General features: G+C 39.6%; 43 protein-coding genes and 4 pseudogenes (2 of these 47 cut by a window edge). 16 read left to right on the top strand and 31 right to left on the bottom strand.

All coding sequences use genetic code 11. The features are described from left to right. From AC0L6R_RS00970 to AC0L6R_RS00940, 7 genes are all read left to right on the top strand, one after another. Window positions 1-124: the 3' end of a sugar isomerase gene (locus tag AC0L6R_RS00970; RefSeq protein ID WP_473269491.1), read on the top strand. It extends 1,154 nt beyond the left edge of the window; only the last 124 of its 1,278 coding nucleotides appear in the window; its start codon lies off the left edge, out of view; the stop codon is at window positions 122-124. A gap of 295 nt (window positions 125-419) precedes the next feature. After that, window positions 420-650 (top strand): acyl carrier protein, encoded by a 231-nt coding sequence (locus AC0L6R_RS00965; RefSeq protein WP_283413245.1) that lies wholly within the window; start codon window positions 420-422, stop codon window positions 648-650. 98 nt (window positions 651-748) lie between these two features. Continuing rightward, a complete protein-coding gene (locus tag AC0L6R_RS00960) occupies window positions 749-1,960 on the top strand; it encodes a hypothetical protein (RefSeq protein ID WP_473269488.1) in 1,212 nt (403 codons plus the stop codon). A 244-nt stretch (window positions 1,961-2,204) separates the two neighbouring features. Beyond that, entirely contained in the window at window positions 2,205-2,786 is a 582-nt protein-coding gene (locus AC0L6R_RS00955; protein WP_473269486.1) for an RNA polymerase sigma-70 factor, read from the top strand. A gap of 12 nt (window positions 2,787-2,798) precedes the next feature. Then, window positions 2,799-3,773: a FecR family protein gene (locus tag AC0L6R_RS00950; protein WP_473269484.1), complete on the top strand. Its 975-nt coding sequence runs from the start codon at window positions 2,799-2,801 to the stop codon at window positions 3,771-3,773. Between the two features lie 142 nt (window positions 3,774-3,915). Then, complete coding sequence (locus AC0L6R_RS00945) at window positions 3,916-4,383, top strand: peptidase associated/transthyretin-like domain-containing protein (protein WP_473269483.1); 468 nt, start codon at window positions 3,916-3,918, stop codon at window positions 4,381-4,383. A gap of 54 nt (window positions 4,384-4,437) precedes the next feature. Then, complete coding sequence (locus AC0L6R_RS00940) at window positions 4,438-5,634, top strand: hypothetical protein (RefSeq protein ID WP_473269482.1); 1,197 nt, start codon at window positions 4,438-4,440, stop codon at window positions 5,632-5,634. Between the two features lie 138 nt (window positions 5,635-5,772). Here the strand turns inward: AC0L6R_RS00940 and AC0L6R_RS00935 are convergent, their stop codons facing one another. Next, complete coding sequence (locus AC0L6R_RS00935; protein WP_473269480.1) at window positions 5,773-6,687, bottom strand: DUF4097 family beta strand repeat-containing protein; 915 nt, start codon at window positions 6,685-6,687, stop codon at window positions 5,773-5,775. Between the two features lie 547 nt (window positions 6,688-7,234). Between AC0L6R_RS00935 and AC0L6R_RS00930 the strand changes: the two genes are divergently transcribed. After that, on the top strand, window positions 7,235-7,552 hold the full coding sequence (locus AC0L6R_RS00930; protein ID WP_473269479.1) for an antibiotic biosynthesis monooxygenase family protein: 318 nt from the start codon (window positions 7,235-7,237) through the stop codon (window positions 7,550-7,552). Window positions 7,553-7,866: 314 nt separating this feature from the next. Here the strand turns inward: AC0L6R_RS00930 and AC0L6R_RS00925 are convergent, their stop codons facing one another. Then, the gene (locus AC0L6R_RS00925) at window positions 7,867-8,436 is read right to left on the bottom strand and encodes a hypothetical protein (RefSeq protein WP_283413237.1); all 570 of its coding nucleotides are present in this window, start codon (window positions 8,434-8,436) and stop codon (window positions 7,867-7,869) included. Window positions 8,437-8,720: 284 nt separating this feature from the next. Between AC0L6R_RS00925 and AC0L6R_RS00920 the strand changes: the two genes are divergently transcribed. After that, entirely contained in the window at window positions 8,721-9,308 is a 588-nt protein-coding gene (locus AC0L6R_RS00920; protein ID WP_473269478.1) for a hypothetical protein, read from the top strand. Between the two features lie 4 nt (window positions 9,309-9,312). Continuing rightward, window positions 9,313-10,380, top strand: coding sequence for an alpha/beta hydrolase (locus tag AC0L6R_RS00915; RefSeq protein WP_473269477.1), 1,068 nt, complete (start codon window positions 9,313-9,315; stop codon window positions 10,378-10,380). 45 nt (window positions 10,381-10,425) lie between these two features. Here AC0L6R_RS00915 and AC0L6R_RS00910 read toward each other — a convergent pair whose 3' ends face one another. The 13 genes from AC0L6R_RS00910 to AC0L6R_RS00850 all read right to left on the bottom strand — a co-directional run bounded on the left by AC0L6R_RS00910 (window position 10,426) and on the right by AC0L6R_RS00850 (window position 35,356). After that, the gene (locus AC0L6R_RS00910) at window positions 10,426-12,327 is read right to left on the bottom strand and encodes a sialate O-acetylesterase (protein WP_473269476.1); all 1,902 of its coding nucleotides are present in this window, start codon (window positions 12,325-12,327) and stop codon (window positions 10,426-10,428) included. A 96-nt stretch (window positions 12,328-12,423) separates the two neighbouring features. Beyond that, window positions 12,424-14,208 (bottom strand): glycoside hydrolase family 9 protein, encoded by a 1,785-nt coding sequence (locus AC0L6R_RS00905; RefSeq protein ID WP_473269474.1) that lies wholly within the window; start codon window positions 14,206-14,208, stop codon window positions 12,424-12,426. A gap of 8 nt (window positions 14,209-14,216) precedes the next feature. Then, window positions 14,217-17,555 carry a VCBS repeat-containing protein gene (locus AC0L6R_RS00900; protein WP_473269473.1) on the bottom strand — a complete coding sequence of 1,113 codons (3,339 nt, stop codon included), beginning with the start codon at window positions 17,553-17,555 and terminating at the stop codon, window positions 14,217-14,219. 288 nt (window positions 17,556-17,843) lie between these two features. Beyond that, window positions 17,844-18,269, bottom strand: a complete 426-nt coding sequence (locus AC0L6R_RS00895) for a glycan-binding surface protein (protein WP_473269472.1) — start codon at window positions 18,267-18,269, stop codon at window positions 17,844-17,846. After that, window positions 18,217-19,077 (bottom strand): glycan-binding surface protein, encoded by an 861-nt coding sequence (locus tag AC0L6R_RS00890; RefSeq protein WP_473269470.1) that lies wholly within the window; start codon window positions 19,075-19,077, stop codon window positions 18,217-18,219. The genes AC0L6R_RS00895 and AC0L6R_RS00890 overlap by 53 nt, the downstream gene beginning before the upstream one ends. Before the next feature lie 66 nt (window positions 19,078-19,143). Beyond that, complete coding sequence (locus AC0L6R_RS00885) at window positions 19,144-20,808, bottom strand: RagB/SusD family nutrient uptake outer membrane protein (protein ID WP_473269469.1); 1,665 nt, start codon at window positions 20,806-20,808, stop codon at window positions 19,144-19,146. An 18-nt stretch (window positions 20,809-20,826) separates the two neighbouring features. Further along, the gene (locus AC0L6R_RS00880) at window positions 20,827-23,985 is read right to left on the bottom strand and encodes a SusC/RagA family TonB-linked outer membrane protein (protein ID WP_473269467.1); all 3,159 of its coding nucleotides are present in this window, start codon (window positions 23,983-23,985) and stop codon (window positions 20,827-20,829) included. A 551-nt stretch (window positions 23,986-24,536) separates the two neighbouring features. Further along, complete coding sequence (locus AC0L6R_RS00875; RefSeq protein ID WP_473269466.1) at window positions 24,537-25,415, bottom strand: glycoside hydrolase family 5 protein; 879 nt, start codon at window positions 25,413-25,415, stop codon at window positions 24,537-24,539. Between the two features lie 228 nt (window positions 25,416-25,643). Further along, window positions 25,644-29,756, bottom strand: coding sequence for a two-component regulator propeller domain-containing protein (locus AC0L6R_RS00870; protein WP_473269465.1), 4,113 nt, complete (start codon window positions 29,754-29,756; stop codon window positions 25,644-25,646). Window positions 29,757-29,907: 151 nt separating this feature from the next. Then, on the bottom strand, window positions 29,908-31,221 hold the full coding sequence (gene xylA, locus AC0L6R_RS00865; protein WP_283413226.1) for a xylose isomerase: 1,314 nt from the start codon (window positions 31,219-31,221) through the stop codon (window positions 29,908-29,910). A gap of 45 nt (window positions 31,222-31,266) precedes the next feature. After that, window positions 31,267-32,766 (bottom strand): xylulokinase, encoded by a 1,500-nt coding sequence (locus AC0L6R_RS00860; RefSeq protein ID WP_473269464.1) that lies wholly within the window; start codon window positions 32,764-32,766, stop codon window positions 31,267-31,269. Between the two features lie 12 nt (window positions 32,767-32,778). Continuing rightward, window positions 32,779-34,422 carry a sodium/sugar symporter gene (locus tag AC0L6R_RS00855; RefSeq protein WP_283413224.1) on the bottom strand — a complete coding sequence of 548 codons (1,644 nt, stop codon included), beginning with the start codon at window positions 34,420-34,422 and terminating at the stop codon, window positions 32,779-32,781. A 121-nt stretch (window positions 34,423-34,543) separates the two neighbouring features. After that, the gene (locus AC0L6R_RS00850) at window positions 34,544-35,356 is read right to left on the bottom strand and encodes an aminotransferase class IV (protein ID WP_473269463.1); all 813 of its coding nucleotides are present in this window, start codon (window positions 35,354-35,356) and stop codon (window positions 34,544-34,546) included. A 168-nt stretch (window positions 35,357-35,524) separates the two neighbouring features. Here AC0L6R_RS00850 and sdaAB point away from each other — a divergent pair, with 168 nt between their 5' ends. From sdaAB to AC0L6R_RS00835, 3 genes are read left to right on the top strand one after another with little or no spacing between them, the layout of a single operon-like run. Beyond that, window positions 35,525-36,202 (top strand): L-serine ammonia-lyase, iron-sulfur-dependent subunit beta, encoded by a 678-nt coding sequence (gene sdaAB, locus AC0L6R_RS00845; protein WP_283413222.1) that lies wholly within the window; start codon window positions 35,525-35,527, stop codon window positions 36,200-36,202. Between the two features lie 7 nt (window positions 36,203-36,209). Continuing rightward, a complete protein-coding gene (locus AC0L6R_RS00840; protein ID WP_473269462.1) occupies window positions 36,210-37,547 on the top strand; it encodes a TolC family protein in 1,338 nt (445 codons plus the stop codon). Window positions 37,548-37,550: 3 nt separating this feature from the next. Then, window positions 37,551-38,864, top strand: a complete 1,314-nt coding sequence (locus AC0L6R_RS00835) for an efflux RND transporter periplasmic adaptor subunit (RefSeq protein ID WP_473269461.1) — start codon at window positions 37,551-37,553, stop codon at window positions 38,862-38,864. A gap of 81 nt (window positions 38,865-38,945) precedes the next feature. On the opposite strand, the gene AC0L6R_RS00830 is transcribed toward AC0L6R_RS00835, so the two are convergent. From AC0L6R_RS00830 to AC0L6R_RS00820, 3 genes and pseudogenes are all read right to left on the bottom strand, one after another. Continuing rightward, a complete protein-coding gene (locus AC0L6R_RS00830) occupies window positions 38,946-39,551 on the bottom strand; it encodes a Maf family nucleotide pyrophosphatase (protein WP_473269459.1) in 606 nt (201 codons plus the stop codon). Next, a complete protein-coding gene (locus AC0L6R_RS00825; protein ID WP_473269457.1) occupies window positions 39,517-40,863 on the bottom strand; it encodes a DUF1015 domain-containing protein in 1,347 nt (448 codons plus the stop codon). Before AC0L6R_RS00825 ends, AC0L6R_RS00830 begins: the two co-directional genes overlap by 35 nt. After that, a pseudogene (locus AC0L6R_RS00820) lies at window positions 40,814-42,312 on the bottom strand (acetyl-CoA carboxylase biotin carboxylase subunit). The gene AC0L6R_RS00825 and the pseudogene AC0L6R_RS00820 overlap by 50 nt, the downstream one beginning before the upstream one ends. A 178-nt stretch (window positions 42,313-42,490) precedes the next feature. Between AC0L6R_RS00820 and AC0L6R_RS00815 the strand changes: the two are divergent. Together AC0L6R_RS00815 and AC0L6R_RS00810 are read left to right on the top strand one after the other, a co-directional pair. Next, window positions 42,491-43,740, top strand: a pseudogene (locus AC0L6R_RS00815) (aminotransferase class I/II-fold pyridoxal phosphate-dependent enzyme). Between the two features lie 101 nt (window positions 43,741-43,841). Then, entirely contained in the window at window positions 43,842-44,021 is a 180-nt protein-coding gene (locus tag AC0L6R_RS00810) for a histone H1 (protein WP_473269455.1), read from the top strand. A gap of 70 nt (window positions 44,022-44,091) precedes the next feature. Here AC0L6R_RS00810 and AC0L6R_RS00805 read toward each other — a convergent pair whose 3' ends face one another. The 10 genes from AC0L6R_RS00805 to AC0L6R_RS00760 form a co-directional block, all read right to left on the bottom strand. Continuing rightward, complete coding sequence (locus AC0L6R_RS00805; RefSeq protein WP_473269454.1) at window positions 44,092-45,105, bottom strand: M1 family aminopeptidase; 1,014 nt, start codon at window positions 45,103-45,105, stop codon at window positions 44,092-44,094. A gap of 28 nt (window positions 45,106-45,133) precedes the next feature. Then, window positions 45,134-45,814 carry a gluzincin family metallopeptidase gene (locus AC0L6R_RS00800; protein WP_473269453.1) on the bottom strand — a complete coding sequence of 227 codons (681 nt, stop codon included), beginning with the start codon at window positions 45,812-45,814 and terminating at the stop codon, window positions 45,134-45,136. 242 nt (window positions 45,815-46,056) lie between these two features. After that, window positions 46,057-47,109 (bottom strand): dTDP-glucose 4,6-dehydratase, encoded by a 1,053-nt coding sequence (gene rfbB, locus AC0L6R_RS00795; RefSeq protein WP_473269451.1) that lies wholly within the window; start codon window positions 47,107-47,109, stop codon window positions 46,057-46,059. A 1-nt stretch (window position 47,110) separates the two neighbouring features. Further along, window positions 47,111-48,163, bottom strand: coding sequence for an NAD-dependent epimerase (locus tag AC0L6R_RS00790; protein ID WP_473269449.1), 1,053 nt, complete (start codon window positions 48,161-48,163; stop codon window positions 47,111-47,113). Between the two features lie 130 nt (window positions 48,164-48,293). Beyond that, window positions 48,294-48,929 carry a glycosyltransferase gene (locus tag AC0L6R_RS00785; RefSeq protein ID WP_473269447.1) on the bottom strand — a complete coding sequence of 212 codons (636 nt, stop codon included), beginning with the start codon at window positions 48,927-48,929 and terminating at the stop codon, window positions 48,294-48,296. Beyond that, window positions 48,850-49,461, bottom strand: coding sequence for a glycosyltransferase (locus tag AC0L6R_RS00780; protein WP_473269445.1), 612 nt, complete (start codon window positions 49,459-49,461; stop codon window positions 48,850-48,852). Before AC0L6R_RS00780 ends, AC0L6R_RS00785 begins: the two co-directional genes overlap by 80 nt. A gap of 89 nt (window positions 49,462-49,550) precedes the next feature. Next, window positions 49,551-50,054: a hypothetical protein gene (locus AC0L6R_RS00775; protein ID WP_473269443.1), complete on the bottom strand. Its 504-nt coding sequence runs from the start codon at window positions 50,052-50,054 to the stop codon at window positions 49,551-49,553. 56 nt (window positions 50,055-50,110) lie between these two features. Beyond that, window positions 50,111-50,494, bottom strand: a complete 384-nt coding sequence (locus tag AC0L6R_RS00770; protein ID WP_473269441.1) for a hypothetical protein — start codon at window positions 50,492-50,494, stop codon at window positions 50,111-50,113. Window positions 50,495-50,628: 134 nt separating this feature from the next. Further along, complete coding sequence (locus AC0L6R_RS00765; RefSeq protein ID WP_283413211.1) at window positions 50,629-50,829, bottom strand: helix-turn-helix transcriptional regulator; 201 nt, start codon at window positions 50,827-50,829, stop codon at window positions 50,629-50,631. A 43-nt stretch (window positions 50,830-50,872) separates the two neighbouring features. After that, on the bottom strand, window positions 50,873-51,289 hold the full coding sequence (locus AC0L6R_RS00760; RefSeq protein WP_283413210.1) for a hypothetical protein: 417 nt from the start codon (window positions 51,287-51,289) through the stop codon (window positions 50,873-50,875). Between the two features lie 183 nt (window positions 51,290-51,472). Between AC0L6R_RS00760 and proC the strand changes: the two genes are divergently transcribed. Next, entirely contained in the window at window positions 51,473-52,273 is an 801-nt protein-coding gene (gene proC / locus AC0L6R_RS00755; protein WP_283413209.1) for a pyrroline-5-carboxylate reductase, read from the top strand. A 285-nt stretch (window positions 52,274-52,558) separates the two neighbouring features. Here the strand turns inward: proC and AC0L6R_RS00750 are convergent, their stop codons facing one another. The 3 genes and pseudogenes from AC0L6R_RS00750 to alaS all read right to left on the bottom strand — a co-directional run. Further along, complete coding sequence (locus AC0L6R_RS00750; RefSeq protein WP_473269438.1) at window positions 52,559-53,656, bottom strand: redoxin domain-containing protein; 1,098 nt, start codon at window positions 53,654-53,656, stop codon at window positions 52,559-52,561. A 15-nt stretch (window positions 53,657-53,671) separates the two neighbouring features. Further along, window positions 53,672-55,133: pseudogene (gene gatB / locus AC0L6R_RS00745) on the bottom strand (Asp-tRNA(Asn)/Glu-tRNA(Gln) amidotransferase subunit GatB). 21 nt (window positions 55,134-55,154) lie between these two features. Next, window positions 55,155-57,671: pseudogene (gene alaS, locus AC0L6R_RS00740) on the bottom strand (alanine--tRNA ligase) (it continues 110 nt past the right edge of the window).

Here is a 57,671-nt window from a genome sequence, read left to right as displayed (position 1 = left end):
ACTTGCCGAAGCAATGCGCAGATCCGGAGGAGCAATTGATCCAATCAAAGCTTTCCGATCACTTAAAGTAAGAGAAACTCTAATTGAAGAAAGAGGCTTAAAATCAATAGCTTCTGGATTGTAAAAAGTATCATTCTCCACAATCTTACCAACAGACATTAATTCTTTACTCACCTGGCCGGAAGACCGAAGACGGGTGACCGGTGACCGAAGCTGCCTCACTCCTAGTGTTAACCAAATCCTTATTTGGTTTAATCTTATAACATGTGGAAAAAAGGATATAAATAAAAAAACATCCATATTAAATTTCACAAAGAGCTGTACTATAAGTGCGGCTCTTATTTTTTGACTTTTTAAATCCTAACTAAGGGTAATCTCCACCCGAGCTGTCATAGACGTAACATCACAAAAATGACAACATGGGAAAATATAGCCAACTCAGAAAAATCACTCAAGTGTTCAGCGAATACGGAATCGTATTAACTGGTGCTCGAAAGCACGACCACTTCATCTTTGACCTAAGAATGGACAAAATCTTCCTTAATGGATTGATTTACGAATTGGAATATGCTCTCAATATAGAGCTCGAGGACTATAAAGTCATCAATGTGGATGCCCCATCCCAACTGATCGCTTTGCTGCTTGACTAACTGCTTAGGAAAACCCACTACACAAATACAATTACAACGCCAAGTAAAGCACGCTATGCTGTCTCCTATGGCTTGTGGACATATTAAAATTCACCCTAATGAAAACTCTAGCATTGAAATCATCTCTCTTTTCACTTATCTTCTTTATATTCTTTTCAATCTGCTTTGCCCAAGAAAAAAGTCCTGCGCATCTTGGTATTTTCTACCCCATTTCTACCCATGGAACTGAAGCTGCGAATTACACCAACAATTTCAGTTTACACGTGCTCACAGGACTCTCCGGAGGAGAAAATGGAGCGGCTATTTATGGATTGGCAGGAATGGTCAAAGGAGATGTAAACGGAGCTCAAATTTCCGGACTTTGGAATCATGTCACTGGAAAAGTTGTCGGCGCTCAAATCGCTGGATTACTGAATCAAAGTTCCGAAGCTAGTGAAGCAGCTCAGATAGCTGGTTTAAGCAATATTAACCTAGGCGATTCGGCTTTCCAAGCTTCAGGTATCTTCAATAAGGCAGTTTTGGTAAATGGGGGGCAGTTTGCTGGAATCTCAAATATTGCAAATCAGATTGACGGAATCCAAGCTTCTGGTATTGCCAGTCTTTCAAAATCAGTGACTGGAATGCAGGTTTCGGGGATCGTAAGTATTTCTCCCAAAATAGATGGAGCACAGATAGCTGGCATTGCAACTCTATCGAAAACTGTCAAAGGAGTCCAAATAGCAGGAATTTCCAATGTAGCTGAGCACGTAGACGGAGTTCAGATTTCCGGACTTGTCAATCAGGCTAAAACGGTAAAAGGAATGCAAATAGGATTAATCAATATCGCTGATAGCAGTGATGTGACGATTGGTTTGATCAACATTGTGAAAAATGGAGATCATAGATTAGGTGTCTCCATAGATGAAAACTTCAATTCCTTTTTGACTCTTCGCTCAGGTGGAAAGCGAGTTTATGGAATCCTTGGATTAGGAACTAATTTGGAAGCAAAAGACCTGAAATACGGTTTTGAAGCTGGTTTAGGTCTAAATCTAGCAGAATCCAGAAATTTCAGACTAGATGTAGAAGGAGTCAGCAAATATTTGACAGATTTTGAAGGCAGCGATTTCTCCAAGTTCAGCTTTCAATTACTTCCAACTTTGAAGATTTCCCAAGGCATACATCTCTTTGCTGGACCGAGCCTCTCCTATATGCATTCAAGTGATATTGAAGCTGTAGATCATACTGGCTTGACAATTTGGGATGAGACTTGGAGAGAAAATTACCACGCGGCCTTATTGGGTTTTACTGCGGGAATTAATGTGAGGTTTTAAATTAGACGGAAGACAGGAGACTGAAGTCGGAAGAATTCAAGCATCATAGCCCTATTATTATTTAAAAGCGGCTGTTATGAAATCCTTCACTTTTTCGGCTAATCAATGAAATTGAGCCAACTTCGGTCTTCCGTCTACTGTCTTCCAGCCTACTCTGATGTAAAATCTTAGTATTTTTACCAAATGCACTAAGGGTAAATTCTGTTCAGCTTGTCATTTTAATGAAAGCATCAAAAAATTGAAAGTGACTGAGATACACTTAAATCCGTCTAACCCTCCCACACTCGTTGATGAAGAGTCATTCGAGGCCGTTTTCAAAACCTATTTTAAGGCTTTGCATGCCTATGCCATGGCGATTCTCAAAGAATCGGAAACTGCCGAGGAAGTCGTACAGAGCGTTTTTCTTAAGCTGTGGGAAAAGCGGGAAACCTTAGAAATCAGCAGTTCGCTAAAGGCTTACCTCTACCGAGCTGTTTACCACGACAGTCTGAACCACATCAAGCATCTACAAGTGAAACGAAAGCATTGGGACCATGCACACTACGAAATGACTCAGGGCAAACCTGAGCAGGTCGGCGAGCAGATAAAGGGCCAGGAAAATGAATTATATGAGCGCTATCATTTGGCTTTGGAAAAACTGCCAGAGAAATGTCGGATGGTATTTAACCTTAGCAGGTTTGAGGAATTGAAGTACCAAGAAATAGCCGATCGGCTGGAGATCTCCATCAAAACGGTGGAAGCACATATGGGAAAAGCACTGAAAACTTTGCGAGTGGAACTCGCAGAATTTCTTCCGCTGCTTTTGATGTTTTTGATAAATCTATAAGCTATGGAAACCATGAACGAAGAAAAATTGATCAAATATTTGCTTCAGGAAAGTGATGCCGAGGAGACCAAAGCTATACAGAAATGGATTTCGGAAGATGAAGCAAACCAAAAACAGTTTGAAGAAATCAAGTGGATCTGGGATTCCAGTAGCTTGCTTTTGGAGAAAAGCGAAGTGGATGAAAACCACGCTTGGCGGAATTTCACACAGCTTAGAGACAAACCACAAGCTAAAAAAATGCAGTCGAATCAACGCTTTTTACAGAGCAACTGGGTTAGAGTAGCAGCTGCAGTTACTTTGATTTTCGTATCCGCTTGGGTTTATTCGACATTCCTACCGCAATCGGGAAAAGCATATTTTAGCTCCGTTGAACTACAGTCAGAAGATTCTCCTATCGAAGTTCCGTTACTTGACGGAACCCAGATCACGTTAAACAAGAATACTGCTTTAAATTATTCCCAAAAGCTATTCGCAAGCCAAAGAATAGTTAACCTGAAAAGCGGAGAAGCCTTTTTTGATGTGAAAAGGAATGAAAATAAGCCGTTTGTAATTCAATCTGAAGGCGTTCAAATCACTGTGCTTGGAACAAGTTTTCATGTAAAAACAACTGGAAATATCACTGAGGTAATCGTTGTTACTGGTTCAGTACAAGTTGAGATTGATGGTAAAAAAGAAGTTCTAAAACCTGAAGAAAAACTTTCTGTAAATCAGGAAACCGGAGAAATGCTGAAGACTACGCCATCCAATAACCTTTACAATTATTACGTCAGCAAAAGATTCCAAGCTGATGGAATTCCGTTGCAGGAATTAGTCGCGTCATTAAATGAAGCCTACGATTCAAACATAGAAATTGCTAGAGGAGAATTAAAAGCATTGACCATCACCACCACGCTGGAATATGGCTCACTAGAAAAGAATCTTGAAGTGCTAAGAGAAACGCTAAACCTCACAATCGTTCGACAAAGCGGGAGAATAATCATACAGTAAGAAACTTTCTCATGGAAATAAAGGACTATGGTTGAAAAAATCATAGTCCTTACTTTGTTAAATTACCCCAGATTTTAATCCTAAGTTATCAATGCTGCGATTCAACTCATTTTTTAGATTCTGTCTCCTAACCTTGGTTTTTTTGCTGTGTTCATTAGAAGGTTTTTCACAAATGATGCTTGAAAAGAAAATCAAAATAGAATCAGATGAAGAATTGAGTTTACGGCAAATGCTTGACTCCCTTTCTGCCCAAAATAATTTCTATTTTTCCTACGAAAGCAGCCTTTTGGAACTGTACAAAACGCTGGAAGCCCCCAAATTCTCAGGTTCCATAGGCGATTTTTTACTGAAAGAACTGGGAGATGACTATGAATACAAGGAACTCCCTGGCTATATTATCATTCGATTTGCTCCCGAAAGGCTAGATCTGGATGCAGAAATGGATACCCGATTCAATACCGTAACGGTAAAGGGCTACATCAAAAATGTACAGACACAAGAGGTGGTGAGCCAAGCGAGTATTTATGATAAAAACAGCCTTGCTTCCACCCTGACGGACAAAAATGGCTATTTCAAATTAAAATATAAAAAGAAGGATTCTTCAATTTAGCTTACCCTGAGCAAGGAAAATTATCGTGATACCACCTTTTTGCTTTTGCCAACGGTGAGTATTGTAGCAGAGAAGGAGAACCGTAGATTCCGATACATTCCTGGTGATAGTGCTACAAAATCCCTAGAAGAGAGTTTCCTAGGAAAGGCTTTTATAGGTTTTAAGCAAAGGCTTCAGGGCATCAACATGGGAAATTTCTTTGCTGAAAGCCCTGTGCAAATGTCCTTGATTCCAGGTTTGAGTACCAAAGGAATGTTCAGCAGTCAGACGATTAGCAAGTTTTCGCTCAACCTAATCGGCGGATATACAGCTGGAATCGAAGGAATGGAAGTAGCTGGGATTTTTAACATCAACAAGCGGGATGTTAAGTCACTACAAGTAGCCGGGATTTTCAACTTGGTTGGGGGAAGTTCCAAAGGCTTGCAAGTAGGTGGAATTTATAATTCTGTGTACAAAAACGTAGATGGACTGCAAGTTGGAGGAATTTTAAATCAAGTAAAGGGCAATGTAAAAGGCCTTCAGGTAGGCGGAATAGCCAATTATGTCAAAGATACAGCTACGGTGCAAATTGCCGGAATTGTAAATCATGCTGATCAATCCAGACATTTTCAACTTGCCGGAATCACTAATAATACCTCAAAATCAGCTGGCTTCCAGTTAGCGGGCATATCAAATATCGCAGGAGAGTCTGTTGACAATCAAATAACCTCCATTTACAACCGAGCCAAAGTTGTCAATGGATTTCAATTTGCTTTGATCAATAGTGCCCAGGAAAGTGATTATCCTATTGGCCTGTTGAACTTCATAAAAAATGGAGAGAAGAATCTTGGACTTTCCATTGATGAGTCTGGGTTCACGCATTTTGACTTTAGATCAGGTGGCAGAAAAATGTATGGAATTCTCGGAGTGGCATACAACCTTAGAGATATAGATACTCCAATCGGGCTTGAAGCAGGATTGGGTATTCATCTGATTCCTGAAAAGAAGTTTTCTTTGGACACAGAATTTGTCTCGCTTACAGCAAGTGATTTTGTGGAAGTAGCAAACCACATTCAGTCTTTTCGACTCTTCCCTGGCTTTAAATTCGGGAATCATCTGCGAATCTTTGCTGGCCCGAGCTTGAATTTTGCCTTCCTAGATCCTGGGCAGGAGGATTTCACCAAAGGTTGGAATATCCTGGAAAAAACTACGTTAAATGGCATTTACAGGAGTTATGGAGGCGTTAGTGGTGGGTTGCAAGTGATTTTTTAACATTAAGCAGTTCTTCTATTCCTCTACAAAACATCAGGTCTATAATGGTTCGGCATTACTCTGAAAAATCCGGCAATTACCTGAACAAAAAAACCCGGCCTTAGCCGGGTTTCTGGGTGATGTGAAAACAACTTTTCACTAGTTCCCTATTTTAATGTTGCCACTTGAAACAACACCTGACACGGTATAAGGAGACCCGTTATCTATCTTCAAACTGCCAGAAGAATTACTACCTCCAACTCTAATATTTCCACTGGAGGTTTTAAGATCAAAGTTAAAATCGCTCAAATCGGAATTTGTCTGTATGTCAAAATTTCCAGAAGATCCTTCAAATTGAGTATTTGAACCAAAGTAAGAATTGTTAACAGTATAATTTCCTGAGGAAATCTTCAATTTGCCTAGCTCCTGAACTCCGTTCAAAATTCCATTTCCTGAGTTTAAAGAACTATTAACCTTTCCACTAATCAATTTGAAGTTAAACTTCCCACTTGATCCTACTGCATTCAAATCTCCTTCTTGATTGGAAATACTTGCATTCCCAGAAGAAATTTCCAACTCAACATCTCCAATGAGATCATAAGCATTAATCTTACCTGAACTTAATTTCAATCCCAAAAGCGGTGCTTTGATATCACCTAGTTCAATATTTCCAGAAACTCCATCGAATTCAAATTTCTGAGCAGTCACTTGATGAATTTGAATATTTCCTGAACCTGCCTCCAAATTCATATTCATATGTTGAGGTCCCGTTAGATTAATATATCCGCGGCTGTTTCCGCCTCCCATTCCATGTCTTACTACTTCTATGATCAGCGTATTCTGATCCACTCTGTATTCGATCGCAAAATTTCCAGCTTTACTGGATTCCAAAGCCCCAATTAGCTGTACAGACTCCATATCAGGATTTCCTATATAGGATACATCCAAAAAGGATGATTCTATTTCTATTGAATTCACGTCGGTGAACTCTTCATTGATTGACTGCACCAACTCAAGGTTAGTATCACAAGACGTCAAAGAGGCAATTGTAGTACTCACTAGTGCAATTGCCACTAATCGAAATTTACTTTGTTTTGTTCTCATAAACAGATAGCATTTCAGAATTAACTGTTGAAAATATATTTTAACTAGTCTGCTTGCATACCATAGTACGCCGAGCTGAATTTCAGGTTTCTAAATAAAATATTCCTTGATTTAGATCAATTGACCATTGGAGTTTATCTATCCATTTCCTTTGAAAAGCCAAAAACCACATTAACCATATTATAGAATATGATTATCCGCACTGATGCCAGTCACCTTAGATTTTTTGCTTTTACCAGGTTGGAAGACCGGTACTTCGGCTTCGCTCAGAATTAGTGACCGAAGACTCCCGAAGTGGCGGGACAGGCAGAAATGGCCATAGTTCTTAAGTTTAACATATCTTATATTGCCTTTGCCACCTAAGAATAAGAAAAACGGATTTACATAGTATTGAAAATTAGAACCTTATTTCAATGATCTTTAATCTGAAATATTTGAAATTGAACCTTAACTCATCTCAAGCAGATATAGTAAGGACAGCTTACTTTACATTTACCCTTATTGAACTATTAAAAAAATGATAGCTACAACTCCAGCCCCTCCCTACTACGCGGTTATATTTTCAAATATTCGAACAGAAATTGAAGATGGTTACGAAGAAACTGCTGCAGAAATGTTGCGCTTAGCTGATGCTCAAATAGGCTACCTTGGCCATGAAAGTGTTAGAGATGGATTAGGAATTACTGTCAGTTACTGGTCTAACTTAGATGCCATTAGAAATTGGAAACAGCAAACCGACCATCTCCTTGCTCAAAGAATGGGAAGAGAAAAATGGTATTCAGCATATAAAACAAGAATTTGCTTGGTAGAACGGGATTACGATTTCTCCCTGTGAAGTTCAATTAACAATTGAACCGAACTGATTTTCAATTACTTCAGTAAAAATAAGTCAGGATCTTATTTACTAAAATAGGCTTAGGATTTTTTACCCTAAGCCTATTTTAGAATTAAACTTATATGATTATCCGCAAAGATGCCAGTCACCTTAAATTCTTTGCTTATCAGGTCGGAAGACCGATGACTCCCGCACTGGCGGGACAGGCTGAACTGGCCACAATTCTTAAGTTTAAGATATCCTTTTTTGCTATTGACTTCATACTGGAACTAAAGCGGATATAATTATAAACGTATTTAGCTCAAGTAGTTTGTTTAAAAGGCATATCCGAGTCCAACCCCTGCAAATAGAGGCCAAAACCCATTGTTATTAAATATAGGATTCAAGTTTATTTTCCACATAAAACCGCCATCAGTAGGAACTCTTCTATAGCCAAAATTCATCACGCCCATAATTGAAGGAGAACTATCTATATCAAGAATAAAACTGGTGTAACCACTTTCTGAATAGGAGTCGCAGACATAATTTCCATTACCGTCATAATAGCAACTCTCGTAGTAGTAATTTTGATTATTGAATGCCAAAAAAGTGGCTCCAAAACCCATTTCAAAAAAATGGTTTCCTTTTCCGTAAAGCTTATTCACCATTACTGGAAGAGAAAAAAATGAATCTCCATCCACAGCATATCCTCCAAAGCCTACTCGCATTCCCCAAGAGTCAATTCTAGTTTTATCAAATCGGAAATCATAGTTAAAACTATAAGGAAGTCCTGGTCCACCCAATTCCATATAAATTGACTGAGTTGCCAATTTGGGTTCGCTCTCTTGTGCATGTACTACTTGAGTACTTATAAGCAATAGCAATCCTAGGATCAAATGTTTCATAAATGTTTGTTTAAGATATATTAATACGAATAAACGCTATTTGCTCTAAATAGATGTTTAGATTTGATTATATTTTACTGTTTTATTAGTTTTTAAATATTGAAAATTATGATTATTCGCAATGAGGCCAGTCAGCAGAGATTCACGGCTTATTTTGCAGGATATTCTAATTTCTAAGCTGCTAAAACTAATATGTTTAACAATCAAAATTGTCCTTGCCTGCTTTCTGGCAGAAAAGCTGATATTCGTATTGAAAATTATTATCCTGACAAAAGATTACTAGTATGAATACAAAAAAACTGAATTTGACTGTAGCGATGGTTTCTGCCTATATGGTGCTGATGGTTTTTGTAGCATGTGTTGATGATCCCGAAATCAACCCTTTTGGTGAATGTGGTGGTTCAAGTAAGGTAAATGCAAGGGATATATCTTTATATTATGAACCTTCCCAAAATAGTGCGTCCGCTACGGAGTCTGATACAGTGAATTTTAAAGACTTCAATGTTTACCTTAGAATTAATTGGGAAGTAGTATCTGAAGCTCCAACTAGCGCGAGTTTTCCGGGAATGGCGTATGCTCTTTCCTGCGCTCCCAATTTAAATTTTCAAAATATAACGGGCATTAGAATAGAATTGCTTGCGCCCTATGGAGGGAAAGAAGCAGGAACAGATATATCTAATTTAGTAAGCACACACGAGGATATTAAAATTTCTGAATTAAAGAATTTTACCGGAACTACGGGTCAGTATAAGCTCAAAGTCGATCTCCAGCCTAGCAATAAAAGTCAATTGAAAACCAAAACGGTTTTAATTCTTAAAGATGGCTCAGCTAAAATCTTAGAATCCACCTCTCCAGTACTTTTAACTAACTGATTTTATGCTTAGAAAAATCCTACTTGGCTTTTTTGCCGCAGCAATGGTACTTGCCGTTGTTTACATGCTGGGTCCTAAGCTTCAGGATCAAGAATTAACTATAGATTATCCGCAGGTTCCTACTCGCTTAACAGAATTGCAAGACTACGTCAACCAGCGGGAAGACACAGTCATTGGCCTAAAACCTGGTAATGAAGCCTATATCGTCTGGGCAGATAGTTTGAATAAGCACAAGACTCCGTATTCCATTGTATATATCCATGGTTTTGGGGCCAGTCCAATGGAAGGAGATCCAGTACACAGGTTTTTAGCAGCACATTTTGGTGCCAATCTATTTGTAACAAGGCTTCCAGATCATGGCATAAGAAGAGAGAATGGATTAGAATATGTAAGTGCACAGGCGTTGGCAAATGCTGCCGGTGAGGCATACCAAATCGGAAAGAGTCTCGGAGATGAGGTAATAGTAGTGGGAACCTCCATGGGAGGCGCATTGACTTTACTCTTGGCTAGTCAACAACCTGATATCAAGGCAGTAGCAGTATATTCTCCGGCTGTTAGGGATTATGGTGAAAAGCTTTCTGCATTTTTCTCTCCATGGATGCAAAAATTAATGCAATGGACAATGATGAAAAATAAAATAATTCATCAGGATAGAGAAGGTGAAAAAGCGATGTATTGGTCAGAAGATTACCACATGAATATTTACGAAAGTCTGGCAATCATCCTATACAGTAATATGAATGAAAGCACCTTCAGTAAAATTAAACAGCCCTTGTTTCTAGCTTATTATTACGAAAACAAGGAAAACCAGGATGATGTGGTCTCGGTGCCAAAAATGCTGGAAATGTATGATCAACTCAGTACCCCATCTGAAATGAAAAGAAAGAAAGCATTCCCAAATGCAGCAGACCATGTAATAGGTAGTTCTATTACCTCTGGTGACTGGGAAGGAGTTCTTTTTAGTACAATTGACTTCTTAGAAAATGTGGTGAAAATCCCAGCTAAACCGGAGTATCAGGAGAAAATTGATGATCTTCTGAAAATTCAGGATTCGATGGGAAAAATTGAATAAATAACAAAAAAGACCAAGCTGTAAACTTGGTCTTTTTCGTTTCCTTTATTCAAACTTTGCTCTGAACGGCTCAGTGGGAAGACCTAAATTATTTGTAAGATTTACTTCCGGGTTGTCCGCCCAAGCGTAGCGAATTTCACCAACTTCCAATCCTTCAGGAAGCATTATTCTTACAGATGACTTATCAGAAATCATGGCGGAAACCTGTTGAAAATCACCATTATCTTTACCTACAATAAAACCTTTCACTTCTTCTCCTTCAGTTAATTTCAAACCTTCGCCTATAGATTTAAATTTGACTAATAATTCATTGCCTTGTCTAGATAGAGAATCAAATTGGGGTCCGGAAGCAAGGTTCTTCTCTTTAAAAGCAACTTTTTTGGCTTGGAGCCAAAGTCGTTCCCCTACGTCTTTTTTATTTTTAGGATGTATATCTTCAGCTTCCCCTATGTCAATAATTGTAGCCATTCCCGTATTTGGCAATTCCAAAGTTTGGGCCTGAGCCTCCCTTAAAAACGCCCAATTACTATCAGGCTGTACATCTTTTCTCTCCATGAAATTTGCCAGTTGAACAAACAAGAAAGGGAAATCTCCTAACCCCCAATCCCTTCTCCAATTGGTTATCATTGTAGAAAATAGCTCTTTATATTCCTCATGACGACCTGCATTGCTTTCGCCTTGATACCAAATCGCACCTTTAATCGAGTATTTAGCAATGGGTGCAATCATCGCATTGTACATCATTCCAGGCATCCAATTAAAAAATTCAACTTTTGGTAGATGAGGCTCTACAATTGAATTTGAATAGGCCCAAGTTCCTTCCAGAGATACTTTGTTGCCCGATTCTAACAGATACATTTCGCCTTTTTGACCTATTCTAGGCTGATTATTCCAAGTATTTATAGCTCGAATAGTTAACACATTGCTACCCTTTAGCAGCATTTCTGAAGGAATTGCTATTTCCGGCAATGAGACTCCCCAGTCTTTGTATTCGAGCAACTTCCCATTCAGATACACATAAGCCATTTGGTCTATGGTGGGAATATGTAAGCTTACCTCATCCGTTGCCTTAAGATTGAATTTCTTACGAACCCAAGCAATATGCTGCAGTGGATTGGCATCAGGCAAGGTTATTTTTCTCCAACTTGAATCATCATAATCTATAGAGGAAACATTCCTAGCCGCAAGTGTATCGGGGTTGCTCACCATAGAGTCCCGCAAATGCTGATTCATCTCATTCTCCTGCAGCTTTGAAACCCAAGCATCTCTATTTTCTACCACGTCTTTTGCCTGAGCCAGAAAGGAACCTTCCATCTCAACTAATATCTCAGCATCTGTCCAGCCTTCTACAGGTGTACCTCCCCAATTGGATTCTATGATTCCTACAGGCACTTTCATTTCTTGATTATTTCGCTTCGCAAAAAACCAAGCTACAGCCGAAAAATCCTTCATATTCACTGAATCAGCGATTTTCCATTCTCCTCCCACTACATCATCCAGTTTCTCAGCACTATATGAGTTAGGAACTTTAAAAAATCGGATCTCTTGGTTTCCACCTTCTGCAAATTCTTTTTCAGCACCAATTACCTGAGACTTTAATCGCCATTCCATATTGGATTGACCTCCAGCTACCCAGACATCACCAATATATACATCGTTGATTTTCTGACGATTAACCTCAAGAACAAAAGGTCCTCCTGCAACCAATTCCGGCAATTGCAACAACCAGGTACTATCAGCTTCTACAGTTCCACTTGTAATTGCTCCAGCCAAACTTACACGGACATTTTCTCCTGGAATACCCTTCCCCCAAACAGAAATGGCCTCTTGCCGTTGTAAAACCATGCCATCGCCAAACAGCCTAGGCAAGGTAACTTCCGATTCAAATTTTGAATACTCACATGAAAATAAAATCAGAAGGGTAAATAATTTCCAGGTATGTTTCATAGATTTTTATTAATTCTAATGGAAAAATGCCTAAAAAATCTGAAACATCTAAACATAATACCCTTTATAAAGGAGCGTAACACGTTCTACCAGAATTTATTGATTAATCGCTTCCAATGAATTGGCTAAATAAGCAAATGGAGCATTCCAATTAATTGCAATTTCATTTGACGCATAGCTGCAACTTTCATCTGTATAAGATTCATCCGGGAAGGAACTGGTATAATTACACCCATCTTGTTGCCGTGGATTTGGGCCTCCCACCATAAAACCAGGCAAAGGAGGTAGATCAGGTCGGGAAGTGGCTAATCGATGGTGCGGGTGCATGGGAGATTTCGTTCCAAAACCTGTAACATAGGAATATCCAGTAGCATTTCTGCCAAGGATATAATCCAGATTATCTAATGCCTTTTCAAGAAATATACGCTCATTACTTTGCTTAAAAGCACTTATCAACAGGATTCCTTGATTAGCCGCAACTGCATTAGAACCCCATATAAAATTCTTAGAATCGGTTTCCATGGGAGTGTTGAAAGCCGTTTCCTCTGTCCCTTCAATTTGCTCTCTAGCAGCAGCGAGCAGGTTTATTTTTAGCATTGCTATCCATTCTTGTGGCAGTAAAGTAATGTGGTCTTGATGCCTAAGTAGTGAGTAATAACCTAACCAAGCCACTTGGTTCCAGGATGGAAGTTTGAAACTTTGATCAGCATTAGCCAACTCTTCCCAATAGGTTAAATTATGAGTGGTGATAAAAAGCTCGGATGCAGCCCATATCCATTCGTCACCGCTACTATTATCCCCATATGCACCAGTGACTACATCTGGATCAAAAGCTTCATTCAATTCATTTTGCTTGTAGAGGACATCCGGATTCGCTTTTGCCCAACTCCAAGCTTTCTCTGCTGCTTTCAAATACATCACTGATTCTTCAGGAAAATAGGCCTTGTAAATACGTGAAGCTTGAGCCATCACTGCTGCAAAATCCAGAGTCGCGGTGGTACTTTTGGCTACAAAATAACGCTGGGAAACTGCCAAATGAGGTTCAACCATTCCTTCAAACTTGGCTGTAGTTAGCTTATGATAAACTCCCCCATCAGCAGGATCCTGCATTGAAAGCATCCATTCCATATTCCAGCGAATTTCATCCAGCAAATCTGGAATTTGATCCCCTGATTCTGGAATATTCAACTCGAGTTTCTCAAAATAAGTTGGATAATCCTCATAAAGGGACAACAGGGTACCTACTGTAATTCCTGAGTTCACTACATATTTGTTGTAATCTCCGGCATCATACCATCCCTTTGGAGATGAAAACAAATCTCCAGGCTTTCTAGAACCGGAAGCAGCTGAAGGATGAATCATCACCTGATCATCAGGATGTCCCAGCGGTCTAGCCCAAATACCGGCTTGACTCTGGTCCAATTCCAAACCTGCCCTTTGAAAGTAAAATGCCTTTATACTAGCTTTTCCTAGTTCTTGGTTGATTTGAGGATGGATCTGAAATGAGTAAGATTTTCCCACGCCGTTTAAAACTAGCGTATAATTTCCAACCTCAGTAAATGCAGAGAAGTCAGCAATTCTAGCGTTGTTTCCGGAAAATGATTGTTTAATAGTCTGAGCTACCTTTCCTTCAAATACAATGTTTTTTCCGGCCGTGTCCCATATCACAAAATCTTCCACGTCTTCATGGTTTAAGATCACAGCCAATTTTTGTTGATTTGGGTAAAAGCCAATCTGATTGAGACGAATAGCTTCATCCACAGGTAGACTTTCATCAATCATTGGAGCTTTGCATCCTATAATAAAGATCAAGAAAAATAATGCTGCCGCAGTAGCAGTCCTTTTTCTTAAATGACTGATATATAAAATATTATTACTCATTGATTCAATTAAAATAGATATCTAAAAGCTCCTTTATTGGGAATCCCAACCCAGAGTGTATTATCAAAATTCAAAGAACTGGAGACATTTGATTTCAAATCCATCCCATTGTTCTCTCGCTTTAAAACTTTCCATTCCCCATCTTCACTTTTCCTCAAAACCCATCCAGGGTTTGCATCGATTCTTCCGATTTTCAATCTTGCTTCCAATTGATTTCCCAGAAATATCAAATCATATCCAGCACCTTTTTTCAATGCATTTACTACCTGAATAGGAGATGCTTGAACAATAGTGGGTAAAGCTATTTCTTGGAAAAGCCCATTCTTCAAAGTAAACATCTTCGTTTCCAAATTTTGAGCTTCCACTTTGTTGGCTTTTTCTAGCTCATCAGCAGTAAGAATATCCTGGATTCTAGCTTTGGAAAATGACTCGTGAGAAGGGAACATGGCCTTCTTTTTGTACATTTGGGCAGCTAATTCATCTCTGGAAAAGAAAGGGAACTCCTCTCCCATCACCGGAAAAGTCATCAGGGGATCAACTGATCCATTATTGTCAAAATCTTCAAAATAGATCCGAACTGGATTATTTTCGTCAGTTTGCAATCTGGAATTCAAACCCCAATTTCCAGCGATCATTTCTGGACTTCCATCTCCATCCAGATCCTGAATCAAAATAGCAGACCAAAGTCCTGTTTTTCCACCGGGCAAAAACTCTTCCGAGCGATCTACAACTTTCCCTTCTTTAAGATTCAGAATTCGGATTCTATCAAACTCAGATGCAACAATCAGCTCATCAAGCCCGTCCTGATCTAGGTCATAGGTTTGGGAAGCCTTGACTCTGGAAATAGAACCGAGTGAAATCGGTGAGAAAGAACCATCGCCTTTATTGATCCATACTTGGCTAGAAACTGATTCTGGCCATCTTTCAGGTGAATATCCTGCACCTACAAAGAGATCCTCCAATCCATCTCCATTGGCATCCCAAGTCGAGACAAACTCTGTGGGAAATGTACCAAAGTCGAAAGGGGATTCGGTGAAAACGCCATTTCCTTTATTGATCAAAAGCACATCCTTCTGCCTTTCGTCCCCTTCTGTCAAATCAAAGTACCCGCCTATGGCGACATATAAGTCCAGATCAGAATCTCCATCTGCATCCAATGCCACCATTGAAGTAATGGTTGGGTTTTCAGATGAATAAAGCAATTCAAATTTCTCCTTGTATCCCGCAGCCTCTCTTGGATAGGATTTGATCGATGATCCATCAGATACAATTATTTCATCTATACCATCACCATTCAAATCCACTGAAAGCATAGAAACTTTGCTTTCTGAAAGGCTATAGAGCAACTGGCTTTGCCGCTTGTAATCATTCGGAAGAGTTACTTTTTTATCAATCAAAAACTCCCCCAATGCAATAAAATAGGGTTCTGTTTTAGCTTCAATTCTATATTCTATTTCGGCATCAGCTTCAGAAACTTCCAGAATTTGATTGATGTCGGCATACTTTATCCTGTTGATTTTGCTGTTTTTCCATCGTACTTCGATTGAATCTACTTTCGCATTGCCCAAACCAAAGTGCAAGATGGAACTCACATTTCCTTGGTAGCCTTTGTATATCTGCTGCTCTTGATAGTTGATAATTCCATTTTGATAGACTGTTACGCGAGCACCAATTCCATCCTGATTTCCTTCAAGACCTTTGAGTTTGATTTGGAGAAAATTGGATTTAGAACGCTCAGAAGTCATATTTTTGAAAACTTGGGCTGGTTCATTAAGATTATTAATTACCAAATCCAAATCCCCATCTTGGTCTAAATCTGCATAAACGGCTCCGTTCGAATTTCCCGGAGTATCCAGTCCCCAACTTTTAGATTGATTCTCAAACTGAATTCCGTTGACATTTTTGAAGGCATAATTTCCAACCTTGGTCGCGGGCATTTTCTCTATCAGCGCGTTGATCCCTGCAGCAGAAACCTTTTCATTTTGCAGGTATTCATTTCTATAGTTGATAAAATCCAGATTGGTAAAATCCTTTAAAAACCCATTGCTGACGAAAAGATCCGTAAAACCATCGTTGTCAAAATCTGCGAATAATGGCGACCAGCTCCAATCTGTAGCACTTATTCCTGCCAATTGACCAATCTCAGAGAATGTTCCATCGCCATTGTTCAGCTGTAACATATTTCGCATCAGCTGATGATGCAAACCTGCCTTTAGGAAGAGGTTATAGTGTTCGTAGTTTTCAGGAGTGAAAAGTAATTTCTGCCTTGAATTATCCTCTGGAAGCATGTCCAAGCTGATCAGATCCAATTTCCCATCGCGATTGATATCAGCTGCATCCACTCCCATCGTAAAAAGACTGGTATGACCGATAGCCTCCTTCACTCTATTGATAAAAGTACCATCTCCTTGATTGATGTAGAGATAATCCGGAGCTGAGTAATCATTTCCAAGATAAATATCAGGATAGCCGTCTCCGTTGAAATCTGCGATCGAAGCACCTAACCCGTAGCTCAAGCCCGTCTCTGTTAATCCCGATTCTTTGGTGATATTTCTAAAAACTCCATCTTCATTCTTGAAAATCTTGGTGCTGCTCATCGAATCTGCCGAATTCAGCATGGTTTCGAACGCATTGATATTGAGATTACTGAATAATCTCGGATTATGATTGAGAAGGAGCATGTCCAAATCCCCATCCTGGTCTAAGTCTGAAAAGTATGCTGCGGTACTGAACCCCGGATCATCCAATCCATAGTCAGCAGCCATTTCTTTAAAAAACGGAATTCCTTGCTTGTCTAATCCCTGATTGACAAACAATTGATTTCTTCGCTGATCATCTGATAAATCACCAGAATAGCAGAGATAAATATCTTTTAGGCCATCTCCGTTGATATCAACGATTGCTGTGCCAGTAGTCCAGCCATTAGCTCTGCCAGCTGTCCCTGTTGCCAAGGTAATATCCCGGAATTTCAGGTTACCCTGATTCAAAAAAAGCTTATTTTCACCTTGATTGGCTGTGAAGTAAAGATCTTCAAGGCCATCATTGTTAAGATCCCCTACTGCTACTCCGCCTCCATTGTAAAAATATTGGTAGGTAAGGATATTAGCTACCTCAGTTTCTTTGATCTGATTAGTAAAAGCAAGTTTAGTAGAATCAGAACTTACCAATTCAAAAAGTGTGTGTGGATTTTCCTCCTTTTTATCCTGACAGGAGAAAATGAAAAATACAGCTCCCAGTGCCATGACTTGGAGTGATTTTACTAGTGCATTCTTTCTAAATGTGAGTTGGGGTGTCAAGCTCAGTGATTTATTGATTTTGTGATTTCCCTTACTGGGGAAAATGATCATAATTTCTTTATTGATCGGGCGGGAAGACAGATGAAAGTTGACCGAATTACCCTTTCCTGTGGAGTTCTATCGCTCGTGATCATTTAGAAAGCTTTTGAAGCTGCCTAGGTCATTCTCGATCTATAGCCCATTTTTTCACTGCAACAATAGAGAATTTAATTAGCTGCGCTCTCTACGAAATATTGGCATTCTCTGCGGTTAAAGAGACTATCTAGGTTTTAGTAAAAACTCCGAGACAGAACACTCTGCCCCGGAGATTGAATTAATAAACCTCTTATGCTATACTATTTAATTTACTGCTCTAACCACTCGAACATTATCCACTCCTAATACTGCTTGAATATCATTTGAAGTGGTATTGATAACTACCAATCTCAACTGCTTAACTCCACCACCGTCTCCTTTCAAGAAGTCACCATAGGTATTCAATCGAGTAGATCCATTTGTTAATCGAGTCATATTAGCAGACAAAGTATGCCAGCTACCATCAGTAGTTTTAATAAAATCGCTTAAAGGAATGTTATAGCTCAATTCATTGCCTTGGCTATCTGGATACCAGATTTGCATCTCCAAACCAGCTATAGAGGCTGTGGTATTGATTGCTACCTCAAAACGAATATCATAATTAGTGGCTGGGGTACTTGGTTCATAACCTTCACCTTCAGGGAAAATTTGTACACCGCCCCAATTTGTAAGATTGATTACCTTTGTCATTATTCCATCCATAATTTGCCGGAAATGCCTGATTCATTCCTCCGAAATTTCCGTCTAAACCGGAAATACCTGGCTGAGAAGGGAGAATCATCTCACCGGATATACCCCATCCCCAATTCCAAGGCCATTCTAATGCGCCATTGGTATCAAAGTCGGCAACCATTCCTCTATCAGCATAAATCTGCGTATTTCTATTGGTTGCTGAACCTCCTGACTTAGTTACCACTCTGATGGTTTGTCCTTCTGAAAAGTCCAAATTATCAGGAACTTTGACTGTTAGGGAAGACCCTGCAGCGTTGGTAGTGATACCAGTAGTCACAAAAGCGTCTTCACCTGGGAAATAAACTGTATCCACGAAGTAGAAATATCTGCCAAATAGAGTCAAGTCATCCCCTGCTTTTACGTACTGATTTTTAACCTGTGTGATCTGAGGTGCTGGAGGAAGTGTTTGGAATTCCATAATCGCTTCACCAGCCTTATTCACCAATCGCAATGTATTTGGGACATTTGGATTAGTAGCTACAGTTGGTACTGAGTCGCCTACCGTTACGATCACAGTATTATTAGTGACGTAAGCAGTATTCACACCCAGTGGGTAGTCATTCAGATACACTTGCTGGGTACCCAATAGATTATTTCCCAAAATTGCCAAGGTACTTCCTAAGGTAGCAGAAGTAAATGCACTATCTGCCGTGGTTGGATCTGTATTTCTAACCCGCTCAATAGTTGGAGGTCCAACATTAATTTCATCCTCCTCAGTACATGCACCAAGTGCAAGTACCATAAGTAGCGCTGAGGCTACTAGCATTGAGTGTGAGGATCTTATATTATTAAATATTTTCATATGTTTAGCATTTCAATGTAAGTCCACAAATTAATTTTCTGCTGAGAAATCATACGGTACAGCAGGCTTTCTCAAGTTTGGAGCTCTAGACAATTCTGCTGAAGGAATTGGAATTAAGAAATTCGATGCGTTTACATCAAAATATCTTGGAGATGTATCGCTGTCAGGAATTTCAATTTCCCAAAGAGTAGGATCCGGAATTTTATCGGCATAGACTCTGAATGTTCCTCTATCTTGGTTAGAAAGGATATCGTAAGCCTTTGCTGGATCATAATAGTGCAGTTTGGTAAATTCATACCATGCTTGACCTTCCATTGCAAATTCTTTGATTCGCTCCTCAAATACATCTTGCCATGTCACAGATGTAAGCGGACTCACACCAGCTCTTGCTCTTACCATGTTCACATATTTAAGGGCTTCTGCAGGGTTTTTCCCCAAAATAGCTTCAGCATAAGTCAAGTAAACATCTGCCAGCCTCAAAATGTATGTATTGATCTCTGTTCCTTGCTGAACAACTTTGCCTGCGTTATCCTCAGGACGTCCTACCACATATTTCTTTACCCATGCACGAGAATTATAATCTCTTCCACCTTCTGAACCTCTAGCAGGAACTCTCAGCTCTTGCGCAGAACCTCCAGGAGGCACTTGAGTAATGTATGAATAATGATCACCAGGGAACATGAAGGTTCCTTTTCTTCTTTCGTCAAACACCAAATCATCGTATAGATCTAGCATCCATTTGGAAGCTCCGATATCTCCTCCCCATCCGTCACCGAAACCGGTGATTTCAGAACCGAAAGCTAAGAAAGCCTGTACCGAATTTTGTGCTCCCCATGCGCCAGCTTGACCTGCATTGTAGGTCCATTGTAAGGCTGCAAGTGTCTCTACATTGTTATTGTTTGCCGTTTTGAACAGGTCCTCATAGTTTTCAAGCAATGAAGCTCCTGAATTATCGATCACTCGCTTAGCGAAGTAAGCAGCAGAATCAAGGTCTGACTGGTTTCTCGTTCCCCCAACACCTGCTTTGGTTAAGTACATTTTTGCCAGCATACCTTCAGCGGACCATTTAGTCAAACGTCCAGTTTGAACGGGACTCTCTGGCAGATTTTCCACTGCATAGCGGAAGTCTTTGATGATGAATTGCCATACAGACTCCTCAGTATTTCTTGCGATTGTAGTATCCTGTAAAAGAGTCGTATTATTCGTAATGATCGGAACTGGACCCCAGTTCTGTCCCAGGTAAGAATAAGCCAAACCTCTCATGAATCTACCTTCTGCGATACCATGATTTTTGATTCGCTCTGTCACATTTTCACCTACGAAAGCATCAATGTTATTTATTAATGAGTTGGACTGAGCTACTACATTATAGAAAGCTCTCCATGAGGCTCCGTTTTCGGCAGTCTCACCAGTCGTATTGAATCGCACATTTTCTAGCTGGTACGATCCTGAGGTAAGTGTACCACCTCTCGCGTCACCAATACCATGGCTGGCTTTATCATTGTAGGCAAACCATACAATGTTATATAATGGCGCAGAAGCTGCTAAAATTTGATCGTCCGTTTTATAGAAGTTAGCATCTACGATTGCGTCCAATGGGGGTCTATCCAAGAAATCTTCTGAACAGCCCACCATTCCTCCAAGTAGCAAAGTAGCTCCAAGGACTATTTTATGGAATTTCGTGTTTGTTTTCATTTGTTTATGATTTTTGGATTAGAAGTCAACACCTAAGCTGAACGTATACATTCTGGTTTGTGGGTATCTACCGTAGTCAACACCGATCAATTGGTTACCTGCTGACACGTTATTACCTACTGAAGCACCTACCTCTGGGTCATATCCTTTGTATTTGGTAAATGTGTATGCATTTTGGACACCGAAGGCTACTTTAAGACCTCTAACAATATTTTGTTTTCCTAACAATTCATTAGGAACCACATAAGAAAGGTTGATATTTTTAATCCTTACATAGGAACCATCTTCTACAAACTTATCTGAGATTCTAGTTCCGTTACCATTGAGGTCTGTACCGGTAATTCTTGGCACTTCTGTTCCTGCATTGGCGATAAAAGGATTACCTGATTGATCCATTTCAATTCTTGCATAATCGTAGGTTTCCAACAGCATGTTTCTACCCAAGTTTACATTGTTTGGGTTGATGTTCAGGAATCTGTTGTAGTTATAGATATCTACTCCAAGTGCTCCTGTAAACAACACATCAAGTGCGAATCCTTTGTAGGTGAATTGCTGAGTCATACCAAAGGTGAATTTTGGCCAAGGATTACCGATGAAAGTCTGATCACGCTCATCAATTACTCCATCGTCATTCAGATCCTTGTACTTAATATCACCTACATAGATTCCGTTATCCTGATCTACTTGAATAGGATTTCCAGAGTTGTCTACTGGTCTTGGAGAAGATTCTACTTCCTCAATAGTTTGGAACAAGCCATCAGCTTGATATCCGTAGAATAACCAAGGTGCAAAGCCAGGCTGCGCTCTAGCTGTAAAATTATTTAACCACCACGCTGTACGATCGATAAAAGCAGATTCAGAGAAGAATTTGGTTACTTCAGTCTGGAATCCTGAGAAGTTGTAATTGGAACTCCATGAGAATCCACTTGCTCTATTATCGATATTGATCGTGTTGATCGTGATACCGTAACCTCTGTTTTCCAAGGCACCAATGTTAACTGTTGGCGTACCTATACTTCCTTCAGCCGAAGTACCCATGTACCAAGGTAGTGGATTAGGCAAAAGCAGGTTATCAGTTTTCTTCAAGTAGAAATCACCTTCAACTTGGATTCTATTGTTGAACATGTTCAAGTTGAAACCCAAGTTCACTGTAGAAGTTTCTTCCCATTTCAAGTTTGGATTACCGAATCTGGAAACCAGGAATCCACCACCCCAAGGAGTAGGAATACTTGGAGAGCTTAAAGGGGCGAAAATTGCACCCGCATCACCTTGGTTACCTGTAAGACCTGTTTCGAATCTAATTTTCAATTCATCCATCCATGTAGCATTCTGCAAGAAGCTTTCTTCAGAAACTCTCCATGCTGCGGATACAGAAGGGAAATAACCCCAACGATTCTCAGGGCCGAAATTCGCAGATCCATCTGCTCTGAATGCACCTAATAAGATATACTTTTCATTGAAGGTATAATTTGCTCTCGCAAAGTAAGATTCCATAGCCCAGTGACTGGCTCCACCACTATTGGTAGCACCTTGAGCTGAACCAAGACCCAGTTCTTGCAGATCATTTGACGGGAAGTTTACTCTACCCGCATTCATAAACTCGTACTGAGATTCTTGTGCTTCGTGAGACGCCATCACGTCTAAGGCATGCTTGCCCCAAACTGCGCTGTAAGTCAACATCTGATTCCAGTTCCAGTAAAAGCTATTGCTGGATTCCTGAGATAGTGTATTTGTATCATTAGTCACTACACCCAATGTGTAGGTAGGTGTAAAGAAGTGTCCGTTATTATAGTTGATGTTCGTGTTCACCATAGTTCTGAACTTCAAACCTTTCACTATATCAATCTCAACATTGAAACCACCCTGAGCGCCTCTTCTTTTGTAACTTCTATCCAAAAGGTTAGCCAAAGCGATTGGGTTAGCTGGCGTAAACTGCAAGCTAGATCCATTGACAGGATCCGCACCACCCCAAGATCCATCAGGATTGGTAACTGGTACATTTGGAGCCATTTGGATCGCATTGTTAATTACATCAGAGCTACCGGTTGCCAATTGCTCATCCGTGTGGAAAAGCTGAAGGTTTAAGCCAAGCTTCAACCATTTTCTTGTCTGGTTGTCGATATTCGTTCTGATAGAATAACGATCAAATGAAGATCCTATCGCGACACCTTCCTGATTGAAGTATTCACCGGAGATGAAAAACTGGGTTTTTTCATCACCACCAGTTAGGGTGATATTATGCTTATTCAACGGCGCAGTTTTGAAGAGCGCATCTTGCCAGTTGGTTCCTTCACCTAAAATTGAAGGGTCTAGGAATGCCGCAGGTGGTTCACCACCTGTTATTTCGCGAATATCATTAGTCATAGTTGCATATTGACTCAATGACATCACCTCTAGATTCTCAGGCTTATCCTGTAGCGTATATAGGTAGTTGTAAGAGATTTTGGTTTCGCCAGATTTACCACGTTTTGTAGTAATCATAATTACACCGTTTGTACCTCTAGAACCATAGATTGCTGTTGCTGAAGGACCTTGAAGAACTTCCATTGATTCTATATCACTTGGATTCAAACCTGCCAAAGGATTTGTAGATGAGGTATTACCATAAGAAACAGCAGAAGGCTGAATCTGTACACCATCGATTACATACAAAGGCTGATTAGTTCCACTGATGGAGTTGATACCCCTAATATTTACTGATATCCCTCCTCCAGGAGCACCTGTATTTTGAGTGACATACACACCGGCAGCTCGACCTTGAAGGGCTTGCTCTATGGTTGTATTGACCGTACGCTCTATATCTTCAGAAGTCACAGAAACCTGTGCACTTGACATATCACGTTTTTTCATAGTACCATAACCTACTACCACAACTTCATCCAGAGAAGCCATATCTTCTTCCAGGGTAATGTTTATTGTAGATTGGTTACCTACTACTACTTCCTGAGACTTATAGCCAATAAAGCTATAGACAAGGACAGATTGTGAAGAAGGAGCCGTAATTGCATACGTTCCATCAACTTCAGTTGCTACACCAGTGGTGGTTCCTTTCACCAGCACTGTTACACCTGGTAAAGCAAGTCCATCAGCTTCAGATTTTACGGTACCAGTGACCGTAACTTGAGCCTGAACTACACCTACCAGAAGCATGAGCCAAATCGGTAATAGTTTTTTCATCATGAGGGGTTTAATTGTAAGAAATTGGTATATAGGTTTTGAGCGGGAAAAGGTATTCCCAAGGCAAATTGTGAAGGTTGTAATAGATTGATATGCTTCATTCAGTTTGGGTTTTGTTTAAAAATCTTAGCTACAAACACCAAAAACTGAGATGAATTCCTAATACTGAACATAACTATTCAGTACGAATTGAATTTTGAAAAATTCAATAGATGAGAAATTAGATCAGGTTTTTGGGTTTATTTTTTTGATCCGAATAAATGTAGTTTGACTTATCTCTGCATAGGGTATTCAAATGTTTTTATTAGGGGTATCAAATGTTAACCCTTATGAAATCGATTGAAATCAAGGTTTTTAGGCTATTATCTTCAGTTTCAATGGCTGAAAAATTAGATCAAAGAGATTTATTTTATTTCTGTCTATCTCTAGTCTATTCCAAATTCTTTTTAAGTGCATTTCTAACCACTGCTCCCCAAGGCTTTATTTGAGATTCTTTCCACTCTCCTTCTGAGGAAGCTACTGGTAGTAACATGGAACAAGTCTCATCTTTATCAGCTATGGACCAGCCTGCCCAGGTAAATTTTTCTACTTTCCATCCAATTCAACCAATTCGCCCAAGAGGCTGCATCAATAGGTCCATCACCGGTAGCTTCCATGCCTGCACACTCAGACACGAAAATTGGAAGACCTGCCTGAAAGGCTTTCTCCGCACGGTCTCTCAAATAGTCCTTGTGCGTCGCAGCATAGAAATGAAGAACATACATAAGATTTTCCTGATTTTGAATGGGGTTTTCTGCTACCAAATGTATATCCTGACTCCAGGTAGGAGATCCTACCAAAATCAAATTATCTGGATCATATTTCCTGATTTCAGTAATAATCTCTTCACTGTAAGCTTTCACTTCGGCCCAGGTTTCATAATCCGGCTCATTGAAAAGCTCATAAATCACGTGGGGATTTTCGCCATAGGTTTGCGCCATTTCTGCAAAAAATTCCTTAGCCTGCTCAGGATACAAGTCATGACTATGCCAATCAATGATCACATAGATGTCCTCTGCAATGGCAGCCTCTACTACAGCTTTTATTTTTTGAAGGGCAAACTCAGGGTTTTCCAGATAGGCACCAGCAGGGTCCACTCCCATTGCTGCTCTCACCAAATTGGTATTCCAGTCGCTTTTCAGCCACTTTACAGCTGAAGCATTATAAAATCTTGGCCACCAATTATGCCATCCAAAGCTTACCCCCCGAAGCATCACTGCTGATCCACTAGCGTCTGTTAATTTGCCATCAGTCACTTTAAGCTGTCCAAAAAATTTGACTTCGCCCGTTGGATCTGGGTTAGAAACTGGAGGCGTCGGAACTGGGTCAGGCGCTGACGCTTCTGTGCAAGATGATAAAATCAATCCTGCTATAATTAGGAGTTTTTTCATTAGTTAGGGTTGTTAATTGATGTCCAATTATACACCTACCTATATTCAAACATGGGTATTGATTGTTACCAATATGGGTAATGATCGTTAAGTGAATTGAATTTTGCGCTTTCCAGCATCCCCTCTGGTCGAAATTGAATCAGCAATAAATAGATTCAATTCAACTTTGTGTAAACCTAATTCTGAAAAAAATAGCCCCGAGGCAGGTTTTACTAGGGATAAGTTAGCTTATTGTGATTGTTCAGTAGTTATTTCCTGCTGACGGGCAGCATATTCTGATGGAAGAATTGAAAACTCAGCCTTAAAATGCTTTGCAAAATATTTCGCATTATTATACCCAACCATATATGCAATCTCAGAAACATTCAGTTGACTTTTAGCAAGTAATTGAGAAGCGCGTTTTAAGCGGATGAGCCTGATAAATTCTATAGGACTCTTCCCTGTGATGGATTGCAGTTTTTTGTACAAATGCACCCTACTCATTCCCAATTCCTTACTAAGGAATTCTACAGATAGCTGAGGGTCTTCCATGTACTTTTCTACCAATGCAACCGCCTTTAGAATTAATTGATCGTCAAGAGAAGTTACGTTTACCTCTGATGCATTGATCTGAATTTTATTCCTGTTTTGTTCCTGGATGATATTTCGCTCCCGTAAAAGGTTCTTGATACTTAGCTGCAATACTTCAAGATTAAAAGGTTTCGTCAGATAAAGATTACAGCCACTATCTAATCCCTGAACCATCGTTTCCTCGGATTTTTTAGCTGTGAGCAAGATTACAGGGATATGAGAGGTTTTAATGTCAGTTTTTACTTTTTGACAAAACTCCTTGCCATCCATCTGAGGCATCATCACATCAGAAATGATCAAATCTGGTATATGCTGCTGTGCCAAATCCCAGCCTTGAGCCCCATTAGTAGCGGTAAGAACCTGATAGGAGTCCGAAAGACATTCTTTAAGATAATTCCTAAATTCCACATGATCTTCCGCTATCAGGATCAAATCTTTTTGATTGGCTCTTTCAATCACGTGATCGTCGTCCTCTACTTCCTCCCAATTTTCTTGGATAATCAGGTTAATAGGAATACTCAAGGTGAATACGAGAGCCGCAAACAGATTTCGCTCTCTCACTCGGATTTCACCATTCATCGTCCTGGCGAAATCCTGAACTAGAGACAAACCAATACCACTCCCTTGGTTGAGTTGCTGCTTGTGCCCCTCCGTAGTATAGAATCTGTCGAAGATCTTATGTTGATCTTCTAGGGAAATCCCTATTCCAGTATCCGAAACTGATAAATTCAAAATCGCCAATTCTTCATTCTCCTGTTGAAGTTCTAAAGTAACAGTGATCCCACCATCTTCTGGCGTGAATTTGAACGCATTTGATAGCAAATTGAAGATGATTTTCTCCAGCTTATCCGGGTCAAAAATAGCTTGCTGACTATTTTTATTTGTCTCAAAGCTCAGGTGGATATGTTTATTTTCAGACAATTCATGAAAATCGGCTACACATTCCTTGATAAACTGAACTATATCCCCTTCTGAAGGATGAAAAACTAGTCCACCTTTCTCAACATTTTTAACATCCAATAGCTGGTTTATCAACTTAAGCAAACGCCTAGCATTACGCTGAATGATTTTGTACTGACCTAGCAACCCTACATCATCAGTCTCCGATATGAGGTGTTCGGTTGGGGTCAAAATCAAGGAAAGTGGGGTCCTGAATTCATGACTCAGATTGGTGAAAAACTTAGTTTTCAATCGATCCAAATCCTGAACTCTTTTGGCTTCCTGCATCGCCTGTTCCCTATCAAATTTCTCCCGTTGCCTTGATATAAGTTGATTTCTGAAATAGAAAATTATGGCAACAATGACTATAAAGTATAAGAAATACGCAATAGGTGTCTTCCAAAAAGGCGCCAGAATTTTTATATCTAATTTGTATTCATGCAAACTCCAGCCATCCAAAACGGTCCCTGGCTGCACTACAAGGGTATAATTCCCAGGATCTAGGTTGGTGAACGTGACTTTCGCCAGATCATCGTTTAGATAAATCCAATCGTCATTAAACCCAATCAATTTGTAGCGGTACTTATTCTTTTCAGGATAAAGGAAATTCAATGCACTAAAACCAATAGAAAATATATTCTCATCATGCCTAAGCACTAGTCTGTCCATATTCTCCAAAGATTTTGGCAAAAGCACTCTATTGCTTAAGATGTCCCCCACTTTGACTTCTTCATTGAACAGCTGGAAATCTGTAAAAACTACAGCAGGATTATTCCGTTCAAAAGCGAAATTTTCAGACTTGAAGATGTTATACCCATTTGGTCCGCCAAAAATAAATTCATCCTTACTGGTTCTTATTGCTGAATTTTTATTGAACAAAGCCGCTTGAAGACCATCTTTTTGGTCAAAATTCTGAAATGTGATGGAATATGGTTCAACATTTCTATTAATCTCGGCAAAAATCAGCCCCATCTGAGAACTGATCCAGAAGTTGTGATCATCGTCCTCTAATAAATCTACAAGATAGGAAGTGGGCAAGCCTGCTTCTTCTCCATAATGAACAAACGAGCTATCTGAAGTATTAAAATAATAGAGTCCAGTCATGCTAGTTACCCAAAGCACACCCTCCTTGTCCATAAATAAATCGGTGGTATTAGAGTCTACTAATCCATTTCCTTCAGTTTCTGAATAAAAACCATGTTCTCCAGTTTCATAGTTCAGCACATTAATCCCACTCCCACCCGAAATCCAAATATTTCCTGATTTGTCTTCGGCAAAACCAGTGATATACTGATTATTAGGGTAAAAAGGAGCGCTACCAGCCGGGTAGTTGTGAAAAACCTTTCTTTCTTTATCCAGCATAGAAATACCTGAACGCAGAGTTCCAATCCAGATTTTGCCAGTACTATCTTCGAAAAGCTTCCAAATACTTGGCCCAGGAATGCCTGCTTGTTTATCTGGTTGATACTGATAGTTCTTAAATTCCTTTCCATCGAAGCTACCCAAGCCATTTAGATAAGTCCCTATCCAAAGAACTCCCTCCCTATCTATCATCAAATCAACTATTACATCACCTATCAGACTGTTTTTAGATTCAGGATCATGTTTATAATGCTTATAAGTGTTTGATTTCCTATCATGATAGTAGAGACCACCTCCATTAGTCCCAATATATAAGTTGCCTAAGCTGTCTTCTGCAAAGGCGTTGACATCATTGAAAGGAAGAGAATTCTGGTCAGAAAAATTTTTTCGGACGTGAGAAAAGCGCAGTAATCCCTGATGGTAGTAGGCAACACCTTTTTTATGAGTTCCTACCCAAATAATATCTTCATTATCTTTATATAAAGAATAAATCACATTATGAGGCATGGTGTTATCCAAGGCGTTCTCACCTGTTAAATACTTCACTTTGCGACTAGATTTATCAATCACATTAATACCTCCATGATCTGTACCAAGCCAAATTTGACCTTTCTTGGCTTCAACCACCGATTTTACCATGTTATTATTCAACCGATAATTCCCTCTATCCTCTTGGTTCACCTGCACTTCATGTGTAAAACCATCAACTCGAAAAACACCCAAATCCCGATCTGGGTCATAAATCCAAGCATCTCCATCTGAGTCAATCGTCATTTCATAATTAGCAACAGTTGGGATTTCATCCTTCGGAAGTTTCAGTGTTTTAGTAACAATCAGCCGGTTGGGATCTAGCAAATCTATTACTCCAGTTTGGTGAACCACCCAAATAAGACCATCCGGAGCTTCTCCTACAGCAACTATTTGATTTGAGAATAGGCTGCCGATTTCATTACTTTTTTGCACATAAACAGTTTTCCCTGAATCTTGGTCATATATACTGATGCCTTTTGATGGATGGGTAAACCAAAATCTATTTTGGCGATCTTTCATCAGCATCCCAACTGAGTCCGATGCTAAATGATAAACCGATGAAAAAACTTTCACACCCCTTGAAAATTGCTCATTTTCAGGATTATAAATATCAAAAATACCGTTTACATTTTTGATCCATAGTTTGTCATTAGGCCCTACGAACAGCCTATGGATATTATTATGAGAAATAGAGGTGGAATCTTTTGTATTTAAAAAAACTTTGGTTCGCGTACCATCATATCTGTACAAACCATACGCAGTGCCATACCACATCATTCCGTTTGCATCTCTGATTATACTGAGAATATTTGAATTTGATAGTCCTAGGTTTTCATCCAGGTTTCTAAAAACGAGCTTCTCAACTTCATCCTGAGCAGAAACAGGTCCTGCCCAAAGCATAAATAAACACGCAATTCCAAATACCACAATTCCTTTCATACACGACAAACTTAGTCATCCAAATTATGAGTTTAAAAAGTAAAATCTTACTCCGCTAACTAAAATTCACAATCCTAGGTTATTTTTTTTAGCAAAAAAGTCCGATTGAATGAAATCAACCGGACTTTTACAAAATTTTAAAAAAAGAAGCTTAGATGAATCTATTTAATAGATTTTCAAAGTATTCTTGCTTTCCACTTGTCTGGATTGGCTCCCCTACTTCTGCTGCATAATTTCTCAAATCTTCAAGAGTAAGTTGTCCGGTTTCGAAGGACTTACCTTTACCAGAATCGAAACTAGCATAACGGTTCTTTCTTCTTTCTAAGTAATCTGACTTTTCCAAGATATCCTGAGCAATCAACATTCCCCTGGCAAATGCATCCATACTTCCGATGTGTGCCAAGAAAAGATCGTCCATATCTGTAGAGTTTCTCCTGATTTTGGCATCGAAATTCACTCCGCCACCTTGAATACCAGCTGAAGTTAACAATACAAGCATTGCTTCTGTCATCTCCTGTAAGTTCATAGCAAACTGATCAGTATCCCAACCATTTTGATAATCACCTCTGTTGGCATCAATACTTCCTAGCATTCCTGCATCGGCACAAACTTGAAGCTCGTGTTGGAAGGTATGACCTGCAAGGGTGGCATGGTTTACTTCAATATTCAATTTGAAGTCTTTATCCAGACCATGCTGTCTCAGAAATCCAATCACAGTTGCAGCATCGTAATCGTATTGGTGCTTAGTAGGCTCCATTGGCTTAGGCTCAATGAAGAAAGTTCCTTTAAAGCCGTTCTTTCTCGCGTAATCACGAGACATGGTTAGAAATTGAGCAAGATGTTCAGTCTCACGCTTCATATCTGTATTTAGCAAAGACATGTAGCCTTCACGACCTCCCCAGAACACATAGTTTTCACCATTCAGCGCTATAGTTGCATCAATGGCATTTTTCACTTGTGTGCCTGCCCATGACACGACATTGAAATCAGGGTTAGTAGAAGCACCGTTCATGTATCGAGGATTGCTGAATACGTTTGCAGTTCCCCATAGCAATTTCACCCCAGTTTCAGCCTGCTTTTGCTTCGCATATTCAGTGATGATTTGCATTCTTTTCTCATATTCTGCAAGACTAGGCCCTTCATCGATCAAATCGATATCGTGGAAGCAATAATAAGGAGCTCCTATTTTTGTGATAAATTCAAAAGCAGCATCCATTTTGTCCTTTGCTCGCTGAATTGGGTCTGCAGCAGCATCCCAAGGGTGAACGATAGTCCCTGGGCCAAATGGATCTCCACCCGTTCCACAGAAGGAATGCCAATAGGCAATAGCAAATTTGAAGTGCTCCTTCATCGTTTTGCCTGCGATGATACGGTTCTCATCGTAAAATCTAAAAGCCAACGGATTATCGCTTTCCTTACCCTCAAAAGGGATTTTATCGATTGAAGAGAAATAAGTTTTTGACATTTTTACTTTGGTTTATTTGGTATTTATAGGTTTGAAATTTAACTCTTAACTCATTTTTCGGATTGACTCTAGATGGTCCTTCCAGGTGGAGTAAACCTCTTCGTAGGGTTCATAGAAATTTTCATTTGGTTCTATTGTTTCCAGCAAATCAAGACCGGCAAAAGCCTCGCTTTCATTTGCAAAAACGCCAGCACCGATCCCCGCCCCTCTTGCAGCTCCCTGAGCTCCGTCTGTATCGTAAAGCTCCAAAACTACTTTATTCATGTGAACAAATGTTTTTCTGAAAACTGGACTTAGAAACATATTTGCTTTTCCTGCTTTCACGGTAGTAAGGTCTAGCCCCATATCCTGCATGATCCGGAAACCAAAGGTAAGCGCTGAAACTATGCCTTCCTGAGCAGAACGAATAAAATGTCTCTTATCATGCTTCAACAGGTCCAGCCCCAGCATATGTGCACCTACATGCTGGTTTTGCATTATACGCTCAGCTCCATTACCAAATGGAATGAACGTCAAGCCTTCAGAGCCAATTGGAGCAGAGCCTCCAAGGTTATTCATTTCATCATACTCAATGTGGGCGGCACCCATGACTTTTTTCAACCAGCTATTTAAAATTCCGGTACCATTTACACAGAGTAGAACTCCATAGGAAGGATTTTCTTTGGTATGGTTGACATGTACAAAGGTATTTACTCTGGACAGGGGGTCATGAAGAGGTTTATCAGCTACCCCGTAGACTGTGCCTGATGTACCTGCTGTTGTAGCTAATTCACCAGGCTTTAAAACCTGAAGTGAAAAAGCATTGTTAGGCTGATCACCAGCCCTATATGAAATAGGTATTCCTTCTTCCAGCCCGGTGATTTCAGAAGCAAAAGCAGAGACTCTTCCTTGTATAGAATAGGAAGGAACTACGTCAGGAATCCAGGATTTAGAGATCTGATAGTTTGCTAATACTTGATCACTTAGTCCATTTTTTTGAAAATCCCAAAATATCCCCTCAGACAAACCTGTCTCGGAAGTACAGATTTCCCCCGATAATCTCATCGCGATGAAGTCTCCAGGAAGCATCATTTTATGAATTTTAGCCGCAATAGCTGGCTCATTCTCTATGACCCATCGTAGTTTGGAAGCCGTAAAATTACCTGGTGAATTCAAGAGGTTTTTCTGACAGTATTCTTCTCCAAGATCTAGATAGGCTTTTTCTCCTATCCCTACTGCCCGGCTGTCGCACCAAATAATTGATGGTCTAAGTACATTTTGATCTTTATCGACCAGCACAAGACCGTGCATTTGGTAAGCTATACCAATCCCTTTCAATTCGCCTTTCTTAACTGATGTTTTGTTCAGAACATAGCGAATGGAATGCTGTACATATTTCCACCAACTATCTGGATCTTGTTCAGCCCATCCTTTTTCGGGAGAATTTATAATCATTTCCTCCTCTGGAAATGCTTTTGATAATATTGACTTACCTGTATCAGCGTCAAGTAGTGAGGTTTTGACAGAAGAGCTTCCAATGTCAATCCCTAATAATAATCGTCTCATTTAAACTATTTTTTACCAGAATACGATGTACAAAGCTGCAGTTATTCCCGCAATCAAAACAGCACCAATTTTGAACTTGGTACTTGTCTTAAACAATTCTTTGTTGATCTCAATACTGTTTGGATGATCTTTTCCTTTACCTTCTACCAAACTTATGATGATCATAAGTGCGGCTAAAACCAAGAAAACTACCCCCATTCGATCTAGGAATGGCAGATTAGGAAAAACAATCTTTAAAACCACTGAGAGTGGAATACTTAAGGCCGCACCTGTTAATGCAGCGTTTGAAGTCGTCTTCTTCCAAAATACACCAAAGAAGAAAATGGCAAACACACCTGGACTAATGAAGCCTGTATATTCCTGGATAAACTGGAATGCCTGATCCAATGCTCCCAGAGCTGGAGCAACAATAGAGGCTATTCCAAAAGCAACTAGCGCTGTAATTCGTCCTACTTTCACCTGATCGGCCTCAGTAGCATCTTTCTTGATGTATTTATTATAGATATCCATCGTGAAAATAGTAGAGGTACTATTGGCCATAGACGCCAAGGAAGATACAATAGCTGCTGTTAATGCTGCAAAAGCAAGGCCTTTTAGCCCAACTGGCAACAATTGAAGTAAAGTAGGATACGCTCTATCAGATTTAACTATTCCGGTCACTGGATCCTTCATTGACTCAATAAAGCCAACGTCAATTCCATCTTTCACTATAACCCAAGCTGCAATTCCAGGAATCACCACGATAAGTGGCATCAATAATTTCAAAAAGCCTGCGAAAATCATCCCCTTCTGCGCTTCATCCAGGCTCTTAGCTGCCAGCGCTCGCTGAGTGATGTATTGGTTAAATCCCCAATAACTCAAGTTGGTAATCCACATACCCCCCACGAGCACAGAGATCCCCGGCAGGTCAAGGTAAGCATCACGCTCTCCTCCAGCGCCATCTGGAATCATCATTTCTCCTTTACTCAAAATCATAGAAAAGTGACCAGGTACTTTTTGGCGAAGCAAATTTAGACCTTCCCAAGCGTCACCACTTCCTACCATCTGTAGCGCGATGTAAGTAGTCGCTAGACCACCTGCGATCAGAAATACTACTTGAATCACATCTGTCCAAGCTACAGCTTTAAGACCACCATAGATGGAGTAAATCATAGCGAAAAGCGCCAGTCCAAAAATACCATATCCTAAAGGCACATCTAAAATGGTATTTAAACTTAATGCTCCCAGGTATAATACAGATGTCAGGTTGACAAAAACATAAAGAAGCAGCCAGAAGATGGCCATGGTAGTTCTTACACGAGTATCGTATCGATCAAGTAAGAATCCGGGCATGGTGTAAATACCCTTTTTGATATAAACTGGCAGGAAGAAAATTGCAACTACTAATAAGGTGACCGCAGCCATCCATTCATAAGTAGAAATGGCCAAACCTAGGGCGAAACCCGAGCCTGACATACCAATAAACTGTTCTGCTGAAATGTTTGAAGCAATTAATGAAGCTCCTACAGCCCACCAAGGCAATGCCTTAGAAGCGAGAAAATAATCGGAAGAGTTTTTAACGTGCCCCTTCTTTTCACGTGATACAAAAATACCCATCCCTATGATGAGCAAGCAATAGCCTATAAAGACGGCTAAATCTAAAGGTTCTAAGAGCATAAATGTTAGGTTAGGTTTGGGAGGTTAGTATTCTTGGGTATTAGACTAATCTTGGTAGAATAGGCCGTTAAAGATAATATTTTCATTATAATGACCGTCATAAAAAGTAGCTATTTCCAAATCATTCAAATAAATCATTTAAATATTGAAGGGGAAAAGTGGAGTATCGAACCTTCCTAAAGCTCTCTAAATAACTGACTCCCGTACAGTTACTAACAAATACTTGATCTGCATCCTCCAAGTCTAAGGGTAAAAACTCACCTTCTATAAAAGGAATTTTCAATAAGCCCAAATAGTTTAAAATCACCTGACGACTTACACCATTAATACAACTACAACTCAAACCCGGTGTAAAAACAACTTGATCTTTAATCCAAAATATATTTGATGATCCAGATTCTGAAATGAAACCCCTATGATCAAGAAGTATAATTTCATCTAACCCTCTTTCTTTTCTCTCCAGGTTCGCCAGAACGTAAGGCAAAGCATTAAGCGTTTTAAAGGAGGACCAAACGGAAGGAAATACTTGTATTTTTAATGCGACATCAACACTCTTCTTGACTTTAGGTGCTGGTTTGAATTCAGATATTTGGATTGTTTGTGTGACTTCATTTCTTTCTGGTGTGTATTTGCCTTGGCCACTTCTATAGACATTCCACCTGACGCGTTTTCGTTGATTTGGGAAATTATCGGCAAGAAACTGAATTAGTCCTTCCGCATTAATACTTGTTTCTTCAAGGCTTAAAAGTCGCATTCCACCTGTAAGCCTCTTGAGATGTTTCTCGAAGAATCTTATTTCTTTTAGATCCCAAAGCATTGTTTCAAACAGTCCATCACCAAAGTTCATAGCTCTATTGGGAAACTCAACGGAATCAAGACATACCCAATTAGTGTCAGAAGAAGATTTAATATACATTGTTTCGATTTCGATCATAAAACTGTTCATTATCGGTCATAAAGACTTTTTGTTTACTAATTTCTATGTTAAACTATGTCAACACATGACCATTTAAATCCTATTCTATGCAATAAATAAGAATTTTTGTATGATTTACATACAACGATTTTACCTTAGCATCAAAATTGGAACATACAGACCTAGATGGCAAATAAAAGTAGCGTTTTTGATATGATCGGACCGATAATGATAGGGCCATCCTCCTCGCATACTGCTGGAGTAGTTAGAATCGCTAGAGCAGCAATCCGTGTTTTAGGAGGAGTTCCTGACGAAGCAGTCATTACATTTTATAACTCCTTTGCCAGAACTTATGAAGGTCACGGCAGCGATCGAGCAATAATCGGTGGCTTGATGGATTTTAAAACCGATGATGCCAATATTAAAAACTCGCTTGAAATAGCTAAGGAAAAAGGTTTAATCTATAAATTTAAATCCATCGGAAATTCCTCTATTCATCACCCTAATACCATTAAACTCAATTTAAGAAAAGGAGAAAGAAAAGTAGAAGTGGTAGGTGAAAGCCTAGGCGGAGGTGTTATTAATATTGCCGAAGTGGATGGTTTTGTAGCTAATTTCTCAGCAGCAGACCATACTCTTATTATTAAAGCTGAAGATATTGCAGGCGCAATCGCTTTTATATCCTCTGTCATAGCACAGTCAAAAGCCAACATAGCCACCATGTCTGTTTCAAGAAAAGGGAAAAATGACCTTGCTTGTCATGTGATCGAAATGGACTCTGGCCTCAATAAAATAACCTTAGAATACTTGAAATCACTATCCTGGATTACCGAACTAATTTACATACCTGACATTGACCTTTAACCACACCATGAGAAAATTCCTACTGGGTATTACCCTAGTTTCAGGAATTTGTTTTTCCACTATTGCACAAGAACCAGTGGTTCCTACATTTCCTTTAGATTTGGAAACGGCCGTTGATATTGCATTGAAAAACAACCTGACGCTGAAAAGAAGTGAACTAAACCAACTTTCCAACGAAGCCACGCTCTTACAAAATCAAGGCGCGAGATATCCTAGTTTATCAGCAGGCGGTTCTACTAATTTTAATTGGGGTAGATCTATTAACCCTGCTACCAACCTATTTGAAACGCAGAGAATTGGTAACATTAATCTAAATGCCTCCGCAAATGCTACGTTGTTTAATGCTGGAAGAATCAATAATACCATCAATCAGACGAAAACAATTTTGGAGCAAGGCCTATATAATATAGAGGCAACCAAAAATACAATTACATTAAATGTCATCAATTTCTACATTAATGTAATCTTCAATCAGGAACAGGTAAAAATTGCTGAAAACCAGCTTTTAACTACCCAAGAGCAACTGGAACGAACCACAAAATTGGTTGATGCTGGTTCGCTCCCATATTCTGACCAGTTAGATCTACAATCACAACTCGCTACCAACAACGTAGATTTGATTAATGCCAAAGCGACATTAAACGGATCTCTGTTAAACTTGGCTCAAGCACTACAGGTGCCTTACTCAAGTGATTTCCAAATTGAAAAACCTGAACTTACCATTGACGACAACTTCATGGTCTCTGAATCTCCAACGTCCATCTTTGAGACGGCAGTAGAAACTATGCCAGAGATCAAGGCAGCTGCCCTTGGAGTAGAAAGTGCTAAATTAGGAATCAAAATAGCAAATGCAGGCTACTATCCTTCCGTTTCAATAGGCGGGAATTTAGGCACCAACTATGTAGATCTATATGACCTTGAATTTAGCGAGCAGGTAAACACGAACTTTTCACAATCTGCCGGTATATCCCTAAGTATTCCTATCTTCTCTAGGATGAATAATAAAGCTTCAGTGCAGCGGGCAAGAGTTCAGCAACGATTGGCAGAAGTTACAGAATTGGAAGCAAGAAACACGCTGAGACAAGACATAGAGACAGCGTTTACAAATGCAAATGCTTCGGAGCAGTCCTATCAGGCATCCCTATCTCGAATCGAGAGTTTGAAAGAGTCATTTAGAATCGCTCAACAAAGGTTTGAACTAGGGGCAATTAACTCAGTGGACTTTCAGGTAGCTCAAAACAACCTGTTTTCTGCGCAATCACAACTCGTTTACGACAAGTATACTTATATTTTCAGAGTAAAAGTTCTTGATTTTTACCTAGGTAATCCCATTAATTTAAATTAAACCATGGCCAATAAGAAATCAAATAAGCTATTGTACTACCTATTAGGAGCTATAGTAGTACTAATCATATTCGCAGTAATCGCAAGAAATGCCGGATGGGTAGGTGGAGAAAATGAAACCCAGGTGGAAGTTGCTACTGTTAAAAAAGCGGCCATCATAGAAAAGGTATCTGCCTCTGGAGAGATCCAACCTGAAGTGGAAGTCAACCTGAGCCCTGATGTTGCTGGGGAAATTATAGAATTGAACGTGAAAGAGGGAGATTCTGTAGCAGTTGGAAAGCTTTTGGTGAAAATCAGACCTGATAACTTTATTTCAGCATTAGCTAGAACCAGAGCCAATTTCAACCAGCAAGAAGCTAACCTTTCTCAATCAAAGGCTGCCCTACAGAGATCAGAAGCCCAATTCACTCAAGCTGAGCAAAACTTCAACAGGCAAAAGACGCTATATGAGCAAAAAGCTATTTCTCAGGCAGACTACGAGCAGGCACAAGCAACCTTCATCTCAGCTCAGAAAGACCTTGAAGCTGCGAAACAAAGTGTACTAGCTTCAGAATTCGTTGTGAAAAGTTCTCGGGCATCTGTGAATGAAGCTGAAGAAAACTTAAGATTGACAAATGTATATTCCCCTGTAAGTGGTATCGTGTCCAATCTTTTGGTAGAGCAAGGTGAACGTGTGGTAGGTACACAGCAAATGGCTGGTACGGAAATGTTGACTATCGCTGACTTATCTAAAATGGAAGTTAGAGTAGATGTGAACGAAAATGATATCGTGAGATTGAGTCTGGGTGACACTACTATCATTGATGTTGATTCCTATGCATACACTGGAAAAACTTTCAAAGGAGTTGTTACGAGTATAGCAAACACAGCGAATACTAAAGCCTCTGCAGATGCAGTGACCGAATTCAAGGTGAAAATTAGAATTCTTAACGATTCCTACCAAGAGTTAGTAGATGAAGGCAAAAAATATCCTTTCAGACCAGGAATGACTGCTTCAGTTGAGATAATTACCAATTCAAAGAGCAATGCACTTTCAGTTCCTCTGGCAGCAGTGACTACAAGAGAAAATAAACTTGATACTATAGGAGCTGGAACTACCCGATTGAAAGAGTTAGTATTTGTGAATGAAGGTGGAGTTGCTAAGTTGAAAGAAATCAAAACTGGCATCTCTGACTTCCAGAATATAGAAGTTTTGGAAGGCCTTGCCGAAGGTGATCAAATTATCTCTGGCCCTTATTTTATTGTAAGCAAAGACCTGAAAGAAGGTGATAAAGTAGCCCCTATAGAAGGAAAATCAACTGCGATAAAGCAAGATTAATTTGCTTCCGTAATTAAACCTCAAAGAAAAAGCCCTGTGAATTAAAAATTCGCAGGGCTTTTCAATGTTACGATAGTCCAGTTACCATTTTTTCAATTGGGCATATACCAAATGCAAAGGAAAGCCCATGACATTATAGTACGAACCTTCAATTTTCTCCACACCGATATATCCTATCCATTCCTGAATACCATAAGCCCCTGCTTTATCCATGGGTTTGTAGTGATGGATATAATGCCATATCTCTTCCTCTTCAAGAAATCTAAATGTCACTATAGTTTCATCTTCTAGGGTTATTTGTCTGGAAATATCTCTTATAGTGACTGCAGTCATCACGGTGTGTGTAGACCCCGAAATACTTTTAAGCATATCAAAAGCTTCTTCCTCAGTGTTGGGTTTGCCAAGCACATGTCCATTTTCTATAACCACAGTATCTGAAGTAATGAGAATTTCATTTTCAGCTAATTGTCCATCAAAAGACTCAGACTTCAATTTCGAAAGATAGGCAGCAACGTATTCGGCTTGAAGGTCCTTAGGGATAGTTTCGTCAACGTTATTCACCCGGACTTCAAATTCAACTTTCAGGCCCTTTAAGAGTTCTTGGCGCCTCGGAGAGTTTGAGGCGAGGATTAGTTTCTTTCCGCTTAGATTACTAAAGAAAGGATTCATATTCGAAATTAAATTCATCTTGTTTAATACTGGCGAAAAGTAAGCCGCCTAATGCTTTTGGATAGAAATAGGTAGATTTTTGAGGCATCACTTGACCGCTTCTGCACACCTCTAAGACCTGTTCCAATTCCAATTCCCGAGTAATCACAGCAAAGCTTGCTTCACCGGATCGAACCTGATGAATGCACTTTGAGAAATTTCTCTCATAGACAATCTGATCAGAATTTCTTTGTTCAGCTACCGGAATGTTCAATATCCTCGCAAATACAACTTCATGGAGAACAGAAAGATCCAACTGCCTGATACTTTCAGGTAGATGTAAATTGATTTGATCTATTTTACCTGCTTTCAGCTGTAAAGTGTAGCTCTCCTCTCCCATTACCAACCCAAAGGTATGAGGTTTATGAAAAGCATATGCACCTAATTCTTCAGGATCGGCAAATTTTTTGACATGAAACCAATCTTGGATCTTTGCTAGAAAATCTGCTTGGGCTAATTCCAATCCATAATATAGACGATGGGTTGGAAGTATTTTCAGGTGATTGCCGCTGGTATTTGTGAGGTACATCAGGTGATAATCATAGCCTTTCCATTTCTCATTAGGCAATTTCCCTTTCATTGATTTCCGATATTCAATAGCACCTTCTAATCTATGATGCCCATCTGCCAAAATCACTTGTTTGTTTTTTAACACTTTTAGAAAATGCTTAATGATTTCAGGTTTTTTGATAATTGCCATGACTTCTCTTACCCCCTGGTAATCTTCCAACTCGTAAATGGGATCTGCAATAGCTTCGTCCATATAGTGCTCTAACTGCTCGTCTTTATCTTCATACAGGCCATGAGTAGGACTTGCTTGAATTTGAGTCGTTTTTAGCAAATCTATCCTATCATTCACCGCAGAGACAATAGTATTCTCATGTCTTAGAATGACTTCCTCCTCCCATTCATAAGCTTTAATCTGAGCTATAAAACCTTTTCTACATCGCTCGTCATGTTCGCCCGGAAGACGGAAATATTGATAATAGACATAAATCCCCGGCTGCTGATCCTGCTGAATTACTCCCTCTGATTTCCATTTTAGAAGGGTTTTCAAAGCAGTTTGAGGAGGAATATCTCCCTGTGGCACAGAAAGGTGAATACTATTCAACGGATTATTGTAGAGCAATTGACGCTGGCGCGCCGAGACAACATCAAAAAGAGGAGCCGTTAATTCTTCCATTTTTGGAGCCAAAGCCTCTTCATATCGCCAAGCTTTGAGTGGTAATATTTCCGCCATTTTAGTGTAATCTATTTCTCCAAGCACTTTTAGCCTTTGGCTCAGAGCCATTTTGTAAAGTGGTTTGGGAACTATTCTGAGTATAAAATTCAACGGCTAAAGCAGATAACAATTCCAATTCTGAATCAGAAAATTGCTGCTCCAGAACAGATGGCTCAAAAAAGTTCTCTACAAACTTCGTATCAAAATTTCCACTTACAAAAGCTTCATGAGTAATAGCAAACTTGCAAAATTCAAGCGTAGTCTGAATACCTACAATCTTATAATCCTCAATTGCTCGTACCATTTTTTCAATAGCAGCAGTTCTGTTTTCGGCATGCGTAATCAATTTCGCAATCATAGGATCATAATAAATAGGAATCTTCATTCCTTCTTCAAATCCATCATCCACACGAATTCCTGCACCTTGTGGTCTTTGGTAGGTCTCAAGTGTTCCGATGTCTGGCAGGAAATTATTACTAGGGTCTTCGGCATAGACTCTTACTTCCAAAGCATGCCCATTAATTTTAAGATCTTCTTGCGCAAAAGAAAGAGGATTTCCTTCCGCAATTAAAATTTGCTCCCGAACAAGGTCTTTTCCTGAGATCATTTCTGTCACTGGATGCTCCACTTGTAAACGAGTATTCATTTCCAGAAAATAGAAATTCAAATTCTCATCGACAATAAACTCAACAGTGCCAGCCCCATAGTAGTCACAGGCTTTTGCCACGCCTACGGCTGCCTCACCCATCGCTTTTCTCATCTCTGGGGAAACAACTGCCGAAGGAGCCTCTTCTATTACTTTTTGATGTCTTCTTTGAATAGAGCATTCTCGCTCAAACAAGTAAACAATAGTCCCTTGTTGATCTCCCAGTATTTGGATTTCTATATGCCGCGGTGACGAGATGTATTTCTCTATGAAAACAGCACTATCACCAAAAGAAGATAGCGCCTCACTCACAGCCCGCTGCATTTGCTCTTCAAACTCCCCTTCGTTTGCTACAATACGCATTCCTTTTCCACCTCCCCCAGCACTAGCTTTAATCAAAATAGGGTAACCTATTTCAGCTGCGCGGGCCTTGGCAAAAGGAATATTAGATATTGCTTCTTCTGTCCCCGGTACCAAAGGAATATTGTATTTAGAAACTGCCTGTTTGGCAGCAAGCTTTGATCCCATCACTTCAATTGACTCTGGGGAGGGGCCGATGAATATTAACCCCGCAGCCTTTACTTTCTTAGCGAAATCCGCATTTTCTGAAAGAAACCCGTAACCCGGATGAATCGCATCAACTCCTAACTCCTGACAAACGGCAATTATTTTATCACCGAGCAAATAGGATTGTGACGAGGCTGGGGGGCCTAAGCATACTGCTTCATCGGCAAAAATAACATGCGGGGATAGTCTATCTGCCTCACTATAAACTGCTACTGTAGAAATACCCATTTCTCGGGCAGTCCGCATGATTCGAAAAGACTGATTTCGCCTCTGTTTGCAACTAGAATTTTTTTGATTTTGGCCATTATCTCTGATATTATAAGCTAGAATTTGGGTTTTGGCTAAATAAAGAAATTTATCTGAGCTTTGTTAAGAATCATTTGTTTCACTGTTGTTTTTTGCTTGGGAGGCTTTAAAGTTTTATTTTTGTCGGATTTTAATGAACAGATCATTAAATCCCTTATCACTTAAATTCGAAACACTTTGGATCTATTTGCAAAATTAAAAATGAACATGGGCCCCTTGGGCAAACACTCAGAGTTTGCAGACGGCTATTTCTCCTTCCCAAAACTTGAAGGGGAAATTGCTCCTAGAATGAAATTTCAGGGGAAGGATGTTCTAACCTGGAGTTTGAATCATTGCCTAGGCCTAGCAAATCATCCTGAAGTACGTAAAGCTGATGCTGATGCGGCCGGCTGAATACGGTGCCGCTTATCCTATGGGCGCACGTATCATGTCAGGACAAACTACCCTTCACGAGCAATTAGAGGATGAATTGGCAGCATTTGTCAAGAAAGATAAAGCCTACCTATTGAACTACGGATACCAAGGTATCATGTCGGTGATCGACTCGCTTCTTGACAGAAAAGATGTGGTAGTTTACGATTCAGAATGTCATGCATGCATCATTGATGCACTTAGAATGCACCTGGGTAAGCGCTATGTTTTTCCTCATAATGATATTGAAAACTGCGAAAAGCAGCTGGAAAGAGCTACTAAACTTGCCAATGAAACAGGCGGAGGAATCCTTGTCATCACCGAAGGTGTATTTGGAATGACTGGTGATCAAGGAAAGCTAAAAGAAATCGTTGAGCTTAAGAAAAAATTTGAATTCAGACTTCTGATTGATGATGCCCACGGCTTTGGTACCATGGGTAAAACCGGGGCAGGTACAGATGAAGAGCAAGGTGTACAAGAGGTGGATCTTTACTTCTCCACTTTTGCAAAATCAATGGCTAGCATAGGCGCCTTTATCGCTGGCGACCCTGAAGTAATTTTGTTTTTTGAGATACAACATGCGTTCTCAGATTTTCGCTAAGTCACTTCCAATGCTTTTGGTAAAAGGTGCCTTGAAGCGTCTTGAATTACTGAAAACTCAGCCTGAGCTTAAAGATAATCTTTGGACAATTGTAAATGCACTTAGAGATGGGCTTCATGAGAATGGATTTAGCACTGGCAAATCAAATTCTCCTGTTACCCCAGTAGTACTGAACGGTACTGTCGGTGAAGCTGCTGCCTTGACAAAAGACCTTAGAGAAAACTTCGGTATCTTCTGCTCTGTAGTGATTTACCCAGTGATACCTAAAGGAATGATTATCTTGAGGTTGATTCCTACTGCTGTTCATACCTTAGAAGATGTAAAAGAAACGATCACCGCATTTGCAGCTATAAAAGAGAAATTAACAAGCGGGATTTACAAAAATTCTGAGTTTGCAATATCGGTTGGCGAATAAAAATAATTCAAAAAAAACGCCCTCAGGATTGAATTAGCAAGTATTTGGGCTATATTGAATTATAAATAAACTTTCATCAACTTTAAAAAAACACTTTTACTATGAGCAAATTTAGTGAAGTAAGCGAACTGGTTAATTCTCTTAAAGACGATTTTGAAAAGTTCTACGAAAAGGGAAATCAGGCAGCTGGTACCCGTGTAAGAAAAGGAATGCGAGAGAGCTTGAAGAACATGGCTCAAGACATCAGAAAAGAAGTGCAAGACATGAAGAACGCAGGTTGATTCCAACAATAAAAAAAGGTGACTAAATAGTCACCTTTTTTTATGCATAATGAGAGTTAATAAGTGAAGTTTAATACTCCACTTTATTATTTTCCTGAGCTATATCAGCTAATCTTTTTGAAGGATCAATCTCGATCGATTTAATAGATTCTAATTTTTTATTGATAGTAATAGTCTTTGTGAGATTTGTCCATGGCCAATCTTGAGAAATCACCCTAGTAGGGGCACCAGCTTCAGGAGCTTTTTCACCTCTCATGATTTCCAGAGGCAAATAAACCATCTCAGAAGTACCATCTTTATACGTAATCACCAAATCAATCGGCATTGGCATCAAACCTATTCGCTCTAGGGTAATTTCAGTTCCTTCACCTTGGGATTTCACCGATTTTATACCATAATCGATTGTCTTGGTGGTATATACAAAGTATTCTTTGTACCAATCCAGTTCCAAGCCGCTCTCTTTCTCCATAATGCGTACAAAATCATTCACATTTGGGTGCTTGAAACTCCACTTGTCGAAATAGCTATGAATACCTTTGTCTCTAGCTTCTTCACCTATAATATATCCCATTTGAGCCATGAATACGGCTCCTTTGGAGTAGGCTGCGGAACTGTAAGCTGCATTTGTATGATAGTGATCCGAATGTGTGCTCATCGGCTCTTCTTTACCTGAACTCACCAGTCTATAGTATCCAGCATAAGAACCTCTGAGCGGATTTTCACTAGGACGGAAAATAGCAGCAGAAGTAAGTGAAGATGCATGACTCGTAAAACCTTCGTCCATCCAAGGATAAAGTGCCTCATTTGTTGCTATCACGCCCTGATACCAGCTATGTCCCAGTTCATGAATCATCACACCTACCAAACTATTCAAATTACGGCCACCAGTAACTAATGTGGACATAGGATATTCCATACCACCGTCACCACCTTGAATCACTGAAAACTGCTTGTATGGATATTGACCAAAATGTTCAGACATAAATTCTATTGCCTTCGGGGTATAATCCATAAGTTTCACCCAGTTCTCGGTAGCTCCGTCTTCAGGGATATACAGGTGATGTACAGTTATACCATTATCCATCAAAAATTTATCGTGTCGATACTTAGGATCAGCGGCCCACATAAAATCGTGTACCTGTGGGGCTTTGGAATCCGCAAGTCAGGTTCTCTCCTTTTGGCTCAGGTACATTCACTCCTGCATCTTCATAACCATGACCAATTTCGTTTGGGTTTTGCAAGTAGCCCGTTCCTCCAAGTACATACGTTTTATCAATGGTGATTTTCACATCAAAATCTCCCCAAATACCATAAAATTCACGACCGATGTAAGGATTCGCATGCCATCCTTGCTCGTCATACTCAGACATTTTAGGATACCACTGAGACATAGAATACCTCACTCCTTCTCCACTATCTCTCCCAGATCTTCTGATCTGTAGCGGTATTTGGCCGTTGAAAGACATTTCAAATGTAGCTTCCGAATTTGGCAAAATCGGCTCTGTAAGGTCCACTTCAAGAATGGTCCCTACTTCATTATATTTCACAGGTTTACCATTCATGGTCAGGCTATTTACTCTTAAATAACCTATCTCATCTGGCTTTAATTTGCTGATGCGATCTCCCACCCTTCGGTCAGGATCAGCGATACTTCTGGATCTTTCATCCATCATGCTACCAGGCTGAAAGGCATTGTAATACAGATGATAAAAAACACGATGAAGCGTGTCAGGTGAATTGTTTGTGTAAACCAACACTTGTGTTCCTGTGTATTGGTTAGTTTTAACGTCCATATTGACGTCCATTTGGTAATCAGCAGCTTGTTGGAATCTTCCTGTCTTGAGAAAAGACTCCGCCGCTTAGTACCATTAAAAGAAAAAGCCCGTAAATAGGCTTAGCCAATTTAATATGCATAGTGATTAGTTTTTTGACAAAGAAAACTAAATCCAAAAGCGTTCCAAAACCACCCGTAAAAAACAAGGGCACCAGAATCACTCTGGTACCCTTGTATTGTATATCAAGTCTTAAAAACTATTCAACTTTCATAGTGTTTATCGTAATACTCCTGATACGCTCCTGAAGTCACGTGGTCCAGCCACTCCTGATTGTTCAAGTACCAATCAATGGTGATTTCTATGCCTTCTTCAAATTGTAAACTTGGCTCCCACCCGAGTTCTTCTTTGATCTTAGTAGCATCGATCGCATAGCGCATATCATGGCCAGCACGATCTTTTACATAGGTGATCAGTTTTTCAGAAGTTCCGGCTTCTCGACCAAGCTTTTGATCCATTTTTTGGCAAAGCAACTTCACAATATCTATGTTCTTCCACTCATTGAACCCACCGATGTTGTAAGTTTCTCCAGGCTTACCTTGATGAAAAACTGTGTCAATAGCTCTGGCATGGTCTTTTACAAATAACCAGTCACGGATATTCTCACCTTTTCCATAAACGGGCAAAGGCCGATTGTTTTTGATATTATGTATGCAAAGAGGAATTAGTTTTTCTGGAAAATGGTTCGGTCCATAATTGTTAGAACAGTTAGAAACCACCGTTTTCATGTTGTAGGTGTTAGCATAAGCCCTAACAAAATGGTCTGATGCAGCTTTAGAAGCAGAATAAGGAGACTGAGGATCATACGAGGTAGTTTCTAAAAAGAATCCACCATCGTGTAATGAACCATAAACTTCATCTGTAGACACATGATAAAACAAGTGTTCAGATAAATTCTCGCTCCAGAATTCCTTAGCAGCATTAAGGAGATTTACTGTCCCAAAAACATTGGTCTTCACAAATGCCAATGGGTCAGTAATCGAACGATCCACATGCGATTCTGCTGCCAAATGAATGACATCAGTAATGGAATGCTTCTTAAAAATGGCAGTCAGCGCCTCTGCATCTTGAATATCAACTTTTTCAAAAGTATAATTTGAAGCGCCTTCCACCGCTTTCAAATTCTCCAAATTTCCTGCATAGGTCAAAGCATCAAGATTTACAATTTGATACTGTGGGTACTTATGCACAAAAAGTTGGATCACATGACTACCTATGAATCCGGCCCCACCGGTGATTAATATTGATTTGCTCATCTTATTTTTTATAATAATCTAAATACCAATCTGTGAAAGATTTCACTCCCTGGTCAATTGGTGTATTTGGTTTATAGCCTGTATCTCTTACTAAATCAGAAACTTCTGCATGAGAAGCTGGCACATCACCTGGCTGAAGAGGAAGCAGATTCATTTTCGCTTTCTTACCTAATCCTTTTTCTACCGCAAGAATGTAATCCATCAATAAAACCGGAGATGAGTTTCCAATATTATAAACTTTATAAGGAGCTTTTGAGCTTCCTGGATCTGGTTTTTGCGGATCAAAATCATTATTTGGCCTAGCCGGCCTATCGGCTATTTTCAATACTCCTTTCACGATATCATCTATGTATGTGAAGTCACGCTTCATATTACCATGATTGAAAACCTGAATTGGCTCGCCTTTTAAAATAGCTTCTGTAAAAAGAAACAGCGCCATATCAGGTCTTCCCCATGGACCATAAACTGTAAAGAATCGTAATCCTGTGGTAGGAATATTAAAAAGATGGCTATAGGTATGCGCCATCAATTCATTTGATTTTTTAGAGGCGGCATACAAACTAATTGGATGATCTACTGAGTCAGAAGTAGAAAATGGCATCTTCTCATCGGATCCATAGACGGAACTAGAGGAAGCATATACTAAATGCTTGACAGGATGAAATCTGCAGCATTCTATAATATTTAAAAAGGAAATAATATTACTTTCTATATAAACTTCGGGATGAGACAAAGAGTATCGAACACCGGCCTGAGCTGCTAGATGAATAACTACATCAAATTTCTCCTGGGCAAAAAGTGCTAGTAATGGCTCCTTCACAGATAAATCCAGTTGTATAAACCTATAGTTAGAAATAGTATTAGATTGTACTAGTTCACCTTTTTTTACTAAGTCACGCTCAATTCCCATATGGTCCAAACGTGCATATTTCAGGTTGATGTCGTAGTAGTCATTTATTATGTCCAGACCAACTACCTCATCACCTCTCTCCAAAAGCTTCTTTGCAACGTGAAATCCAATAAAACCGGCAGTTCCGGTGACCAGGTACTTCATGAGTTTGTAATTTGATTGATAATGGTCTCATGAAATTTAGCAGGATTGAAAATCTTTCCAGAGGCTGAAGGATTACACTTGCTAGATTTCATAAATAAAAATTCAAAGGTTATTGATGAGCAAATATAAGTTATTCAGCGCTACTAGCCTGCTTTAATACACGTTCGTATTGTGCAAAAATCCCTTTTTGCACCTGAGTCCTTTCATAATTTTCGCAGACGTGCTGATATAGATTAGCCGCCAATTCAGCCATTTTATCCCGTTTCACGTAAGCGAATTCCATTGCTTCCTTAAGTATCTCTACGTTTTTCACAGGAAATATTAAACCTGTTTTTTGCTGGGTGATCACGTCTGTATTGCCAATGATATCAGAGCAAATCACAGGCAATTCCATCGCTCCAGCTTCTAAAAGCACATTAGGGAAGCCTTCACGATGAGAAGGATGAACCAACACATCTGCCAACGCAAGGTAATGAGCTACATGATCTGACCAGTCTATCTGTACTATCCGAGGGTGATCGGTTATAATTTTAATAGTCTCTGGACTGAGCGGATTTAGATCCTGTTCGAAACTTCCAAGAAGTACCAGTTTGGACTTACCCACAATTTTTGAACTCAAGAAAGCATCCACCAATTCCTGAATCCCCTTATCTCTAACCAATCGACCAACCGATAATATGATGAAATCATCTTCGCCAGGAAGTATCCGCATGGTGGCAGCCACTAGGTGATTTTCTTTCAGAACTCCACGGTTGAATTTCTCCAAATCCACACCATTTCGAGGAGCCTTTACCGATAACTGTCAATTTATCAGATGAACAGAGATTATTCTCAATGACAAAGTTTTTTAAACCATTAGAATTTGGCCAAACATGAGAAGCATAACTATAGGTAATTTTCTCCATTTTCTCGAGTAGACTTTTCTTTCCACCTTCGGCAGCCATGTATGGAATTCCCGCCAGCGTATGAATTCTTATATTCACACCAGCAAATTTCGCAGCAATCATCCCCAATAATCCCGCTTTTGGCGTATGTGTGTGCACAATATCAGGTTGTTCTTTTTTGATCAACTGATACAATTGCCACAGACATTTTAAATCTTGGAATGGAGTGATTTTACGGGTAAAAGGAATCACCTCATGCCTCGCCCCTTCCTCCTTGACTAATTTGGGAACTTCTCGGCCATCGGCACTTACCATCAGTACATCCCAACCCTGCTCCCTCATAAACTTCATTTGCCCAGCAAGTAGCAGTTTGAGAGAAATCGGAACGGTGGTTATTCGAATAAGTTTAGGCATCAAAAAGGGTTTCTATCTAAAACGACGAAGGTAAGACTTTTGAGTCTTTTAACCCTGAAAAAATGCAAATGGTATTCCAAAAAGTAGGCTTATAGAATTTCAATTGTTCGGATTTCGACTTTAATTTTTTGATCAGAGCCAACACTTCTTATTTCTTCTGAATAAATAGGCCAACCCCAACCATGAATTACTGAAACATTTTCTACAGTATTTGAAAGTGAACCAACTTCAGCCATCAATCCATTTAATTCTTCCTCCGTGGCTTTTGGCATCATTGTTTTCAATACCAATCTGGTTTCGGAAGTTAATTGTTCAGCGTTTGCTTCGGAAAACGATACTATCCTGTAATCATTATCTTCTGGAAAAATCTCCTCCAAAAGGACATAAACCTGAGTTTCCAACCTATTCTTTCCTAATACATTTGGAGAGTATAAAATTCCGGACAGTTCCTCTCCAAGTTTGTATTCAGCCCCGTGAAAATTAAGAAACTGCAAGACATCCTTGATACTTTGTGTTTCAATAGAATTCTTGGTTTTATAGATTGTGAAGGTTTGATCCACCATTGCATCAATCTGAGGGATATTTCCAAACATCGACTTAAGAGTATCCCCGCTCTTTCTATAAAACTCACTAATATCTTCCCAGTTTGTCACCTCTTGAAACTCTCATATTCATCTGTTCGAAATTTCACCAATGAACCTTCCGAAATTGTCATCAACTTTTCCATTAAACTTTGGTATGCAGAATCCCTTTCCCCTAGATTCAATACAAAATCCCGATACGTCCAAAGCACTTCATAACTGCTCTCAGTACTATCCAAAATCTCCATATCCACTACATAAGAAATTTCATTCCAATTGCTTGTGTCATTATCTATTATTTCAAATGATTCTAGCGCGATATGGTAGGAGTTAGTCTCTTTTATTTCCCAGTAAGCTATCGTTCTTACTGTGGAGTCCTCCATGTTAATTTGAGAAAAGGCGATTTGAGAGATGACCATGAGAATGATCAATGGCGATACTTGTTTTTTCATAAACATTAAAATAGTCCGCAAGAAAGCTATTTTCTCGAATCAAACTACTTTTTGTTTTTTCAAAACTTTTAAAAATTTAAGAAGTTTTAGAAACAATTGAGTTGTTGTCCATACCTAAAACACTAATAACTAATTTAATCTCCTTCTTCCAACTCAAAAATCTCCTCTAGTCTAATTCCAAAGATTTTGGATATCTTAAGTGCCAAGACAGTGGAAGGCACATACTTCCCCGCCTCAATACTGTTGATTGTCTGCCTTGATACACTGACTTTTTCCGCCAGATCCTGTTGCGTCATGTTGTGCCTTGCTCGCTCGACTTTTATGGAGTTTTTCATTTATGGCAAAAGTACTTTCGGTAATCAAACATAGTACAACACATTAATCCTTTGAAGCCATGAACTTCTGATATTGAAATGCCGCGTAGATGTAAGCATTCAACAAGAACAATACTAAATAGGCTGTGAATATCTCTGAAGTAATTCTATCAAAGCGCAGGTAATTGATCAGCATTAATGCAGCAATACCCCAAATCAGCCAATAGGAGCCTGTTTGAAATGCCTGAAGTCTAAAAGACTTAATCATCTCATCTTCATCTTTCTCTCTGGAAAGATTCAGCAACCCAAAGCCAATTGCCCAGCAGCCGTAAATCACTTGAGCAGATTCGTCTGGACTTATATCCATTCTGGCAATCGCCATCCCAATAACTAGAATAACAGGAAGCGGAAAAAACATAAACGCTACTTTCTTCCAAACTGGAGAAAGCAAGGGCACATGTAGAATTGATTTCTCTTTCATAAGACAAGTTATTTTTACCAAATGTAAAACAAACTTTACTATATGACAAAATATTTTGTCTAATAAATTTGTAAGGCGTTTTGGATTAAATCATCACACCTTCATAATATTTTATGAATTCACATAAAAACAGCTGTATTGTTTACCTTTATGCAACAAATCCAACCAATAATTATATTTTCCATGATTTCGACAATGAAAATAGCCATCATTGGCTGTGGCAACCTAGGAGCTTCTATCGCAAACGGACTTTTGAAACGCGATGATTTTGATCCAAAAAATCTCACCCTAACAAAACGACATGTGGATAGCCTCAGTGGTTTTGCTGTCTTGGGGGTAAACGTTCAAAGTGATAATGTTTCTGCCGCTGCAAATGCAGACATAATAATCCTCGGAGTGAAACCGTATAACGTCGCTCCTATTCTGGCTGAAATCAAGCCATCATTGAAATCAAAGGACCAAATCATCATATCTCTGGCCACAGGAATAACACTTGCAGAGATGTATCAAGTCATAGACTCTAGTAGTATCACCTTTCGGGCTATGCCAAATATCGCTGCAGATATCCAAGAGTCAATAACCTGCATCTGTGCTCAAAATGCAGATTCAGATCAAATCAAACTCGTATCTGAGTTATTTGACGGAATAGGATTCACCATACCTATTGACGAAAGCTTGATGGAAGCAGCAACAGTGTTGGGTGCCTGCGGGATAGCCTATGTATTACGATTTATGCGAGCGATGATCCAAGGAGGGATTCAGATTGGGTTTGATTCGGTGACTGCCAGCAAAATCGTAAACCAAACAGTAAAAGGTGCTGCTGAGCTTATGATTCAAAAAAATATGCATCCAGAGGCCGCTATTGACAAAGTGACTACCCCAAAAGGCTGCACTATAGTAGGGTTAAATGAAATGGAACATCAAGGCTTCAGTTCTGCAATGGTTAGAGGTGTTATTGCCAGTTATGAGAAAATTGCGAAATAATTGATTTGGTAATAAATTAGTAATATTCAAGGAATATTGAATCAAAATCAGGAAAAATTACTATTTAATTGAATAAGAATAATTTTAAGATTGTTTTTCTTTTGAATCTTTTCACTAGATTTGTCTCGGGTGATAAACAACTTTTGCTATTCCTTTTTCAATGACACGATTTTTAAAGGAAGGACTGTTTGGTACTTTTTCTTCCTTCCTTTCATATATTTCCCAATAAAAAAGCCTTCCCATTTTAAATGAGAAGGCTTTTTTGTTGGTTTATATCAAACTGAACTAGTCAAATATCTCTGCTAGTTTTGCTTCTAAGCTTGGACCTCTTAGGTCTTTTCCAATTATTTTCCCATCTGGATCGATCAAATAGGTAGCTGGAATGGCATTTATCTGGTATAGCTCTGCAGCAGCTGAATTGAAATATTGCAAATCGGAAACTTGTGTCCAAGTCAATCCATCCTCAGCAATAGCATCTACCCAAGCCTCTTTTGTACGGTCTAGAGACACTCCAAATACCTCAAATCCTTTTTCATTATATTCATTGTAAAGCCTCACTACATTTGGGTTTTCTTCGCGGCAAGGCTTGCACCAAGCAGCCCAGAAATCAATCATGACATACTTACCTCTTAGGTCAGAAAGTTTGATAATTTCTCCTTCAGGATTAGGCAACTCAATTTCAGGAGCTATTTGTCCCATTGAAAGTGCTCTCATCTCATCCAATTGCTGCTTTATCTGAATAATTGACTTTGTCTCTGGGTATGTTTCGTCAAGTTTTGCAACCAGACTATCCATAAACTGAAATTCATTTTTAGGATTCAACAGACCGATAGCCGCCAGTGATGCAAAACTATCCCCCATACTATTGATCACATTCTTTACTTCTGTAGACTGGTTACTTTCCAATGCCATTGCATCAGTCTGAATTTGTTTAATCTCTTCGGTATTGTTTTCGCCCATTGCTTTATAATAAGCCTCGTTGAGGGCATTGACCTTGGCTTGATATGCCTCCATCAACTTTTCGATTTTCAGCATTTCTTGTGAATCTTTGGAGCCTTTTATTACCAAACTTTCAGGGTTAGCAAAATCATAAGAAATATTCACATCCTCTTTGAAGAGAGCTAGACGAATAGATTTTTCTCCATACATATTCAACTCGTAAAAAGTTGGAGTATTGACTTCCACTTCATAGCTGAAATTGCCTTTGTCATCTACCTCCAGCGTATCCAAAACTTTAGGGCGACTATCTGTAAACTGCGAAAGTATTACCGCACCAACCCTGGAGTTCTCAAGGGTCCCTGTGATTTCTACTTTCCCAACATTTACTTGCTTTTCCTCACAAGAGAAAAAAGATAAGAGTAGTAGAAATACTATTGCGTTCATTTTGTTCATCATGGGTTAATTCTGTAATAATTCTGTTAATAGTTTTGTAGCAACTTTTGGGCTCAGCTTTTCCTCGAGACTCCTTCATCACCTGTCCCATGAATAAACCCATCAAGCCTTTTTTACCTGATTTATATTCTTTTACTTTCGCCGCATTGGCAGCCAGCACCTGTTCTACAATTGGTTTCAGTGAAGACTCATCGCTTTCCTGAATCAGGTTCAACCGCTGTGCTATCTCCATTGGATTCTCACCTGTGTTCTTCAGCAACTCGGGAAAAACATGCTGTGCAGCTGCCGTGTAGCTTACTTTACCTTCCTCCACTAGAGTAATCAAAGCAGCCAAAGTCTCATGGGTAATAGGATAAGTCTCTTTTGATAACGATTGCTCACCAAGCGACAATTTCACTGGCCCCATCATCCAATTAGACGCAGCTTTGTAATTAGTAGTTTTAGTGCAAAGTTCATTAAACCACAAAGCAACGTCTTTAGACTCGGTCAAAAAGCTAGCATCGTAATCTGGTAAACCAAACTCTTCCACAAACTTTTTGTGAAGATCTCTCGGCAAAACAGGCATAGTGGCTTTCACTGCATTCAACCACTCGTCTGACACTACCACAGGACTCAAATCTGGCTCTGGGAAATACCGATAGTCATTCAAATCTTCCTTGGTACGCATACTAGCAGTTAGCCCCGTAGTTGCATCGAAGGTTCGCGTTTCAGAAACAACTTCTTCTCCTGCTTCAATCAACCCAATCAATCGCTCATGCTCATGTTCGATCGCACGAAACACATTCCTGAAGGAATTCATATTTTTCACTTCTACTTTTTTGCCTAGCTCTTTTGAGCCTTTCAGCATCACAGACACGTTGGCATCGCAGCGAAGGGATCCTTCTTCCATATTTCCATCACAGATATCAAGGTATTTAACCAATTTCTTCACCTCAGTCAGGAACGCATAAGCTTCCTCTGGACTGTGCAAATCTGGCTCAGTTACGATTTCAATCAATGGAGTGCCAGCTCGGTTAAAATCTACCAAAGTATCAGTTTCCTCAGCTAAGTGAATAGATTTACCTGCATCTTCCTCCATATGAACACGATTCAGAATTACTTCCTTTTTGCGGCCATCCGCCAATTGAATCGGTACAGTACCTCCTACGCAGATTGGACCTTTGTCCTGCGTCAACTGGTATCCTTTTGGAAGATCTGGATAAAAGTAATTTTTCCGTGCGAACACGTTATGTCGAGTAATTTCAGAATTACAAGCCAATCCCATCTTGATGGCAAAGGCTATCGCCTTTCTATTCACCTTGGGTAAAGTACCAGGGTGCCCAAGGGTAATTGCAGAAATCTGTGTATTTGGTGATTTCCCATACTCGTTAGCATCAGCTGCAAACATTTTACTCTCAGTCAAAAGCTGCGCATGCACCTCCAAACCGATGATCAACTGATATTTATTCCTTAATTCTTCGCTTAGCATTCGCGCGTTTTTTCAGTGTTTTTAAAGGTACAACTCTCTGGCTTTCACCAGTACATTTTCTAGCCCTGCGAGGTTTTTTCCTCCTGCAGTGGCAAAAAACGCTTGTCCTCCACCTCCCCCTTGTATTTCTTTTGCCAATTCTCTGACAATTTGACCAGCATTTAAATTTTTCCTTGCAATCAAGTCCTCATCTATGATTACAGCAATTTGCGGTTTATCATCTACTTTGGCTGCCAAGATCACAAAAGCATTCGCGATCTCATTCTTCAGCTCATAAGCTAGCTTTTTCAATGAATCCGCATTTGGCAGTTCCACCTGAGCAATCAAAGTATTGATACCTTCACCGGCTACAAATTGCTTAAGCAATTCTACTTTTACACCTGATGCTTTCTCTAAATGCAACGCATCAATCTCTTTCTTCAAGTCATTTCGCTCTTGGAGTAAAGCCTCGATTGACTTCGTCAGATCTTTAGGATTCTTCAGCAGCTCTTGTATTTCCTTTACCAAATGTTCCTGCTTTCGGAAATAGTCTACAGCTGCTTTTGCAGTGATCGCTTCAATCCTACGAACACCAGAAGCACTGGAAGCTTCAGAAACGATCTTGAATAATCCAATTTTACTTGTCTGAGGTACGTGAGTTCCTCCACAAAGTTCCACAGAGAAATCCTTGTCGAAGGTAACCACACGTACGAAATCACCATATTTCTCCCCAAAAAGCGCTGTAGCACCTTGCTTTTTAGCTTCTTCAATTGGGACATTTCTTTGTTCTGAAAGCGGAATATTTTCTCGGATTTTCTCATTCACAATATCCTCTACCTTAGAAATCTCCTCTTCAGTCAATTTACTGAAATGGGAAAAATCAAAACGTAGTAAGTTTTGATTTACTAAAGAACCACGCTGCTGAATGTGGTCTCCAAGAACTTCTTTCAAAGCTGACTGAAGCAAATGAGTAGCTGTGTGATTATTTTCTGTTAGAAAACGCTTTTCAGCATCCACTTCTGCCCCGAACTTTGCTTCGGGATTTGCAGGGAGCTTTTTGCACAAAATGAACGATTAAGTCGTTCTCTTTTTTGGTGTCAATTACTTTAACTGTTTCAGTATCAGAAATCAACAAACCTGTATCCCCTACCTGTCCACCAGATTCCGCATAGAATGGTGTTTTATCCAGTACAAGTTGGTATTTATCTCCTTTTTTATCAGAAATCACGCGATACTTGATAATCTGCGCATGAGCTTTAAGAAAATCGTAGCCTACAAATTCAACTCCATTATCTTCATTCACGATTACCCAATCACCAGTTTCGGATTCAGATGCGGCACGCGAACGCGTTTTCTGCGCTTCCATTTCCTGCGCAAAGCCTTTTTCATCAAGAGAAAGTCCGCTTTCACGTGCAATCAATGAAGTCAAATCAAGCGGAAAACCGAAGGCATCGTAAAGCTCGAAGGCTGCTTTCCTGGAATAACATTTTCACCTTTCTCAGACAATTCAATTTTAATCTGATCGAGCATTTTCAAACCATTATCCAAGGTTCGGAGGAATGAAGTCTCCTCTTCGAAAATCACCTTCGCTATAAACTCCTGCTGCTGTCTTACCTCTGGGAAAATATCTCCAAAATTATCAGCGATCAGACTTGTCAACTCATATAAAAACGGTTCGTGGAAACCTAAGAAAGTATATCCATAACGAACCGCTCTTCTCAGGATTCTACGAATCACATAGCCTGCCTTATTATTGGAAGGCAATTGCCCATCAGCGATTGTAAATGAAATCGCACGAATGTGATCCACGATCACTCGGAATGCAATATCAGTAGGCAAGTCCTCACCATAAACTTTGCCTGACTTCTTAGCCAAAGCAGCCAAGAACGGAGCAAATAGATCGGTATCGTAATTGGAAGATTTGTGTTGAATAGCTCTCACCAAACGCTCAAAACCCATTCCTGTATCTACATGAGTAGCCGGTAAAGGTTTCAAAGATCCATCAGAAACTCTATTGAACTGCATGAATACCAAGTTCCAGATCTCGATCACTTGTTCGTGATCGTTGTTTACCAAATCCTTACCCGCTATAATAGCGCGCTCAGCGTCTGATCTTAAGTCAATGTGGATTTCAGAGCAAGGACCGCAGGGTCCCACATCACCCATTTCCCAGAAGTTGTCCTTCTTGGAACCCATTATAATTCGATCCTCAGGAACTATAGCTTTCCAAAGATCATAGGCTTCCTGATCAAGATCTAGGCTATCACCTGCATCACCTTGGAATACCGATACGTATAATCTGTCTTTATCCAAACCATCAAGACTTCAGTCAATAACTCCCAAGCCCATTCGATCGCTTCTTTCTTAAAATAATCTCCAAAAGACCAATTACCCAGCATCTCAAACATGGTGTGGTGATACGTATCCACTCCCACTTCTTCCAGATCATTGTGCTTGCCACTTACCCTTAGGCATTTCTGGGAATTGGCAACACGGGAATATTTAGCAATTTCATTTCCTAGAAATGCGTCTTTGAACTGGTTCATTCCCGCATTTGTA

This window comes from Algoriphagus sp. 10J20-15, assembly GCF_055809615.1.
The sequence above is the reverse complement of the archived record's forward strand: the minus strand, read 5'-3'. Positions and strand labels throughout refer to the sequence as shown.

Excerpts from the sequence above, each read along its gene's own strand:
- AC0L6R_RS00775 (WP_473269443.1), bottom strand. The coding sequence starts at position 50,054 with ATGTTTGGAAATATCCCTCAGATTGATGCAATGGTGGATCAAACCTTC.
- AC0L6R_RS00780 (WP_473269445.1), bottom strand. The coding sequence starts at position 49,461 with ATGCCTAAACTTATTCGAATAACCACCGTTCCGATTTCTCTCAAACTG.
- AC0L6R_RS00925 (WP_283413237.1), bottom strand. The coding sequence starts at position 8,436 with ATGAAACATTTGATCCTAGGATTGCTATTGCTTATAAGTACTCAAGTA.
- AC0L6R_RS00960 (WP_473269488.1), top strand. The coding sequence starts at position 749 with ATGAAAACTCTAGCATTGAAATCATCTCTCTTTTCACTTATCTTCTTT.
- AC0L6R_RS00905 (WP_473269474.1), bottom strand. The coding sequence starts at position 14,208 with ATGAGTAATAATATTTTATATATCAGTCATTTAAGAAAAAGGACTGCT.
- sdaAB (WP_283413222.1), top strand. The coding sequence starts at position 35,525 with ATGGCAAATAAAAGTAGCGTTTTTGATATGATCGGACCGATAATGATA.
- AC0L6R_RS00920 (WP_473269478.1), top strand. The coding sequence starts at position 8,721 with ATGAATACAAAAAAACTGAATTTGACTGTAGCGATGGTTTCTGCCTAT.
- AC0L6R_RS00805 (WP_473269454.1), bottom strand. The coding sequence starts at position 45,105 with ATGGATAATGGTATAACTGTACATCACCTGTATATCCCTGAAGACGGA.
- AC0L6R_RS00810 (WP_473269455.1), top strand. The coding sequence starts at position 43,842 with ATGAGCAAATTTAGTGAAGTAAGCGAACTGGTTAATTCTCTTAAAGAC.
- AC0L6R_RS00760 (WP_283413210.1), bottom strand. The coding sequence starts at position 51,289 with ATGAAAGAGAAATCAATTCTACATGTGCCCTTGCTTTCTCCAGTTTGG.
- AC0L6R_RS00800 (WP_473269453.1), bottom strand. The coding sequence starts at position 45,814 with ATGGACGTTAAAACTAACCAATACACAGGAACACAAGTGTTGGTTTAC.
- AC0L6R_RS00875 (WP_473269466.1), bottom strand. The coding sequence starts at position 25,415 with ATGAAAAAACTCCTAATTATAGCAGGATTGATTTTATCATCTTGCACA.
- AC0L6R_RS00840 (WP_473269462.1), top strand. The coding sequence starts at position 36,210 with ATGAGAAAATTCCTACTGGGTATTACCCTAGTTTCAGGAATTTGTTTT.
- xylA (WP_283413226.1), bottom strand. The coding sequence starts at position 31,221 with ATGTCAAAAACTTATTTCTCTTCAATCGATAAAATCCCTTTTGAGGGT.
- AC0L6R_RS00830 (WP_473269459.1), bottom strand. The coding sequence starts at position 39,551 with ATGAATTTAATTTCGAATATGAATCCTTTCTTTAGTAATCTAAGCGGA.
- AC0L6R_RS00770 (WP_473269441.1), bottom strand. The coding sequence starts at position 50,494 with ATGAAAAAACAAGTATCGCCATTGATCATTCTCATGGTCATCTCTCAA.
- AC0L6R_RS00890 (WP_473269470.1), bottom strand. The coding sequence starts at position 19,077 with ATGCTAGTAGCCTCAGCGCTACTTATGGTACTTGCACTTGGTGCATGT.
- AC0L6R_RS00910 (WP_473269476.1), bottom strand. The coding sequence starts at position 12,327 with ATGAAACATACCTGGAAATTATTTACCCTTCTGATTTTATTTTCATGT.
- AC0L6R_RS00790 (WP_473269449.1), bottom strand. The coding sequence starts at position 48,163 with ATGAAGTACCTGGTCACCGGAACTGCCGGTTTTATTGGATTTCACGTT.
- AC0L6R_RS00915 (WP_473269477.1), top strand. The coding sequence starts at position 9,313 with ATGCTTAGAAAAATCCTACTTGGCTTTTTTGCCGCAGCAATGGTACTT.
- proC (WP_283413209.1), top strand. The coding sequence starts at position 51,473 with ATGATTTCGACAATGAAAATAGCCATCATTGGCTGTGGCAACCTAGGA.
- AC0L6R_RS00750 (WP_473269438.1), bottom strand. The coding sequence starts at position 53,656 with ATGAACGCAATAGTATTTCTACTACTCTTATCTTTTTTCTCTTGTGAG.
- AC0L6R_RS00900 (WP_473269473.1), bottom strand. The coding sequence starts at position 17,555 with ATGATCATTTTCCCCAGTAAGGGAAATCACAAAATCAATAAATCACTG.
- AC0L6R_RS00895 (WP_473269472.1), bottom strand. The coding sequence starts at position 18,269 with ATGACAAAGGTAATCAATCTTACAAATTGGGGCGGTGTACAAATTTTC.
- AC0L6R_RS00765 (WP_283413211.1), bottom strand. The coding sequence starts at position 50,829 with ATGAAAAACTCCATAAAAGTCGAGCGAGCAAGGCACAACATGACGCAA.
- AC0L6R_RS00870 (WP_473269465.1), bottom strand. The coding sequence starts at position 29,756 with ATGAAAGGAATTGTGGTATTTGGAATTGCGTGTTTATTTATGCTTTGG.
- AC0L6R_RS00950 (WP_473269484.1), top strand. The coding sequence starts at position 2,799 with ATGAACGAAGAAAAATTGATCAAATATTTGCTTCAGGAAAGTGATGCC.
- AC0L6R_RS00825 (WP_473269457.1), bottom strand. The coding sequence starts at position 40,863 with ATGGCTCTGAGCCAAAGGCTAAAAGTGCTTGGAGAAATAGATTACACT.
- AC0L6R_RS00930 (WP_473269479.1), top strand. The coding sequence starts at position 7,235 with ATGATAGCTACAACTCCAGCCCCTCCCTACTACGCGGTTATATTTTCA.
- AC0L6R_RS00965 (WP_283413245.1), top strand. The coding sequence starts at position 420 with ATGGGAAAATATAGCCAACTCAGAAAAATCACTCAAGTGTTCAGCGAA.
- AC0L6R_RS00835 (WP_473269461.1), top strand. The coding sequence starts at position 37,551 with ATGGCCAATAAGAAATCAAATAAGCTATTGTACTACCTATTAGGAGCT.
- AC0L6R_RS00860 (WP_473269464.1), bottom strand. The coding sequence starts at position 32,766 with ATGAGACGATTATTATTAGGGATTGACATTGGAAGCTCTTCTGTCAAA.
- AC0L6R_RS00880 (WP_473269467.1), bottom strand. The coding sequence starts at position 23,985 with ATGAAAAAACTATTACCGATTTGGCTCATGCTTCTGGTAGGTGTAGTT.
- rfbB (WP_473269451.1), bottom strand. The coding sequence starts at position 47,109 with ATGAGCAAATCAATATTAATCACCGGTGGGGCCGGATTCATAGGTAGT.
- AC0L6R_RS00885 (WP_473269469.1), bottom strand. The coding sequence starts at position 20,808 with ATGAAAACAAACACGAAATTCCATAAAATAGTCCTTGGAGCTACTTTG.
- AC0L6R_RS00850 (WP_473269463.1), bottom strand. The coding sequence starts at position 35,356 with ATGATCGAAATCGAAACAATGTATATTAAATCTTCTTCTGACACTAAT.
- AC0L6R_RS00855 (WP_283413224.1), bottom strand. The coding sequence starts at position 34,422 with ATGCTCTTAGAACCTTTAGATTTAGCCGTCTTTATAGGCTATTGCTTG.